The 56,699-nt window shown below is 65.7% G+C and carries 52 protein-coding genes and 1 pseudogene (1 of these 53 running past the window's edge); 34 read left to right on the top strand and 19 right to left on the bottom strand.

Annotated features, from left to right (window positions below; genetic code table 11):
• The 7 genes from THIMADRAFT_RS21430 to THIMADRAFT_RS21400 form a co-directional block, all read left to right on the top strand.
• Positions 1-457, top strand: partial view of an AAA family ATPase gene (locus THIMADRAFT_RS21430; protein ID WP_007195216.1) — the end only. The gene continues 647 nt to the left of window position 1, outside the view; the window shows 457 of its 1,104 coding nt (coding positions 648-1,104); the start codon falls outside the window, past its left edge; it ends in the stop codon at positions 455-457.
• A 12-nt stretch (positions 458-469) separates the two neighbouring features.
• Positions 470-1,471: a DUF58 domain-containing protein gene (locus THIMADRAFT_RS21425; protein ID WP_007195215.1), complete on the top strand. Its 1,002-nt coding sequence runs from the start codon at positions 470-472 to the stop codon at positions 1,469-1,471.
• Complete coding sequence (locus THIMADRAFT_RS21420) at positions 1,468-2,037, top strand: DUF4381 domain-containing protein (RefSeq protein WP_007195214.1); 570 nt, start codon at positions 1,468-1,470, stop codon at positions 2,035-2,037. The genes THIMADRAFT_RS21425 and THIMADRAFT_RS21420 overlap by 4 nt, the downstream gene beginning before the upstream one ends.
• A gap of 315 nt (positions 2,038-2,352) precedes the next feature.
• A complete protein-coding gene (locus THIMADRAFT_RS21415) occupies positions 2,353-3,369 on the top strand; it encodes a VWA domain-containing protein (RefSeq protein ID WP_007195213.1) in 1,017 nt (338 codons plus the stop codon).
• Positions 3,359-5,392 carry a VWA domain-containing protein gene (locus THIMADRAFT_RS21410; RefSeq protein WP_007195212.1) on the top strand — a complete coding sequence of 678 codons (2,034 nt, stop codon included), beginning with the start codon at positions 3,359-3,361 and terminating at the stop codon, positions 5,390-5,392. Before THIMADRAFT_RS21415 ends, THIMADRAFT_RS21410 begins: the two co-directional genes overlap by 11 nt.
• A 69-nt stretch (positions 5,393-5,461) precedes the next feature.
• Complete coding sequence (locus THIMADRAFT_RS21405; protein WP_158308406.1) at positions 5,462-7,402, top strand: BatD family protein; 1,941 nt, start codon at positions 5,462-5,464, stop codon at positions 7,400-7,402.
• Positions 7,403-7,602: 200 nt separating this feature from the next.
• On the top strand, positions 7,603-8,562 hold the full coding sequence (locus THIMADRAFT_RS21400; protein WP_007195210.1) for a DUF368 domain-containing protein: 960 nt from the start codon (positions 7,603-7,605) through the stop codon (positions 8,560-8,562).
• 169 nt (positions 8,563-8,731) lie between these two features.
• Here THIMADRAFT_RS21400 and THIMADRAFT_RS21395 read toward each other — a convergent pair whose 3' ends face one another.
• Entirely contained in the window at positions 8,732-9,652 is a 921-nt protein-coding gene (locus THIMADRAFT_RS21395; protein WP_007195209.1) for a LysR substrate-binding domain-containing protein, read from the bottom strand.
• A 248-nt stretch (positions 9,653-9,900) separates the two neighbouring features.
• On the opposite strand from THIMADRAFT_RS21395, the gene THIMADRAFT_RS21390 reads away from it, so the two are divergent.
• The 4 genes from THIMADRAFT_RS21390 (at position 9,901) to THIMADRAFT_RS21375 (ending at position 15,151) form a co-directional block, all read left to right on the top strand.
• Positions 9,901-10,395: a hypothetical protein gene (locus THIMADRAFT_RS21390; RefSeq protein ID WP_007195208.1), complete on the top strand. Its 495-nt coding sequence runs from the start codon at positions 9,901-9,903 to the stop codon at positions 10,393-10,395.
• Positions 10,396-10,478: 83 nt separating this feature from the next.
• A complete protein-coding gene (locus THIMADRAFT_RS21385; protein WP_233490323.1) occupies positions 10,479-10,922 on the top strand; it encodes a hypothetical protein in 444 nt (147 codons plus the stop codon).
• A 14-nt stretch (positions 10,923-10,936) separates the two neighbouring features.
• Entirely contained in the window at positions 10,937-11,752 is an 816-nt protein-coding gene (locus THIMADRAFT_RS21380) for a hypothetical protein (RefSeq protein ID WP_007195206.1), read from the top strand.
• Positions 11,753-12,181: 429 nt separating this feature from the next.
• Positions 12,182-15,151, top strand: a complete 2,970-nt coding sequence (locus tag THIMADRAFT_RS21375) for a peptidase associated/transthyretin-like domain-containing protein (RefSeq protein ID WP_007195205.1) — start codon at positions 12,182-12,184, stop codon at positions 15,149-15,151.
• A gap of 608 nt (positions 15,152-15,759) precedes the next feature.
• Here the strand turns inward: THIMADRAFT_RS21375 and yhbY are convergent.
• Positions 15,760-16,062 (bottom strand): ribosome assembly RNA-binding protein YhbY, encoded by a 303-nt coding sequence (gene yhbY / locus THIMADRAFT_RS21370; RefSeq protein WP_007195204.1) that lies wholly within the window; start codon positions 16,060-16,062, stop codon positions 15,760-15,762.
• A gap of 353 nt (positions 16,063-16,415) precedes the next feature.
• On the opposite strand from yhbY, the gene THIMADRAFT_RS21365 reads away from it, so the two are divergent.
• The 6 genes from THIMADRAFT_RS21365 (at position 16,416) to THIMADRAFT_RS21340 (ending at position 23,218) form a co-directional block, all read left to right on the top strand.
• Positions 16,416-16,658 carry a type II toxin-antitoxin system Phd/YefM family antitoxin gene (locus THIMADRAFT_RS21365; RefSeq protein WP_233490322.1) on the top strand — a complete coding sequence of 81 codons (243 nt, stop codon included), beginning with the start codon at positions 16,416-16,418 and terminating at the stop codon, positions 16,656-16,658.
• A gap of 280 nt (positions 16,659-16,938) precedes the next feature.
• Positions 16,939-18,288 carry a 3-phosphoshikimate 1-carboxyvinyltransferase gene (gene aroA, locus THIMADRAFT_RS21360; protein WP_007195202.1) on the top strand — a complete coding sequence of 450 codons (1,350 nt, stop codon included), beginning with the start codon at positions 16,939-16,941 and terminating at the stop codon, positions 18,286-18,288.
• Between the two features lie 201 nt (positions 18,289-18,489).
• Positions 18,490-19,167 carry a (d)CMP kinase gene (gene cmk, locus THIMADRAFT_RS21355; protein WP_040733488.1) on the top strand — a complete coding sequence of 226 codons (678 nt, stop codon included), beginning with the start codon at positions 18,490-18,492 and terminating at the stop codon, positions 19,165-19,167.
• A gap of 139 nt (positions 19,168-19,306) precedes the next feature.
• Positions 19,307-20,986 (top strand): 30S ribosomal protein S1, encoded by a 1,680-nt coding sequence (gene rpsA / locus THIMADRAFT_RS21350; protein ID WP_007195200.1) that lies wholly within the window; start codon positions 19,307-19,309, stop codon positions 20,984-20,986.
• A gap of 86 nt (positions 20,987-21,072) precedes the next feature.
• Entirely contained in the window at positions 21,073-21,414 is a 342-nt protein-coding gene (locus tag THIMADRAFT_RS21345) for an integration host factor subunit beta (RefSeq protein ID WP_007195199.1), read from the top strand.
• Positions 21,415-21,682: 268 nt separating this feature from the next.
• Entirely contained in the window at positions 21,683-23,218 is a 1,536-nt protein-coding gene (locus THIMADRAFT_RS21340) for an aminotransferase class V-fold PLP-dependent enzyme (protein WP_007195198.1), read from the top strand.
• Positions 23,219-23,420: 202 nt separating this feature from the next.
• Here the strand turns inward: THIMADRAFT_RS21340 and THIMADRAFT_RS25050 are convergent, their stop codons facing one another.
• The 6 genes from THIMADRAFT_RS25050 to putP all read right to left on the bottom strand — a co-directional run bounded on the left by THIMADRAFT_RS25050 (position 23,421) and on the right by putP (position 31,376).
• Complete coding sequence (locus tag THIMADRAFT_RS25050) at positions 23,421-26,180, bottom strand: response regulator (protein ID WP_007195197.1); 2,760 nt, start codon at positions 26,178-26,180, stop codon at positions 23,421-23,423.
• 138 nt (positions 26,181-26,318) lie between these two features.
• Complete coding sequence (locus THIMADRAFT_RS21330; protein WP_007195196.1) at positions 26,319-27,212, bottom strand: transporter substrate-binding domain-containing protein; 894 nt, start codon at positions 27,210-27,212, stop codon at positions 26,319-26,321.
• 65 nt (positions 27,213-27,277) lie between these two features.
• Positions 27,278-28,663 carry a phosphate regulon sensor histidine kinase PhoR gene (phoR, locus tag THIMADRAFT_RS21325; protein ID WP_007195195.1) on the bottom strand — a complete coding sequence of 462 codons (1,386 nt, stop codon included), beginning with the start codon at positions 28,661-28,663 and terminating at the stop codon, positions 27,278-27,280.
• A 71-nt stretch (positions 28,664-28,734) separates the two neighbouring features.
• Complete coding sequence (gene phoB, locus THIMADRAFT_RS21320) at positions 28,735-29,421, bottom strand: phosphate regulon transcriptional regulator PhoB (RefSeq protein ID WP_007195194.1); 687 nt, start codon at positions 29,419-29,421, stop codon at positions 28,735-28,737.
• Between the two features lie 252 nt (positions 29,422-29,673).
• On the bottom strand, positions 29,674-29,877 hold the full coding sequence (locus THIMADRAFT_RS21315) for a hypothetical protein (protein ID WP_007195193.1): 204 nt from the start codon (positions 29,875-29,877) through the stop codon (positions 29,674-29,676).
• The gene (gene putP / locus THIMADRAFT_RS21310; protein ID WP_007195192.1) at positions 29,874-31,376 is read right to left on the bottom strand and encodes a sodium/proline symporter PutP; all 1,503 of its coding nucleotides are present in this window, start codon (positions 31,374-31,376) and stop codon (positions 29,874-29,876) included. The genes THIMADRAFT_RS21315 and putP overlap by 4 nt, the downstream gene beginning before the upstream one ends.
• A 299-nt stretch (positions 31,377-31,675) precedes the next feature.
• On the opposite strand from putP, the gene THIMADRAFT_RS21305 reads away from it, so the two are divergent.
• Positions 31,676-32,242 carry an NUDIX hydrolase gene (locus THIMADRAFT_RS21305; RefSeq protein ID WP_007195191.1) on the top strand — a complete coding sequence of 189 codons (567 nt, stop codon included), beginning with the start codon at positions 31,676-31,678 and terminating at the stop codon, positions 32,240-32,242.
• Positions 32,243-32,444: 202 nt separating this feature from the next.
• Here THIMADRAFT_RS21305 and THIMADRAFT_RS21300 read toward each other — a convergent pair whose 3' ends face one another.
• The 4 genes from THIMADRAFT_RS21300 to THIMADRAFT_RS21285 form a co-directional block, all read right to left on the bottom strand.
• Positions 32,445-33,275: a metal ABC transporter permease gene (locus THIMADRAFT_RS21300; protein WP_007195190.1), complete on the bottom strand. Its 831-nt coding sequence runs from the start codon at positions 33,273-33,275 to the stop codon at positions 32,445-32,447.
• On the bottom strand, positions 33,272-33,871 hold the full coding sequence (locus tag THIMADRAFT_RS21295; protein WP_007195189.1) for an ATP-binding cassette domain-containing protein: 600 nt from the start codon (positions 33,869-33,871) through the stop codon (positions 33,272-33,274). Before THIMADRAFT_RS21295 ends, THIMADRAFT_RS21300 begins: the two co-directional genes overlap by 4 nt.
• Positions 33,868-34,773, bottom strand: a complete 906-nt coding sequence (locus THIMADRAFT_RS21290) for a metal ABC transporter substrate-binding protein (protein WP_007195188.1) — start codon at positions 34,771-34,773, stop codon at positions 33,868-33,870. Before THIMADRAFT_RS21290 ends, THIMADRAFT_RS21295 begins: the two co-directional genes overlap by 4 nt.
• A 353-nt stretch (positions 34,774-35,126) precedes the next feature.
• Positions 35,127-36,785 carry a TonB-dependent receptor gene (locus tag THIMADRAFT_RS21285; RefSeq protein WP_007195187.1) on the bottom strand — a complete coding sequence of 553 codons (1,659 nt, stop codon included), beginning with the start codon at positions 36,783-36,785 and terminating at the stop codon, positions 35,127-35,129.
• A gap of 470 nt (positions 36,786-37,255) precedes the next feature.
• On the opposite strand from THIMADRAFT_RS21285, the gene dksA reads away from it, so the two are divergent.
• On the top strand, positions 37,256-37,681 hold the full coding sequence (dksA, locus tag THIMADRAFT_RS21280; RefSeq protein WP_007195186.1) for an RNA polymerase-binding protein DksA: 426 nt from the start codon (positions 37,256-37,258) through the stop codon (positions 37,679-37,681).
• 55 nt (positions 37,682-37,736) lie between these two features.
• On the opposite strand, the gene THIMADRAFT_RS21275 is transcribed toward dksA, so the two are convergent.
• The 6 genes from THIMADRAFT_RS21275 to THIMADRAFT_RS21250 all read right to left on the bottom strand — a co-directional run bounded on the left by THIMADRAFT_RS21275 (position 37,737) and on the right by THIMADRAFT_RS21250 (position 42,061).
• On the bottom strand, positions 37,737-38,339 hold the full coding sequence (locus THIMADRAFT_RS21275; RefSeq protein WP_007195185.1) for a 2OG-Fe(II) oxygenase family protein: 603 nt from the start codon (positions 38,337-38,339) through the stop codon (positions 37,737-37,739).
• Between the two features lie 133 nt (positions 38,340-38,472).
• Complete coding sequence (locus THIMADRAFT_RS21270; protein WP_007195184.1) at positions 38,473-38,952, bottom strand: CreA family protein; 480 nt, start codon at positions 38,950-38,952, stop codon at positions 38,473-38,475.
• 16 nt (positions 38,953-38,968) lie between these two features.
• Positions 38,969-40,162 (bottom strand): protoporphyrinogen/coproporphyrinogen oxidase, encoded by a 1,194-nt coding sequence (locus tag THIMADRAFT_RS21265; protein ID WP_007195183.1) that lies wholly within the window; start codon positions 40,160-40,162, stop codon positions 38,969-38,971.
• 111 nt (positions 40,163-40,273) lie between these two features.
• The gene (locus THIMADRAFT_RS21260) at positions 40,274-40,894 is read right to left on the bottom strand and encodes a hypothetical protein (RefSeq protein WP_199484279.1); all 621 of its coding nucleotides are present in this window, start codon (positions 40,892-40,894) and stop codon (positions 40,274-40,276) included.
• Positions 40,895-40,966: 72 nt separating this feature from the next.
• On the bottom strand, positions 40,967-41,539 hold the full coding sequence (locus THIMADRAFT_RS21255; RefSeq protein ID WP_007195181.1) for a Tll0287-like domain-containing protein: 573 nt from the start codon (positions 41,537-41,539) through the stop codon (positions 40,967-40,969).
• A gap of 195 nt (positions 41,540-41,734) precedes the next feature.
• Positions 41,735-42,061, bottom strand: a complete 327-nt coding sequence (locus THIMADRAFT_RS21250) for a YebG family protein (protein WP_007195180.1) — start codon at positions 42,059-42,061, stop codon at positions 41,735-41,737.
• A 205-nt stretch (positions 42,062-42,266) separates the two neighbouring features.
• On the opposite strand from THIMADRAFT_RS21250, the gene THIMADRAFT_RS21245 reads away from it, so the two are divergent.
• The 15 genes from THIMADRAFT_RS21245 (at position 42,267) to THIMADRAFT_RS21175 (ending at position 55,946) form a co-directional block, all read left to right on the top strand.
• Complete coding sequence (locus tag THIMADRAFT_RS21245) at positions 42,267-42,560, top strand: helix-turn-helix domain-containing protein (RefSeq protein WP_007195179.1); 294 nt, start codon at positions 42,267-42,269, stop codon at positions 42,558-42,560.
• Complete coding sequence (hyfB, locus tag THIMADRAFT_RS21240) at positions 42,557-44,572, top strand: hydrogenase 4 subunit B (protein WP_007195178.1); 2,016 nt, start codon at positions 42,557-42,559, stop codon at positions 44,570-44,572. Before THIMADRAFT_RS21245 ends, hyfB begins: the two co-directional genes overlap by 4 nt.
• Before the next feature lie 120 nt (positions 44,573-44,692).
• The gene (locus tag THIMADRAFT_RS21235) at positions 44,693-45,658 is read left to right on the top strand and encodes a respiratory chain complex I subunit 1 family protein (protein WP_007195177.1); all 966 of its coding nucleotides are present in this window, start codon (positions 44,693-44,695) and stop codon (positions 45,656-45,658) included.
• Positions 45,655-46,353: a hypothetical protein gene (locus THIMADRAFT_RS21230; protein WP_007195176.1), complete on the top strand. Its 699-nt coding sequence runs from the start codon at positions 45,655-45,657 to the stop codon at positions 46,351-46,353. The genes THIMADRAFT_RS21235 and THIMADRAFT_RS21230 overlap by 4 nt, the downstream gene beginning before the upstream one ends.
• Positions 46,350-47,846, top strand: coding sequence for a hydrogenase 4 subunit F (locus THIMADRAFT_RS21225; protein ID WP_007195175.1), 1,497 nt, complete (start codon positions 46,350-46,352; stop codon positions 47,844-47,846). The genes THIMADRAFT_RS21230 and THIMADRAFT_RS21225 overlap by 4 nt, the downstream gene beginning before the upstream one ends.
• Positions 47,843-49,477 carry a hydrogenase large subunit gene (locus tag THIMADRAFT_RS21220; protein WP_007195174.1) on the top strand — a complete coding sequence of 545 codons (1,635 nt, stop codon included), beginning with the start codon at positions 47,843-47,845 and terminating at the stop codon, positions 49,475-49,477. The genes THIMADRAFT_RS21225 and THIMADRAFT_RS21220 overlap by 4 nt, the downstream gene beginning before the upstream one ends.
• Before the next feature lie 428 nt (positions 49,478-49,905).
• Positions 49,906-50,421 carry an NADH-quinone oxidoreductase subunit B family protein gene (locus THIMADRAFT_RS21215; RefSeq protein ID WP_007195172.1) on the top strand — a complete coding sequence of 172 codons (516 nt, stop codon included), beginning with the start codon at positions 49,906-49,908 and terminating at the stop codon, positions 50,419-50,421.
• A gap of 789 nt (positions 50,422-51,210) precedes the next feature.
• The gene (locus THIMADRAFT_RS21210; protein WP_007195171.1) at positions 51,211-51,690 is read left to right on the top strand and encodes a helix-turn-helix domain-containing protein; all 480 of its coding nucleotides are present in this window, start codon (positions 51,211-51,213) and stop codon (positions 51,688-51,690) included.
• Between the two features lie 158 nt (positions 51,691-51,848).
• Positions 51,849-52,598 (top strand): N-acetylneuraminate synthase family protein, encoded by a 750-nt coding sequence (locus THIMADRAFT_RS21205; RefSeq protein ID WP_007195170.1) that lies wholly within the window; start codon positions 51,849-51,851, stop codon positions 52,596-52,598.
• A gap of 46 nt (positions 52,599-52,644) precedes the next feature.
• Positions 52,645-53,061: a hypothetical protein gene (locus tag THIMADRAFT_RS21200; RefSeq protein ID WP_139052940.1), complete on the top strand. Its 417-nt coding sequence runs from the start codon at positions 52,645-52,647 to the stop codon at positions 53,059-53,061.
• A gap of 61 nt (positions 53,062-53,122) precedes the next feature.
• On the top strand, positions 53,123-53,356 hold the full coding sequence (locus tag THIMADRAFT_RS21195; protein WP_007195169.1) for a hypothetical protein: 234 nt from the start codon (positions 53,123-53,125) through the stop codon (positions 53,354-53,356).
• Entirely contained in the window at positions 53,353-53,637 is a 285-nt protein-coding gene (locus THIMADRAFT_RS21190; RefSeq protein WP_007195168.1) for a type II toxin-antitoxin system RelE/ParE family toxin, read from the top strand. The genes THIMADRAFT_RS21195 and THIMADRAFT_RS21190 overlap by 4 nt, the downstream gene beginning before the upstream one ends.
• Positions 53,638-53,744: 107 nt before the next feature.
• Positions 53,745-54,125 carry a hypothetical protein gene (locus THIMADRAFT_RS27555; protein ID WP_007195167.1) on the top strand — a complete coding sequence of 127 codons (381 nt, stop codon included), beginning with the start codon at positions 53,745-53,747 and terminating at the stop codon, positions 54,123-54,125.
• Positions 54,122-55,039, top strand: coding sequence for a DUF2887 domain-containing protein (locus tag THIMADRAFT_RS21180; protein WP_007195166.1), 918 nt, complete (start codon positions 54,122-54,124; stop codon positions 55,037-55,039). Before THIMADRAFT_RS27555 ends, THIMADRAFT_RS21180 begins: the two co-directional genes overlap by 4 nt.
• Positions 55,040-55,616: 577 nt before the next feature.
• Positions 55,617-55,946 carry a MarR family EPS-associated transcriptional regulator gene (locus THIMADRAFT_RS21175; RefSeq protein ID WP_007195165.1) on the top strand — a complete coding sequence of 110 codons (330 nt, stop codon included), beginning with the start codon at positions 55,617-55,619 and terminating at the stop codon, positions 55,944-55,946.
• Between the two features lie 497 nt (positions 55,947-56,443).
• On the opposite strand, the pseudogene THIMADRAFT_RS21170 reads toward THIMADRAFT_RS21175, so the two are convergent.
• Positions 56,444-56,699: pseudogene (locus THIMADRAFT_RS21170) on the bottom strand (IS4 family transposase); the annotation flags it as partial.

The following is a 56,699-nucleotide window of genomic DNA, read 5'->3' as shown; positions in this document are numbered from 1 at the left end:
CCGGGTCGACTACCCGGATATCGAGACCGAGCGAGCCATCCTGCGGCTCAATCGCGACGAGGCCCGACGGGATCGCGCGGCGACGCCCGGCGTTGTCCTGAGTCAGGCCAGCGTCTTTGCAGCCCGGCACGCGATTCTCGATCTCTATATGGCCCCCGAGGTCGAGGATTATCTGGTCCATCTGGTGATGGCGACCCGCCAGCCCGAGGCCTACTCGCCCGACTTGGCCGGCTGGCTGCGCTTCGGCGCGAGCCCGCGGGCGACCATCGCACTGGATCGCTGCTCGCGCGCGCTCGCCTGGTTGAACGGGCGCACCTTCGTCTCGCCCGAGGATGTCCAGTCGCTCGCCCCCGATGTGCTGCGTCATCGCGTGCTCCTGTCCTACGAGATGGAGGCGGAAGGCCGCCGGCCGGACGACTTCATCGAGGCACTGCTCGCGCGCGTCCCGGCGCCGTAGGTGGTGGTCGTCATGCGATCGAACCCCCCGACGGCGAAGGCCGCGAAGACACCGCATGCTCGAGCCGAGGGCGTCCTTCCCGAGCTGACCGAGCTGATCGCCCTGCGCGAGCAGGCGCGGCGTCTCGACCTCGCGCCGCGCGGCCGAGTCCTGGCGACGCGCACCGGCGGCCACGTCGCGCGCTTTCGCGGGCGCGGCATGGAGTTCGACGAATCGCGCGTCTATCAGCCCGGCGACGACCCGCGCAACATGGACTGGCGTGTCACCGCCCGGGCCGGTCGCCCGCACGTCAAACTCTTCCGAGAGGAGCGCGAGCGTCCGGTCTGGCTGCTGGTGGATCAGGGGCCTTCGATGCGCTTCGGCACCCGTATCGCCTTCAAATCCGTGGTGGCCGCGCAGGCGGCCGCGCTGCTCGGTTGGGCCGCAGTGGATCGCGGCGATCGGGTCGGCGGTCTGGTGTTCGACGAGACACGGCATCTGGAGCGCCGCCCGGCCTCGCGTGCCGCAGGACTCCTGCCGCTCCTCGACCGTCTGGCGAGTCCGGCGCCTGCGTTCCGCGCAGACGCCGAGTCCTCCGGCCCGGCCGGCGGCTACGCCTCGCTCGCGGACGCCGCCGGACACCTCGTCAGGCTGGTCCGCCCCGGCAGCTTGGTGGCCGTGATCAGTGATTTCGCCGACATCCTGCGCACGCAAACACGCTGGATGACCGAGCTCGCCGCCGCTTGCGAGGTCATCCTCTTGCCGGTCCACGACAGCATCGAGTCCCGGGCGCCGCCCTCCGGACGCTATCCGGTCACCGACGGGCGCCGGCGTGGTTTACTCGATCTGACCCGGTCCGGGAGTCGCGAGGCGTACGAAGACCTGTTTCGCAGCCGAATGGAGAGCCTCGAACGGCTGGCGCGGCGCAACCGCGCGCACCTGCTGCGTTTGAGCGCCGACGTTCCGGTTGGTCCCGCACTGGCGCTCGGTCTCGGCGGGCGAGGGCGCTTGCCGGCCGCGGGGGGCTTCGCGTGAACGGCGATCCTCTGGCGCAGCTGCGCGACTGGCATCTGCCGGATCCCATCCAATGGTGGCCGCCGGCGCCGGGTTGGTGGATCTCCGCCGCCGTACTCTTGGCGGTTCTTTTTTGGGTGGCCGGTGCGCGCTGGCGCCGCCATCGGCGTCGCGGTGCCGCCGCCCGCTCGGCCCTGCGCGAGCTTGCAGCGCTGCGGGCGGCCGTCCGGACCGACGGCGACACCCGCGCCTTCGTTGCCGCACTCTCGCGCCTGCTGCGACGATTCGCGCTCGCACGCTTCCCGCGCGAGAAGGTCGCAGGACTCACCGGGGATGCTTGGCTCGCCTTCCTGGACGCGACAGGCGGCGGGGACGGCTTTCGTCACGGGCCGGGGCGGGCACTTGCCGACCTGGTCTACGGCGCGAACCGCGCCGGCGATCCACCGCCGAATCCGGATGCCCTGGCCGAGCTGGCCGAAGCCTGGATCCGCGCCAACCGTCGCCACGCCCGCCCCGCGATTCGCATGGTTGGTGGAACGCTTGCCGACCGAGATCGCCTCGTCAACAACACCGGCGCAGGCCCGTAGGGTGGACGAGCGAGAGCGAAGTCCACCGAGTCCTGCGCCGACGCTGGTGGACTGCGCTGCGCTTGTCCACCCTACGGCGCTTGTCCACCCTACGGCGTTTGTCCACCCTACGGTGCTCGTCCACCCTACGGCTCCGATTTGCGACGTGGCCGGGATCCTGAACGAAGCCCGGCGCGATCACCCCCACCAAGCCGACCGACGGTCATGATCGAAGATGATTAAACCTTCTGAAACGCGCCGCCCCAAGGCCGAGATGTTGCCTCGACTTCAAGGACATGCGATGACCTTCCAAAGATCCGCCGAGCGCGTTTCAGCATGATCACGATGGCTTGGCCCTTGGTCCTGCTCGCCCTTCCCCTCCCGCTTCTGGCGACCTGGCTCCCGCGTGCACCCGACGAGCAGGGCGCGGCCTTGCGCTTTCATTTGGATCCGGACCTCGCGTCGCAGGTCGGGCAGGGCACCCGAGGGACCGGCTCGCTGAGCCCGCGCCTCATCCTCGCCTTGGTCGCCTGGGTCCTGCTGGTGCTCGCCGCGGCGCGTCCCGAATGGGTCGGGGAGCCCGTCAGGCTGCCGGTCTCGGGCCGCGACCTCATGATCGCGCTCGACATCTCGGGGAGCATGGAGGTGGCCGACTACGAGCTGAACAACCGCATGGTCTCGCGCATCGCACTCGTAAAGGCCGTCGCGGATCGTTTCATCGGGCGGCGCGAGCAGGATCGTCTCGGACTCATCCTCTTCGGCTCCAGGGCCTATCTGATGACGCCGCTCACCTTCGATCGCACCACGGTCGGGACCATGCTGAGCGAGGCGGTCGTCGGGCTGGCCGGTCGCGAGACCGCCGTCGGCGATGCCCTTGCACTGGCGGTCAAGCATCTGCGCGATCAGCCCGAGGACAATCGCGTCGTCATCCTCATGACCGACGGCGCCAACAACGCCGGACATATCGAGCCGCTCGCCGCCGCGGAGCTGGCGGTTCAGGCCGGCGTGCGCGTCTACACCATCGGGATCGGCGGCGGACACGGCGGCGGGATGGCGCAGTCGCGCTCGCCCTTCGGCGGCATTCCGGCGCGCGCGGGCAGCGATTTCGACCCGGAGACACTCCGGCGCATCGCCGAGATGACCGGCGGGCGTTTCTTCTCGGCCTATGCCCGCGAGCAGCTCGAAGAGATCTACGCCGAGCTCGACCGTCTCGAGCCGAGCGAGCGCGACGAGCGCTCGCTCACGCCGAGGCGTTCGCTCTACATGTGGCCGGCGGCCGGTGCATTGTTCCTGAGCTTCGGCTTGGCCGCCGCACCGCTTCTGTCCGGGGGGGCACGCCGTCGTGTGGCCTGAGTTGCAGCTTCTGCGTCCGATGTGGCTGCTGGCCCTGATCCCGGCACTGATCCTGCTCGTGCTGCTGTGGCGACGGCCTGCCGGGGCGCTGGTGTGGAGCCGTCTGGTCGATGCCCATCTGCTGCCGCATCTCCTGGTGGGTGCCGATCGCGCCCCGCGGCGTCTGCCGCTGTGGCTCTTGGGTCTCGGTTGGCTCCTGGCGACGCTGGCGCTGGCCGGACCGGCCTGGGAGCGTGTCGCGCAGCCCGTCTACGGGAGCAGTGCGGCGCGGGTCATCCTGCTCGACCTCTCCCCGAGCATGAATGCGGCCGACCTGCGCCCGTCGCGTCTGGCGCGTGCTCGGTTCGAGGTCATGGATCTGCTGACGGCATCGGAGGAAGGCCAAGTCGCCCTGCTCGCCTTCGGTCCGGAGCCCTTCGTGGTCTCGCCGCTGACGCGGGATGCCGCGACCATCTCGTCCCAGGTGCCGCAACTGACGACCGACCTCGTCCCGGTGCCCGGGGCGCGCGATACCGCACGGGCCTTGAGTGCGGCCGGCGAGATGCTCGGGCGTGCCTCCGCCGGTCGGGGCGACATCGTCCTCGTAACCGACGGGGTCGGCGACATGGCCGCGGCTCGGCTTGCCGTGCAGGCGTTGGTGGCCGGCGGACATCGGGTCTCGGTGCTCGCGGTCGGCACGCCGGACGGTGCCCCCGTGCCCCTGGCCTCGGACGCCGCGCGCGGTTTCGAGCCCGACCGCGACGGCGGTGTCCGCATCGCGCGTCTGCCCGAGTCCGAGCTGCGCGAGCTTGCCCGGCTCGGCAACGGCCGCTACGTGGAAACCCATGCCGGCGACACGGACACCCGCGCACTCATGGGGCTCGGGTCGATGGAGGCGGAGATGACGGAAGAGCCGTCGCTCCTGTCCGATCAATGGCGCGAGGAGGGTCCTTGGCTCCTGCTCGCACTCTTGCCGTTCGCCGCCTTGGCCTTCCGGCGCGGTTGGCTGCTGTCGATCCTCGCCTGTGTCATGATCCTGCCGCCGACCCCGGGTTGGGCCTTCGAGTGGTCCGACCTTTGGTGGACGGACGATCAACAGGCCGCCCGGCAATTCGACGCCGGCGCGAACGCCGAGGCGGCCGAGCGGTTTCGGGACCCGGCGTGGCGTGCCGCCGCCAGCTATCGGGCCGGCGATTACGAGCGCGCACTCGGGGCCTTGTCCGACGTGCCGGATCCCGATGCGGACTACAACCGCGGCAATGCGCTGGCACGTCTCGGACGGCTCGACGAGGCCATCGCCGCCTACGAGCGTGTGCTGGATCGCGACCCCGACCATGCCGATGCCCGTCACAATCTCGAGGTCGTCAAGGTGCTGCGGGACCGGCCGCCCGAGTCCTCCGAGAGCGGGGAATCGGGCGAGGGCGAGGGCGATGGCAATGAGGGTGACGCCGCAGGCGACTCGCAAGGCACCTCCGGAGAAGAGCCCTCCGGCGGCGGAGAGCCGTCCGACGCGCCGGGCAGCGGCGACGCGCAATCGGAGCCGGCCGAGAGTGCCGAGGACGCGGGCGAGCAGGCCGGAGAGGGCGAGGACGGTGCCGAGCCGGGGTCCGAATCCTCATCCGAGAGCGCATCCGATTCGGCCGAGCACGGCGGCACGCAGGCAGCAACCGAGCCAAGTGCCGACGCCTCGTCCGATCAGACATCGGCGACCCGATCCGAGGCCGGACCGCCGCCGAGCGGAAAATCCGGGCCGACCGGCGACCCCGGCGACATCGGTCCGGACGACATCGCCGAGACCGAGGACGTCGTGCTGCCGGAGGATGCGTCCGCCGGATCGGCAGAACACTCGGCCGGGGCATCGGATCCGAACACCAAAGAGCGCGCGCCCTCGGACAGCACCCTGTCGCAAGCGCCGAGCCCGGAGGCCCTGGAGCGCGAGCAGGCGATGGAGGCGCAGTTGCGCCGAGTCCCGGACGACCCGGGCGGCTTGCTGCGACAGCGGTTTCTGCTGCAGCATCTGCGTCGCGAAGGGCGTTTGCCCTGAGACGCGTCATGCGCGACAACGACACCTCGGCATGCACGCATGCTTCGACCTTGATCCCGGATGGATGACTTGAACCGACTCGACCCGACCTCTTCTCGACGCCCGGACCACAGGACGGGGAAGCGGCCTCGGCACCTGCCCTTTGCCGTTCTGCTCCCGATGCTGTGCGCCGTCGCGCTGTTGGCGGCCCTGACCGTCGTTACCCAGGCGCTGGCGCAGGGAACACCCTCCGACGGGGTTCGCGCCGAGATCGATCGCGACCGCATCGCCGCGAACGAGACCCTGATCCTGCAGCTGTTCGGCGACGGTCGGTTATCCGGAGAGCCCGCGCTCCAGGTGCTGGAGCCGGATTTCGACATCCTGAGCCGCAGCCAGAGCGAGCGCATGAGCGTCGTGAACGGGGCCGTGTCGCACACGCGTGAATGGCGCATCGAGCTTGCCCCCAAGCGAACGGGTCGGTTGGAGATCCCCGCGCTCGCGTGGGGCGATGCGCGCAGCGAGCCGCTCACGGTGGATGTCGTGGAGGATGCCGCGGCCGATGACCCCACCGCCGGCCCGAAGCCGATCTTCCTGCGGACCGAAACCGACGAGGCGACACCTTACGTGCAGCAGGCGTTTCACTATCGGGTTCAGGTGCTCTATCGCGAGCGCGAGGCGCCGCAACGTGCGGTCCTCTCCGATCCGCAGGTGGAGGGTGCGACGATCGAGCGCGACGGCGAGGATCGCGCCTCCGTCGAGGTCATCGACGGCCAACGTTATCAAGTCATCGAACGACGCTTCCTGGTGATCCCGCTGCAGAGCGGACCTCTCGTCATTCGCGGTCCGCGACTCGAGGCGGTCATGCCGGCCCCGCGGCCGGCCGGACGCAGTGCGGCCGACGAGTTCGATGCGCTGTTCGGCGCCGGACCCTTTTCCGGGCTGTCGCGGATGACGACCGGCGGACGACGGGTCGTGGAGCGCTCCTCCGATCTGGAGATCCAGGTCCGTGCGCAGCCGCCCGGCTCGAGCTCGCCCTGGTTGCCGGCCGAGTCGGTCGAGATCTCGGATGAGTGGATCCCATCGTCGCCGCGATTCCAGGTCGGCGAGCCGGTGACGCGTGTCCTAACCGTCACCGCGCGCGGAGCCACCGCGGCCCAGTTGCCGCCGCTCGTGCTCGATCCGCCGGACGGCGCGCAGATCTATCCCGGCCAGACGCGTGCGGAGGATCTGCCCGGCGTCGGTGCGCCGGTCGGAGTCAGGAGCCTCGAAGTGGCCTTCGTTCCCACCCGCGCCGGGCCGGTGACCCTTCCCGAGGTGCGTGTGCCCTGGTGGGATACCCGCGAGGATCGCGAGCGGGTGGCGATCGTGCCCGCGCGCACCCTGGAGGTGGCCGCCGCACCCGCCGGCGCCTCGGGCGGCGCGTCGAGCCGGACGTTTGAGACCACGGGCGAACCGGCGTCGGAGGACGCGGCCGCAGTACCGGATCGCAACGAGGAGGACACCGAGGCTCGGCCCGCCGGCGCATGGCCGACCCCGGCCGAGGACTGGCTCCGGCGGGCGATCGCCGGTCCGATCGGCCTCGGGGTTTCCGCTCTCGGCCTCGTGGGTCTCGGTTGGCTCGCGGCACTGGTCTGGCTCAAACGCGGATCGCGCCGTCGCGCGACCCCCGATCGGGTCGAGCCCCGTGCCTCGGTGCAGGCGCTGCGCGAGGCGCGCCGTCGCGTCGAGCAGGCCTGCCTGAACAACGACGCGCGCACCGCGCGCGCGGCCCTGCTTGCCTGGGGGCGGGTCCGCTGGGCAGGGGAGGCGCCGGCGGGGCTCGGCGGTTTGGCTCTGAAGCTGGAGGATGGGGCCGCCGCCGAAACACTGGCGCAACTCGACCGGGTCCTCTATGCAGGCGCGGGGGCGGGCGCAGCCTGGGACGGTGTCGACGCCTGGCAGGTCCTCGCGCCCTGTCTGTCCGGCGACGCGCACGAAGGCACGTCCGATCGCTCGACGGCCCTGCCGGAGTTGTATCCGGGCCGGATCTAAACCGCGTCCGGAGCGAGATGCTCGCTCTGCGTGAGCTCGAGGTTTGGTGCATCCGTGGCCCTTAGCGGGGACGCGGTTTAGACTTGTAAATTTCTCAATACCTTAAACCGCGCCGGCTTCGACAGTTGTCGGAGCTGGCGCGGCCAAGCCAATTCAACACACTACGCATACCGTGCTGGGCGCGGTTTAAGGATAAAACGATGTCGCGTTTGAGCTTGATCCTGAAGGGTGGTGCCATGGGTGTCGCGGAGGTGATCCCGGGGGTATCCGGCGGCACCATCGCCTTCATCAGCGGCATCTACGAGCGTCTGCTCAACGCCGTGAAGGCGTTCGGTCCGGGGCTGATCGGCGTGCATCGCCGTGAAGGCATCGCCGGCGTCTGGCGGGCGCTCGACGGGGGCTTCCTGACGCTCCTGCTCGCCGGTATGGCGACGGGCATCCTGGTCGGCGTCTTCGGCGTCTCCTGGATGCTCGAGCATTATCCGCCGCTGATCTGGGCCTTCTTCTTCGGGCTGATCCTCGCCTCGATCCTCTTCATGGTCCGGCGCATCCCGCAATGGCGCGCCGGCGAGGTGGGGCTCTTCGTCCTCGGTGCGATCCTGGCCTACGGGATCACCACCCTCACGCCCGCGAGCGGCAACGAGGCGCTCTGGTTCGTCTTTCTCTGCGGCGCCATCGCCATCTCGGCACTGATGCTGCCGGGCGTTTCCGGGAGCTTCATGCTCCTGGTGCTGGGGATGTATCAATTCATCATCCAAGACACCCTCAAGGGGTTGCTGGTCGACTTCTCCCTGGAGAAGCTCCTTGTCCTGAGTGTCTTTGCCCTGGGCTGTCTGGCCGGGATGATGACCATGTCGCGCCTGCTCTCCTGGACCTTCAAGCGCTACAGAAGCCTCACGCTCGCCATCCTGACCGGCTTTCTCGTCGGCTCGCTGAACAAGGTCTATCCCTGGCGCAATGCGGAGGACTGGCTGAGAGACGGCACGGGCCAGGTCGTGATGGCCGCCGACGGACTCACCCCCGAGAAGATCCTCTCCGAGGTCAACGTCCTGCCCTCCGGCTACGAGGGCGACCCCCTCGTCCTCGGCGCGATCTTGACCTGCGTGCTGGGCTTCCTCATCGTCTACGCGTTCGACCGTTTCGGACCGCGGACGGACTGAGACGGTCTCGGCGCGGCTCGGTGACGATTCCGAAACAAGGTGAACACCTTGAGAAACCGTAGGATGGGTAGAGCACAGCGAAACCCATCCTCCAAACCGCCGGGTTGCCGCGTTTCGGTCCGATGCGATTGGAACGAGCTGGATGGGTTTCGCCGACGCTCTACCCACCCTACGAGTCGATGGCCTCGCCGATGGTCGTCGGGGTGATTTGGGGTGCGAGGATGCTTAGGAAGTTGAAGACATCGCGCGGGGGCGAGGTCCGGCGCGGCAGCACCAGGTCGGTGGTCAGGGGCCGGAACAGGTGGGTCACGTCCAGCCCGAGGAGCTCGGGGTAGTCGTCGGCGGAAAAGGCGGATTCCGCCACGATGGCGATACCGATCTTGCTGTTCACGAACTGCAGGATCATGTGACTGCTGGCGAAGGAGATGTTGACGGGGGAGTGAAGTCCCGCGCCGGCAAACGCCTCGTCGATGACAAAGCGCGATTGCGCGGCGTTGTCGTAGGAGCCCACCGAATAGTGCGCGAGATCCTCCAGCCCGACCGTCGGCAACCCCGCCAGCGGATGCTCCCGCGGCACCACCAAGAGCAGCCGCCACTCCTCGATCGGAAAATAGAGCAGGTCCGGATCCTGATCCGGTGCCTCCGCCAGCAGTCCCAGATCGGCCTGGCCGATGCGCAGCATGGCTGTCGCCTGGAGCGTGTTTTCCTCCGAGACGTCCACCTCGATCCCGGGCATCATCTCGCGAAAGTCGACCATCGCATGATGCAGCAGGTTGTGCGCCGCGTGCCGATTGGCGACCACCTTCAGACAATCGTGCCGATCGGTCGCGAGCGACCGACCGATCTCGTGGATCCGACGCACGTCGATCAGCATGCGCGCGGCGATCTCGGCGATCTCCATCCCGGCACGGGTCAGGCCGACCAAGCGCTTTCCTTCGTGGAGGAAGAGCTCAACACCCAGCTCGTCGGCCAGCTCGATGAGCTGGCGGCTCACGCCGGGCTGGGAAGTGTAGAGCCTCTTGGCGGCGGCCGAGATGTTGAAATCCTGCTCGATGACCTCGTGAAAATACTCTAATTGCCTCAATTTCAATGCTTTACGCGCCTGTTGTGCAGGGCGTCCAGCCCAGTGCCTTACGCAATACCTTTCGGGTATATAAGCATAGTCTAAAGGTATTTCACCTGCGAACGGGCGCGCTCCATACTCCTGCCGTGGGAAGCGAGCAAGGGATCCACCGCCCAGCCGCCGCACCTAGGGCTTCGGCCCGAGCCGGCGCGATGCGGGCCAGGGTCACTCTCCCGGATGAGTAGCCATGAAGACGCACAACAAGGGTGAATAGTATGAACGCAAACAGAACGATGAAACTTTCTACGTTGGCGGCGGCAGTTGGGCTGGTTGTGAGCGGCGGCGTACTTGCCGCGGACTCGGCAGAACAAACCGTGACCTATCAGGTCACGGCCATCAACGAGATTTCCGTCACCGGCAACCCTGGTGCCCTCGTCATTGATAGCGCGACCGCCGGTAGCCAACCCGACGCCGAGACGGATGCAACCTCGAGCTACGCAATCACGACTAACGGCACCGGCAAAAAGATCACCGCCGCCCTCGATACGGCGATGCCCGCTGGGCTCACCCTTTCACTGACCGCAGCGTCAGCAAGTGGAACCACTGGCGGCAAGCTGACGTTGAGCGATTCTGCAGCCGACGTGGTTACCGGCCTCACTCAGGTTGCCGAGGCCGCGCAAAGCCTGACGTACGAGCTCGCCGCGACGGTGAGCGCCGGCGTCGTCGCGTCCGCCACCAAGACGGTCACGCTGACCATCGTCGACGGTTGATAGCCGACGCCCTTAGGACCGGGGCCGGGCCAAATGCCCGGCCGGTCGACACCCGCAACTCATGATCCCCGATGCTCTTTCGCATGATAGCACTCGCCGCTTTGGCCCTCAGCGCCCAGGCGGCCGACATCAGCCTGACCGGCGGCGACTGGTCGGAGACCATTGACGCCGGTGACCTGATCGCCGGCGCCGGCAGCGACATCCGCTCGCCGATCGAGAGCGGGTCCTACCAGGCGACTTTGGACATCAGCAACACTGGCGGTGCGCTCTGGACTGTGGGAGTGCAGCGCTCCGGCTCAAGCCTGCCGTCCGGCGTGACGCTCGCCGTGCGCCGCACGAGCGACGGCAGTGGCGGGGGCAGCATCACTGGCGGTCAAAGTTATCTGACCGTCGGAAGCCTGGAGCAGGCCATTTTCTACGGCAGCGGCGACCGTAGCGGAATCCGGCTGCAATTGCGGCTCGACGGCGTGTCGGTCGGGAACGGCCCAGGCGCATACGACACCACTCTGATCTACCGAATTTACTGAGCAGGTATCGGACGATGTTCATCGGGAAGAAACAGCTCTCCTTCGCGGGCGCACTGATGGCGCTTCTCTTCACCTCTGCCATCCATGCCGGGGTCAAGTTGGAGAGCGAACTGACCCAGGAGAAGCTGGCCCAGCCCGGCGAGCACTATCGCGGCACCCTGGTGCTGCGCAACACGGGAGCGACGATGGCGGAGGCCAAGGTCTATCAGACCGACTACAGCTTCGCCTCGGATGGCAGCAATGCGTACGGTGCGCCGGGCCGCCTGCCGCGCTCCAACGCTAAATGGATCAGCCTGAGCCGCGAGCTTGTGCAGATCCCGCCGAGCGGGACTGAGCGGCTGGACTTCGAGGTCAAGGTGCCGGCAGACAAAGGGCTCTCGGGGACCTATTGGAGCATGGTCATGATCGAGCCGATCACCGAGGCGTCGGCCGAGGCCGCGGAACCCCTGCCGGAGCGGACGACACGCCTGACACAGGTCGTACGCTACGGCGTCCAGATCGTCACGCATCTCGGTAAGACCGGCGAGGCCGGATTGGTCTTCACGAATCCGCAGATCGTCAAGGAGAACGGCCAACGCTTGTTCACCATCGATGTCGAGAACACCGGGCAGCGCTGGTTGAGCCCCGGCCTGTCGCTGGAGCTCTACAACCAATCGGGGGCCCCCGTCGGGAAGTTCGAGGGCCCGGCCAAGCGCTTGTACCCGGCGACGTCCGCCCGTTTCCAGATGGATCTCGGCGAGGTCCCCGACGGCAAGTACCTCGGCCTCGTCGTCGCCGACGGCACGGGCGACAACCTCTTCGGCGCCAACGTCGAATTGGAGATCGAATAGCCCCCTCGACCCGGCCCAAGGGCATGAGTCACCCATTCCCGGCGGTCGGGGTTGAGAAGAGGCAGGCCAAGGACGCCACGGAGCGGCGCGGCCTGACCCCTTCCCGGCTCCGCTCCGATGGGGGGAAGGGACGGACAGGGCGGGCGTCGGTGTCGATGGCGGAGCCATGCGGCACCGCCGACTCGCGAACGAACAACAGAAGAATAACCCGCGGCCGATTGACCCAACGCGACGGTCGCACAGCTCGGTCAAGGGTGACGCACGCCACTGGGTCCTTTCGCCACCGATCCGGCCAATGCCTGGACCGCAGCGCCGCTCGCCATCATGGCGGATTCGGTGCCCCGGTTCGCACAAGGTCGACATTGCCGGTGAGCGCCTGAACAGGCAGCGGCCGGAACGACCGTCACCCGCGACCCGGAGGTTTTCCGGATGTCCCGGCCCGACGGCCGCAATCGCTCAGAGACCGTATCCCGACGCGCCACGCTGCGCGACGGGCGCGGTGTCCGGCGGTGGCGTCGGCTGCACCCGGGACCTGGGCCGCTCTCCTGGATCCTGCTCGGCCTGCTTCTGATCGGTTCGCCGCTTCTCGCCCAGGCGCGCGGTGTGGATGTGCGGCCGATGGATTCGCGGGTGTTCACGGTCGACCCGCGCGAGGTCGTCACGGCCGTCTTTCAGATCGTCAACCAGACCGGTCAGCCCAACGACTTCGAAGGCCGGCTGCTGATGCCCGAGGGTTGGCGCGCCATCACGCCTGAATTCCCCTTCAGCCTTCCTGCTGGCGGCTCGGCCATGCGGTTGGTCAGCTTCTTCGTGCCCGAGCGGGTCGCGGCGGGCGAGTATCGTGTGAGCTATCAGGTCGGTCTCCGCGGCCGACCCGGCGCACTCGGCGGCTCGACCCTGGCGGTGCGGGTGCGACCCGTGTTCAAACTCCAGGTCGACATCCTGGACATGCCGGCCATCGCGATCGCGAACGAGCCCTACGAGGCGACCTTCCAGATCGGCAACTACAGCAATACCGAGCTGACCGTCGGCTTCGGCGCCCAAAGCAGCCGTGAATCCAAGGTGGAGCCCGCGGCCGGCAGCATGACCCTGGCGGCCGGCGAGGTGCGCCCGGTGGAGCTGACCATCAAGCCGCCGGCCATCACGGAGCCGACCCGCGACGAGATCAGCCTGACCGCGACCGCATCCACGCCCGGGCTGGAGACGCCCCTCAGCGACACCGCCAAGAAGAGCGTCGAGACCCTGCCGCGCATGACCGGCAAGGAGATGCCCTATCACAGCATGAAGACCTACTTCACCCGGCGGGTCGGCGGCAGTTGGAGCGGCAAGAACGACGGCGACGACGGCGCGGGCGTGCAGCTCGAATGGTCCGGCAGCGGGGCGCTGGACAACACGGACGAGCGTTTCCTGAGCTTCCTGCTGCGCTGGCCCGGCCTGAACGACGAGACCGTCTTCGGTCAGGACACTTGGTTCTATCTGGATTACCGCGGGCGCGACTTCGACGTGACCCTCGGCGATGCGAGCTACAGCCTCTCGCCGCTGACCGAGATGGGGGTGAGCGGGCGCGGGGCGCGCTTTGCCTGGCGCGGCGAACGCTGGGAGGTCTCCGCCTATCACGTCGGCTCCTTCGATTTCGGAGACGACGAGGAGGATTTCGACGGCCATCAAACCGGCTTGGGTGCGACCTTTGCGCTGACACCGACCTGGTTGGTCGCCCTCAATTACCTGGACCAAACCGACAACCTGAACGGCCACAACCGGATCCTCGGGCTGCGACAGAAGGCGGTGTTGGGTCCCGAACTCGCCTTGGACGTGGAGGTCGCCGGCAGCACCGGGGATGCCGGGAGCGGCGCCGCCTTCTGGGGGGATCTGGTCAAGTTGGGTGCGCCTTGGCGCTATCGACTGACCCTGCTCTATGCCTCGCCGGACTATGCCGGTTACTACCAGAACCAGGACCGCGCCTATCTGGACGTGAACTATGCGCCGGAGGACCGGCCCTGGAGTCTGCGCGCCTTCTATCACTACAACCGGTACCACGACGACGAGCCGCCAGACGACGAGGACAATGACGACTTCGTGGTCGATCTGGATGCGGACGATTGGGGTTGGTACAGCCCCGACAGCGAGGAGCACGAGGCCGGCATCGGCGTGAATTGGCGCACACCGAGCGACAGCCGCTATCTGGCCGAGCTGCGTTATCGCCAACGCAACGATCTAAATCCGGCACCGACCTTCGACGAGACCGAGAACATCCTGCGCCTGGGTTACGCCAAGAGCTTCAAAGAGCTGAATCTGAGCCTCAACACGAGCGTAGACGTGGGACAGAAGCTCGATCGCGTGACCGGCGAGCGCTCCATGACCGACGCCTATCGCGGCAGCCTCTTCTGGCGTCCGACCAAGCGCTTGAACCTGGGCGCCTATCTCTTCCTGGAGAATCAGGCCGCCGCGAGCTTCGACGAAGAGCCGAGCATGACCGCCGGGGTCAGCGCCAACCTCATCCTCAACGAGCGTTCCAACCTCAGCCTGGATGTGCAGGGGCAGAACTACAACGGCCAGAACAGCGTCATCGCCAACGCCCAGTACAGCTATCTGCGCGAGAACGGCGACATGATCCGGGTGCAGGCGCGCCACGGCTCACGCTATGCGGAGACCTACGACAACGGCATGGATATGGACAACAGTCTGATGATCTCCTACACGGTGCCGATCGAGGTCCCGACCCTGCGGCGCAAGGACGTCGCCACGCTGCGGGGCCGTGCGTTCGATCAGGAGACCGGCAAGGGTCTGGCGAACGTCGTGCTCAAGATGGACCGGCTGGTCGCCATCACTGACGCAAACGGCTATTTCATGTTCCCCTCGGTCAAGCTCGGGGTCTACCAGCTCACCCTGGCCGGTGGGCGCCTGCCGGTGGGCATGATCCCGCTGGTCGAGATGCCGCAGGAGGTCAACCTCTTCTTTGATGCCGGCGTGCCGGTAAACCTCCCCTTCATCCGGGGTGCGACCATCGACGGCAAGGTCCAGCTCTACGAGCCGGACCCCAGCCTGCTGCCCTCGCAGACCTTCGTGCAGGTCGGGCGCGGCGTCAAGGCCCCGCCCCCGCCGACGTCGGAAGAGCTTAAACCGAGCCGCGGCCTCGGCGGCATCCTGGTCGAGGTGCGCAGCGGCGATCAGGTCTACCGGCGCCTCACCAACGGCAACGGCGAGTTCCGCTTCGCTGGGCTGCAACCCGGCACCTGGACCGTCACCATCGATCCCGAGAAGCTGCCCGAGAATGCGACGATCGAGGAGACCGGCTATACCCTCGAGGTCGAGCCGAGCGCCGATCAGGAGGTCGAGTTCAGAGTCGAGCTGAAGATCCGGACCATGCGGATGCTCGGGACGTTGAAGGTGAAGGGATAGGGCGACTTCCGGGAATCAGTAACGTGTCGGAAATAAGGTGATTTCCGCAAATCAGTCTCCCGACTGCGCATGCTTGCACAACCTGAAGGAGCCTGAGGTGCGTCTGAATGCGCATCGACATGTCGATCGTTCCTTGCACATCCGATCGGCCGGAAGCAACGTCGCGAAGCGACGTGCCCCCGGGATAGACGACTTGCAGTCGTCCTCTTCCACGGGCCTCGCTTGCACGACCGTTGCGTCGGGCACCGCCTGAAAGGAGAGGACGATCGCGAACGGATCAGCACAGCGGAAACCGGTGCCGAAGCGCGTTCAACGCGGTTTTCGAGTGGGTCGCCTTGACCGCAACCTCGCGGGCCGTCGGGCCGGCTGAAGAGGACGACTGCAAGTCGTCTATCCCGGTGGGTGTCGCCGCTTCGCGACGACCGTCGGCGTCACTGCCGGCCGATCGTCTGCGCAGTTCGGATGTTGATTCCCGGAAATCGCCTCAGCCACGTAGCGGACCGAGATTCGGTAGTCATCGCGTTGCTCATGGCCGAATTGCATCGGCTTTCCGGTTGCGATTTCGACAACGACAACGGCAACGACAACGATCCAGCCCGGCGAGGGTCTCAGAGGTTCGGAAGCAGGATCGGATCGCGCTTTTCGGGATTGGCGCGATAGAAGGACGCCACATGGCCGATCCGTCCGACCAGGACGGCGTCGGTGCGCTCGGCGATCAGCGCGATCGCGGCGTCGCGCTCCTCGCGATCGCCGGCATTGACCTTGACCTTCAGCAGCTCGTGGTGGCTCAACGCCAGCTCGATCTCGGCGAGCACGGCCTCCGTGAGCCCGTGCTGCCCGAGCGTGACGACGGGTTTGAGGTGGTGTGATTGCTTCTTCAGCCAGCGTTTTTGTTTTTCGGTAATCGACATGATGGTCCTGATAACGGAATGAATGCCCTAAACCGCGCCCAGCGCGGTATGCGTCGTTTGTCGGCTTGGCTTGGCCGCGCCGACTCCGATCATGGTCGGAGTCGCGCGGTTTAAAGTATTAAAAAATATATCATTCTAAACCGCGTCTCACCGGGATCGAGGACATCTCTGAAGCCAGACGCAAAATGCAAACGACGCATGTCGCTACGGAGGCGGTTTAGGTTCAACAGCCGCGGCGAGCCTCCCGGCTCGTCGGCGGAATCCTACACCGTGCGCATGGCTTAGGCGATTTCACGTCTGAAGCGGATTGCTGCGACCCGACTGCCGGCATAAGCTGGCCACATGGTTTTGTCTTGGAGTTGGTCATGCGTCGCGTACAAGTGGTTGAAGCCAAGTCCAAATTTTTAGAATTATTAGCCGCCGTCGAAGCCGGCGAGACGATCGCGATCATGCGCCGCGGCCGAGTTGTCGCGCGCTTGGTGCCCGATGTCCCTCGCTCGGCCGCCGATGTCTTCAGGCCCCTCTGGCTGCAGGGAGACGACATCGACCTGGCCCCGCCGGCGGACTCGCCGCCGGATTCGGTCGTGACTTCGTAGGATGCGTTAGCCGTAGGGCAAAGCGCAGCGTGCCCAACAGCTCCCTGCGATGCCGGCGCGGGTTGGGCACGCTGCGCTTTGCCCCTGCCTGTTCATGTTGAATCGCCGCCGCGAAGGGCAATCAAGACGAATTCAACCGGGTATCGGGCCTGGTCGTCGACAATTGGCTGCGGCCCGGCGGGGGCAACGGGAGACCCTGATTCCGCAGTTTACCGACTCCGCCCGCAGGACTAACATAGTCGGCTTTTCAGCGTCCGGGCGCAGTCGCGCGGGAGAGCACTTGGCACATCCTTCGGATACCCGCTACCTGGTCGCGCCGGGCGGCACCTTGCGCGGGCGCCTGCGCGTTCCCGGCGACAAGTCGATCTCGCATCGCTCGATCATGCTGGCCGCAATCGCGGAGGGTGAAACCCGTATCAGCGGGTTCCTCGAGGGCGCGGATGCCTTGGCGACCCTGAATGCCTTCCGGCGCATGGGCGTGCGGATCGAAGGGCCCGACGGCGGCGAGGTGCGGGTGCAGGGTGTGGGGATGCGTGGTCTTCAGTCCCCCGACGGCCCGCTCGACATGGGCAATTCCGGGACCTCGATGCGGTTGCTCTCCGGTCTCCTGGCCGGTCAGGCGTTTCCGGTGACCCTGGTCGGCGACGGCTCGCTGTCGAAGCGTCCGATGCGGCGCGTCACCGAGCCTTTGGCGCAGATGGGTGCGCGGATCGGCACGACCGAGGGCGGAACGGCGCCGCTGGATCTCGCGCCGGTCGCGCGTCTGACTGGCCTGGACTACACCATGCCGGTGGCCAGTGCGCAGGTGAAGTCGAGCCTCTTGCTGGCGGGCCTCTATGCCGAGGGCGAGACCTGCGTGACCGAGCCCGCGCCGACACGCGATCATACCGAGCGCATGCTCACGGCCTTCGGCTATTCGGTTCGGCGTCATGCGGCCAAGGTCTGTCTGACCGGCGGCGGACGTCTGACGGGCTGTCGGTTGACGATCCCTGCCGATATCTCGTCGGCGGCGTTTTTCCTCGTCGGCGCAAGCATCGCGCCCGGCTCCGATCTGATCCTGGAAGGGGTCGGGATCAATCCGACGCGGGTCGGCGTCATCAATATTCTGCGTGCCATGGGCGGAGACATCGAGCTGATGGATCGGCGCACGGCCGGCGGAGAGCCGGTGGCGGACATTCGGGTGCGTCATGCACCTCTGCGCGGGATCCGCATCCCGGTCGATCAGGTGCCGCTGGCCATCGACGAGCTGCCGGTCCTCTTCATCGCGGCGGCCTGCGCCGAGGGGGAGACGGTTCTGACCGGCGCCGAGGAGCTGCGGGTGAAGGAGAGCGACCGTATCCAGGTGATGGCCGATGGTTTGGCCAAGCTCGGGGTGTGCGCCGAGCCGCTGCCCGACGGGATGCGCATCTTCGGCGGGGCGCTGGGCTCGACGGGCGATGCGGACACGATCGATGCTCCCTCGATCGATGCACACGGCGACCATCGGATCGCCATGTCCTTCGCCATCGCGGCCTTGCGCGCGAGCGGCCCGGTCGCGATCCGGGACTGCGCCAACGTCGAGACCTCCTTTCCCGGATTCGTCGAGCTGGCTGGATCCGCCGGCTTGAGCATCCAAGCGACGCGGGGCTGACGGGATGCCGGCCACGATGGCGTTGTTCCTCATCCCGGCCGTAGGGTGGACGAGCGAGAGCGAAGTCCACCCAACTCGGAGGCGGCGCTGGTGGACTGCGCTTCGCTTGTCCACCCTACGGCGCTTGTCCACCCTACGGCGCTTGTCCACCCTACGGCGCTTGTCCACCCTACGGCTGCGATCAGCGAAGTGGTCGGGTTTATGAGTGAGGCCGCTCCGGTCATTACCATCGACGGTCCGTCCGGGACGGGCAAGGGCACCATCGCCGAGCTGCTCTCGGCGCGACTGGGTTGGCACTGTCTGGACAGCGGTGCGCTCTATCGCGTGCTGGGTCTGGCCGCGGAGCGCCGCGGGGTGTCGCTCGACGATGCCGAGGCGCTCGCCGAGGTCGCGGCCGACCTGCCGGTCGCCTTCGTCGCGGGCCGCGTGCTGCTCGACGGCGAGGACGTCGGCAATGCGATCCGCACCGAGCAAGCGGGGACGGCGGCCTCGCGTGTCGCCGTGCATCCGCCGGTACGCGATGCCTTGTTGCAGCGCCAGCGCGCGATGGCCGGCCCGCAGGGCCTGGTGGCGGACGGGCGCGACATGGGCACGGTCGTGTTTCCGCTGGCCCCGTTGAAGGTCTTTCTCGACGCCAGCGCCGAGGTGCGCGCGGACCGCCGGTATAAACAGTTGAAAGGAAAGGGGTTGGATGCTAACCTCCCCGACCTTGTAGATGACATCCGGGCGCGCGATGCGCGTGATCGCAACCGCAGCGTCGCACCCTTGCGTGCGGCCGAGGATGCGGTGATCGTGGATTCCACCGCGATGTCCATCGAAGAAGTGCTCGATCGGGTCCTGAAAGAGGTGAGGCGCGTCTTTCCGGAGCTGGTCCCCTAAGAAATCGACAGTCCGTCCAGCGGGAGCTCTGTCGATCCGGTCCGGGTCGGTGCCGAATGCGCCGGTCTTTTCATTTCATTCATACCCCTCGTTCCGGATGGGACGGGTCAGCGCGCCGTTCTCAGGATAATTTCAGCTTATGACCGAAAGCTTTGCCGAACTATTTGAACAGAGTCTGAGTACCACCCAACTTCAGCCGGGCACCATCGTCATCGGAACCGTGATCGAGATCACCTCCGACAACGTTGTGATCAATGCCGGGCTCAAGTCCGAGGGCGTGATCCCCAGAAGTCAATTCATCGGCCCGGACGGCCAGCTCGAGGTCGCGGTCGGCGACGATGTCGAAGTCGCCCTGGACGCGGTCGAGGACGGCTTCGGCGTCACCCGTCTGTCGCGCGAGAAGGCAAAGCGGTTCGCCGCATGGGATCATCTGGAGAAGGCGTTCGAGGCGGCCGACACCGTCAAGGGCATGATCAACGGCAAGGTCAAGGGCGGTTTCACCGTCGACCTGGGCACCGTTCGCGCATTCCTGCCGGGTTCTCTCGTGGATGTCCGCCCCGTGCGCGACACCACCTACCTCGAAGGCAAGGAGCAGGAATTCAAGGTCATCAAGCTCGACCGCAAGCGCAACAATGTCGTCGTCTCCCGCCGCGCCGTGGTGGAAGAGGAATACAGCGCCGAGCGTGATCAGCTGCTGAAGAACCTGGAAGAGGGCATGGAGGTCAAGGGTATCGTCAAGAACCTGACCGACTACGGTGCCTTTCTGGACCTGGGCGGCATCGACGGCCTGCTGCACATCACGGATATGGCCTGGCGTCGCGTCAAGCATCCCTCCGAGGTGGTCGAGATCGGCGACGAGGTCACCGTGAAGGTGCTCAAGTTCGATCGCGAGCGTCAGCGCGTCTCGCTCGGTCTCAAGCAGATGGGCGAGGACCCGTGGGTCAACATCTCGCGCCGTTACCCGGAAAGCACCCGTGTCTTCGGCAAGGTCACCAACATCGCCGACTACGGCTGCTTCGTCGAGATCGAAGAGGGTGTCGAGGGTCTGGTCCACGTCTCCGAGATGGATTGGACCAACAAGAACATCCACCCGAGCAAGGTCGTGGCCCTCGGCGACGAGGTCGAGGTCATGGTGCTGGATATCGACGAGGAGCGTCGCCGCATCTCGCTCGGCATCAAGCAGTGCGCGATGAATCCTTGGGACGAGTTCGCCGTCACCCACAAGAAGGGCGATCACGTCTCCGGCAAGATCAAGTCCATCACGGACTTCGGCATCTTCATCGGTCTGGACGGCGGCATCGACGGTCTGGTGCATCTGTCCGACATCTCCTGGGACGAGGCCGGCGAGCAGGCCCTGCGCCGCTACAAGAAGGGCGACGAGCTTGAAACCGTCGTGCTGTCGGTCGATCCGGAGCGCGAGCGCATCTCGCTGGGTGTGAAGCAGTTGGACAAGGATCCCTTCTCCAGCTTCGTCGCCCTGCACGAGAAGGGCAGCGTCGTCACCGGTACCATCCTCGATGTCGACCCCAAGGGGGCGACCATCGCCCTGGCGGACGGTGTCGAGGGTTATCTGCGTGCCTCCGAGATCTCGCGCGATCGCATCGAGGATGCGCGTGCCGTCCTGAAGGCAGGCGAGGAGATCGAGGCCAAGTTCCTGGGCGTCGATCGCAAGAACCGCACCCTTTCGCTGTCGATGAAGGCGAAGGATGTCGAGGAAGAGCAGGCGGCCATCAAGGGCTACTCGCGCGATTCGTCCACCGCGACCACCCTTGGCGACCTCCTCAAAGAGCAGATGGAAGAGGCCCAGCGCGGGGGCTGATAGCCCTTCGCGATGCCTCTTGCACGATGTCTCTTTAGGCGGGGCCCGTATTGCGGGCCCCTTCTCCTTTTCCAGGAGTCGACACCATGACCAAATCAGAGCTGATCGACGTACTGGCGGCGGCGCAGGACCACCTTCCCTACAAAGACGTGGAGGAGGCGGTACGAAAGACCCTCGATCGCATGAGCACTGCACTCGCCTCGGGCGAGCGGATCGAGATCCGAGGTTTCGGAAGCTTTTCGTTGCACTACCGACCGCCCCGGATCGGGCGTAACCCGAAGACCGGCGACTCGGTCGCCTTGGCCGGGAAGCATGTCCCCCATTTCAAGCCCGGCAAGGAGCTCCGGGACCGCGTCAACCAAGCGTTTCAAGACGAGCAGGGCAGGCAGGACGAAGAGTCCATCCCGCTCGTTGCCGCCTCTCGCTGACACTGTCGTATCGGGCACCGCGTTCGGCGGTGCCCCTCTCGGTCTCTGCCCCTCCCGTCCTGTGATTGCCTTCACAGGTCTGTCGATCGATCCTGATTAAGCTCCCGTTACCCGTGTCGTTCGGTCCCCCGGCGATGGATGGGGTGCGTGTGATTTCACCTCTTTCTTCCGTCGTCGTTGGAACCGTGCGTTCGGTGTGCCACGGTATGAGCAGCTCACCAGAGAGTGGATTGCTCCGGATCGATTTTAAGCGCAAGGGGTGTGTGGAATGGCAGCGAACAAACAGGGCTCCGGTCTTGATCGGCGTGATTTTCTAAAGGGTTTTGCTTCCGCGGGAATCGCGGCGGGGTTCGTCGGGCCGGGTGAGGTTCTTGCCAAGGCCCAGTCGGGGCCGCTCGGGGTTCCGCCGGGTCAGTTCGGCCGGGAGCTGTTGCCTCCGCCGAGCATCTCCGGACAGCCGACGGGCGAGGCGTACTGGGGGCGGGTCCGCCAAGCCTTCTCGTTGGCGGGCGACTATATCCATATGAATACCGGAACCACCGGCTCGCCGCCCGAGTTCGTGCTCAACAATCTCGCCGTCTACAACCGTTACAAGGCCGCGGATCCGCTGAGCTGGTCGGCCAACCTGGCGGCCGAGGCACCGGCGCTGTTTCCGACCTCGCCCTCCGCGACCGGCGCGCGTCAGGCGATGGTCGCCGCGGTCTACGGTGCGAACGCCGACGAGATCGTCTTAAGCTACAACACCACCGACGCCTGCAATCTGATCTTTGCCGGGACACCCTGGAAGTCGGGCGATCGGATCGTCACGACGAGCTTCGAGCATCCCGCCTTGGCCGGCCCGATCGCCTGGGCACGGGACTACCACGGGGTCGAGGTCGTCGTCGTCGATATCCCTTCGAGCTTTACCGATGCCGTGAGTGTCTCGGACGTCCTGGATTGGTTCGAGCCCGCACTTGCCGCGCCCTTGGGGGCCTACAACAAACAGTATCTCGCCATCTCCGAGATCTTCTACAAGAACGGTCTGCGGATGCCGATTCCAGAGTTGTGCGCACTGGCACGCGACTACGGCGCTTACTCGATCATCGACACGGCCCACGGTTGGGGGATGCTGCCCATCAATTGCCATGACTACGGTGCGGATTTTATCGCAGGTGCGGGTCACAAATGGCTTTGCGGAGGTCCGGGTACCGGGATCCTCTATGTCCGCAACTCGGGAGCAGGGCCGTTGCCGCCGTTCGCGATGGGCAATTTCTTTTTGTACGGGAATCCTTTCGTCGATCCGAGCCCCTGGTACGAGAGCCGCGCCTGGAACCCGAGCGTCTATATGCAGTTTCGGGGCGAGAGCAACACCCCTGCGGTCTATGCCATGACCGACGCCTTGAGCTTCTTCGATCAGATCGGCGTGTACTCGATCTACGAACGCGGCGTCGCGCTCGGCAATCATCTCAAGGGTTTGATCGCGGGCCAGTGGGGTCGTGATGCGCTCTGGGTGCAGGAGAATCCAGACACGCGGTTTGCCACCGCGCTGACCTGCTTCAATCCGTTCGCAGCCAGAGACAACGCGGCTAGCTTCGCGGCGATGAGGGACGCGATCAACGCGATCGTGAGCGGCCTCGCCGCGGAGACGCCCAAGATCTACATTCGCTCCGTGACCTGGCGCAGCAGCCAGCGCGCACCCGCCGACGACCGGATCGGATTCCGGATCTCGACCCACGGCGTCTACAACAGCTACGAGGAGGTCGAGTACGTCTTCGGCCGACTCATCGATCAGGTCGCTCGAAGCGGATTGACGCAGAGCACCTAAACCGCGCCCCGAGTGAAATGCGACATTTTCATGTTGTGTCGGGCTCCAGGATTGTTCTGAACTTTTTGGAGGCGCGGTTCAGGATTTCACCTTTTTAAGTATGGATACTTGCAAGGACTTTGGGGCGACTTGAATCGTCCCTAAAGTTTGGTCGATCCCGTCCCGGAAATCGCCTCGGGTCGTGAATTCGATCGTTGCGGGTCTACGCAGGCGCGTCTACCCGCTCGCTAGGGGCCATCGAGAGACGCTCGAGCAGGGCGAGCAATTCGCGCCGTTCGAGCGGCTTGGTGAGATAACCGTCCACACCGCAAGCCAATGCAGCCGCGCGCTCCTCCGGGAGCGCGGCGGCCGTGAGGGCATGAATCGGGATGCGCACCGCCGTCGGGTCGGCGCGCTCGCGCTCGCGGATCAGCTGGGTCGCCTCCAACCCGCCCATCACCGGCATCTGCATGTCCATCAGAACGAGATCGAAGGTGTTCCGTTCGACCTGATCCAATGCCTCTCGGCCGTTGTTGGCCAGGGTCACCTCATGGCCCCACTTCCCGAGGAGTCGGATCATGAGTTTCTGATTGACCGGGTTGTCCTCGGCCAGCAGGATCTTGAGCGGCGTCGTGTCTTGCCGCGGTGACTGCGGGGCTGGCGGGACTGGCGGGACTGGCGGGGACGCGTGCGCGGTGTCCCGCGCGCGTTCTCCCAAGGCGTTTTGAACGGCCTTCAGCAGCTCGTCGGAGGCGACGGGTTTGGCGAGCAGGGCACGTATGCCCAGGTCTCGGCAGCGCTCGGAATGGCCGGGAATGACCCCGGAGGAGAGCATGATCATCTCGAGGTGTTGCGTGCGCTGGATCCGGGTGAGCGCGGAGACCACTGCGAAACCGTCGAGATCCGGCATCTCGTAGTCGAGCAGGAGCAGATCGAACGCTCGGATGTCCGGATCGGCGACGACGGCTAGGCATTCACGGCCGTTGCGTGCCTCGGTCACCTGCATGCCCCACTGAACAAGCATGCGACAGAGAATCCGGCGATTCACCGCATTGTCGTCGACCAGCAAGACGCGCTTCTCCCTCAGCTCGGGCGGTTGCTGTGCAGCGATGTTGCTGTCGCCGACGCCGAGCGGAAGGGTCACATGAAAGGTGCTGCCCTCGCCAAGGGTGCTCTCGACCCAGATACGCCCGCCCATCAAGGCGGCCAATCGATTGGAGATCGTCAGACCCAGACCCGTACCGCCGAACCGACGCGTGATCGAGCCGTCCTCCTGGGAGAACGCATCGAAGATGCGCTTCTGGTTTTCCGCCGAGATGCCGATCCCGGTGTCGCGCACGGCGAAATGAACCTCCACCCGATCCTCTGCGATCGGCCGTGCATCCACGCACAGGGCGACCTCGCCCTGCTCGGTAAACTTGATCGCGTTGTTCAGAAGATTGACGAGGATCTGGCGCAGACGACCCGGGTCGCCGATCAAGCGGCGCGGTACGCCCGGCGCAAGCTCGCTGAGGAGCTCCAGCGGTTTCTCCCGGGCCTTCAAACGCAAGGAGCGCATGATCTCGGTGACGAGGGCATGCAGGTCGAGATCGATCGACTCGACCGCGAGCTTGCCGGCCTCGATCTTGGAGAAATCGAGGATATCGTTGATGATGATCAGCAGGCCGTCGGCCGATGACTTCACGACGACGAGATAGTCGCGTTGCTCCTCGGTCAGCGGTGTCTCGAGCGCCAATTCGGTCATCCCGATGATGCCGTTCATCGGTGTTCGGATCTCGTGGCTCATGGCCGCCAGAAACTCGGATTTCGCACGGCTGGCATCCTCGGCCCGCGCGACGCTGGTCTTCAGGGATTCCGCCATCTCTTCGAGCCGACGGGTGTTGTCGAGCAGATCCCGCTCTAAGGCCTCGCGGCGCGCGATCTCCTCGGAGAGCCGTTGGTTCTGGTGCTCGAGACGGTCGCGCAGACGATCCGATCGGGCATATTTCTCCTCGAACAGAATGGCCCGCAACCGCATGCGATCGAAGCCGACGGCCGCGAACAGCAGGACGAAGGGAAAAGCACCCAAGGTGTAGAGAAAGAGCCTCGAGCTGAGATGTCCGTAGACCGAGGCCTCCGTCATCAAGGTGAGCAGCGATAAGGGCGTACCGGCAACAGCGCTGCGCACCGCGAGCATCCCGTCGAGATCCGCCGGAGCGTCCGCCCGACGCGCCCCCCGCCGGTCCGTTCGGCGATCCGGGTCCGCGCCGATCGGCAGGAGGGTATCCTCGGGCAGCCGCGCAAGCGCTTGCGCCAGCTCGGAATCGACCGCGATCTCGGAACCGGGCGGTGCGATCACCAGGCCGTTCGGTCCGACGAGAAGCTCCTGATAGCGTGCGGAGGATGTCTCCTCGTCCCCGCTCGAGATCAGCAGCCAGGCGAGTTGATCGAGAGTGCCGACCGTGATGACGACGCCTTTGTAGACCCCTTTGTGGATCACCGGGGCGCTCGCGATCAAGCGGTGTGAATCGGTTTGAATCGAGACCGTGGATTCATGCTCGAATCCTGCCGGGAGATCCACCGATGGTGCGTCGGGCTGCAGGTCGACGAGTGTCTCGCCCTTCTCGTCGCGGTAGAGGATCCGCTCGTAGAGCGGCGATCCGCGCAGGGTCTTCTGCTCGCAATGTCGGCGGAAACGCTGCTCGATGGCATCGAGATTGGTGTTCAATCCGTACTGCAAGGACATGCCTAAAGCGAGATTGATCAGGTAGGCCTCGATCTCGTGGCTCTCGGCGAGGTCGACGGCACTGTTGCGGCGCTCGGCGGTGAAGTCGGTGACGGCGATCGCACGGCGTTGGCTGTCCGCAACCAACCGGGTGTCCGCGGCTGATCTAAGTAGATCTTGTGCCGCGAAGATATTCCAAAGGAGAATAAGCGTATAGACGCAGAAGATGGCCGCTAAAAGGAGCGGCCAGCGCGGGGCGAGTCGACCTAGCAGGGCCATTTCGGTGCGGATGGCTCGATGCCCGAGCGACTGCCCGAGGAGGTCTGTCGAGCGCCGAAGAAGGCGCGGTCACCCCGATCGGAGGGGTCTTGCGGTTCTCGACGCGATCGGGGCTCCTGCGCGCCGAGGACGCCGGATTCAGGAGTCGCGCTCGAAGAACCCGGGAAAGTAGCGACGGATCCCCGGGTAGTATTTGTCGACCAAGCGATCGTAGGTGCCATCGGCCTTGATTCTCGCGAGGTAGTCGTCGAAGGCGTCACGCAGGGCAGGCGAGCTCTTCGGAAAAGCGGCGGCAAGATCCTGATGTTCCGAGATAGGGCCGACGATCTTGATGTTACCGGCCCATTTCTTCAGATCGAGAATGGCATCCGGGACGTCCAGCAGGGTCAGCTCCGCCTCCTCGTTGAGCAGCGCCGGGACCATTTCGTTGAGGTTCGAGCTCTTGGTATAGGACTTCAGATCGACCCCGGCACCGGTCAAGCCGTAGTTGGCCGGGTCGAGACAGGTCCGCTCCATCACCAAGAGGCTTTTGGATCCGATCAGCGCCTTGGTTTGAAGAATATCACGGGAGAGGTCGTCGCTACCCGCGATCGGGGAAAGCTCGGATTCCGAGCGGGCGACCAGGAGCACCTGAGACGGAAACGTGGGTTGCGAATACAGCAGCACCTGCTCGCGCCAAGGGAGCACGGTAAACCCGGCCGCGATCATGTCCCCGCGGATCGGGTAGTCGCCTTCGAGTGTGACCTCCGAACCATTGCGCACCACGTCCTTGCCCAACAGATCGCGCATGACGTTGTAGAAATTCGTGTCGACGAGGACGTAGTCGACACCGAGTTCCTGCGCGAATCCTTTCACCAATTCAACGTCGAAACCGTCGCCGGAACCGGTGACGAAGTTGGCGTATTTGATGCCGAGATGGCGCAATTCGCCGCGCTCCCGGATCTCGTCGAGATCGGCGCACCACGTCGCCGAGGACAGTCCGGCCAGCACCAGAGTACAGCCTAGGGCGAGACCTTTGCTTAAGGCGATCATCAGCGAATCCTCCGCGACCTGTTGCGACCGGGAACGGCTTCGAATCCTACGCCCGCGCGCGAACATCAACAAGCGGCGGAACGTCCAGCTCGGTTCCGATGCAAACAGGCCCCATCGGGCCCGACGGCCGATCGGTTTTCGGTTGTCGGTTCAGGCGCCGCGCAAGGTGCGGTCGTGTGTTCGGCCTCGTCGCGGGGGATCGCTCGGGCGTGCGGGAAGACGCACGAAAAGGTCGATCCCCGATCGATCTCGCTTGCGATCAGCAGGCGCGCATCATGTCGGTTCATGATGTGCTTGGCGATGGCGAGACCGAGTCCGGTGCCCCCGGATTCGCGCGAGCGCGCCTTGTCGATCCGGTAGAAGCGTTCGGTCAGTCTCGGCAGATGCTCGGGCTCGATGCCGGGCCCGTTGTCCTCCACGCGCAGCTCCGGGCCGTCGCTCCACGTCGACCACCGAATACGGATCTCGGTACCGTCGGGTGTGTGCTTGACCGCGTTGAAGATGAGATTGGAGAAGGCGCTGCGCAGCTCGGGCTGGCTGCCGAGCAGGAGGAGATCCTCGTCGATGTCGATCGAGAAGGCGTGGCGGCCCTTGCTCAATGCGTGCGCCTCTTGAAGGATCAGATGCAGCTCGTCCGGGACATCGACGCTCTCCTGCACCTCCGGGTGCTCGTACATCTCCAGGCGCGAGAGCGTCAGCAGATCTTCGATGATCAGGCGCATGCGCTCGGCCTGATTGTGCATCAGGGTCAAAGGCCGACGATGGTTCGGGGGTGTCGCCGAGGCATCGATCAGGCTCTCGAGAAACCCTGCGATGACCGTCAAGGGCGTGCGCAGCTCATGCGAGGCGTTGGCGACGAAATCCCGCCGGATCATGTTCAGATGGTAGATCTTGGTGATGTCGCGTGCGACCACGAGCCGCTGACGCTTGCGCTCGCCGAAGGGCGTGATGCGCAGCGACAGCATCAGGGCGCGATTGTGCTCCGGGGCGAAATCCATCGGCCGCAAGGATTCGCCGGTCTCGACAAAGCCCTTGAGATCCGGATGGGTCAGGATCTCGAACAGCGGCCGACCGTCGTCTTCCGGCCAGTGCACGTTCATCAAGGTCGCCGCGGCCGGATTCGCCCAGTCGACCCGGTGCTGTTTGTCGAGAATGACCAGGCCGTCGGGTACCGCGTTGGCCGCTTCGCGAAAGCGACGTGTGAAGCGGATCTGGCGCTTGCGGCCCTTGCGACCGCGTTGCTGATACTGGGCGATGCTGCGATAGATCTCGCCCCAGAGCCCGCGCGGAAAGGGCGGGATGAGCCGATGGTGGCGCCGGATCAGCAGTGCCAGACGCGTCAGCAAGTAAAGATGACGCAGCAGATAGGCGACGAGGAACGCCGTTCCGACCCAAGCCCATTCGGGCGCGATCAGCCAAGGCCCGATGCACGAGACGATCGTGGCCGTCAACAGCCACACCTCGAACGACAGGGCCCGACGCCCGGACTCTCCCCTTGGGTTTGGCTTCGCGGCCAATCGTGTCAGGTCTTGTCCGAGAACCGATAGCCCACACCGCGCACGGTCTGGAGCAGTCGGTCGTGGCCGGACGCCTCGAGCGCCTTGCGCAGTCGGCGGACATGCACGTCGACCGTGCGCTCTTCAACATAGACCTGATCGCCCCAGACCTGATCGAGCAGCTGCGAGCGGCTGAAGGCGCGGTCTGCGTGGGTCATGAAGAAATGCAGGAGCCGATACTCGGTCGGGGCGATGTCGACGGGGCGACCCTCGGCAGTGACGCGATGGCTGATGTTGTCGATGCGCAGACCCCCGACGTCGATCTCGTCCGCCGGCTCGTCGGTCTTCGCCCGCCGCAGGACCGCCTTCACGCGAGCGACCATCTCGCGCGGCGAGAAGGGCTTGGCGATGTAGTCGTCTGCCCCGGTGTCGAGACCCTTGATCCGGTCCTCTTCCTCGCCGCGGGCGCTGACCATAATGATGGGTACGGTGCGGCTCTTGGGATTCTGCTTGAGCTGTTGGGCCAGCTCGAGACCGGAGCGTCCGGGCAGCATCCAGTCGAGCAGGATGAGGTCCGGGCTCTCGTTGGTCAGGAGCTTGCGCGCTTCGTCCGCATGTGCGGCTTCGATCACGCGGAATTCGGCGTTTTCGAGCGCAAAACGCATGACTTCGCGAATATCCGGTTCATCGTCGACGACAAGAATGGTGGTCATGGTGTTCTGAACCGCGTCCGGAGTGATCTGGGATGTTTCAAATGAGCCGCGGCCCTGCAGCGGCTTTCCGCCGTCGCCGTCGACGCGGTTCAGGTGAAAACCTCGAATTCGCAGCGTGGTTCGCCGAGGTCGACGTGGCCTTGCCGGGTTGGGGCAAGTCGACTGAGGCGCATTCTATTGACGATTGATGACGACACGATGACGGCGTCGCCCGTTGTCGGCTGCTTTTTCAACCCTCTTTTCTCGCGGATATCAGTCCTCGTGCTGATAGCGGATACGCCGACCTAAAAGCCACTGCTCGAGACGCTCGACTTTGGTGCGAAGATCGCAAGTCGGGGGCAGCTGCTCCAGATGATAGCCATACTCGATCAAGAGTGCGGTCTGCTCCTCCTCGCCGAGATCATCCCATTGACGCAACGGCGGGTCGGCATTCGGTGTCGCAGGCCGCTCGCTCATGCCGGCGGTGCCTTCAGCTCGGCCTCGACCTTGGTAAAACGCGCGGCGAGCCCCTCGTGGTTTCGCTTGTCCGCGCGACTGACCAAAACGATTGCAAGCGTTGCGAAGAGGATGCCGGGTACGATCTCGTAGAGCTCGAACAGGCCGCCCTCGAGCTGCCGCCATCCCAAGACCGTCAGGCCGCCCACCAGGATCCCGGCGAGCGCGCCGAGCCCGGTCATGCGCGGCCAATACAGCGAGAGGACCAGTGCCGGGCCGAAGGCGGCACCGAAGCCGGCCCAGGCGTAGGCGACCAGATCAAGCACCATGGCATCCGGATCGAGCGCCAGCCAAAAGGCGGCGACGGCGATCACGACGACCGTGATCCGCCCGACCGCGACCAGCTCGCGCGCCCCGGCCTTGCGGCGCAGCAGGGTGCGATAGAGATCCTCCGTGAAGGTCGACGAGGACACCAGCAGCTGCGAGTCGGCCGTGCTCATGATCGCGGCCAGGATGGCGGCGAGGAGCAGACCCGCGATCAACGGATGAAACAGCAGATCCACGAGCAGGATGAAGACCGTCTCGCGCGCCTCGGGCGCGAGCGGCTGCTCGATGATCAGGATGCCTGCAAGACCGGTCAAGGTGGCGCCCGCAAGCGTGATCGCGACCCAGGTGACCGCAATCCAGCGGGCCAGCGGGACCTTTCGGGGCGACGCGATGGCCTGGAAGCGTGCGAGGATGTGCGGCTGACCGAAATAACCCAGGCCCCAGGCGGCCAGCGAGAGGATGCCGATCAGGCCCAGCGCACTGCCGTCGGCGCGGGTGAAGGGATCCAGGAGGTTCGGGTTTGCGGCCTCGATCACCTCGAGCGCCAGGGTTGTATCGCCGATCTGCGACACGGCCACCCAAGGCACGGCGACCAGGGCCACCGCCATCAGCATCCCCTGCAAGACATCGGTCCAGGAGACGGCCAGGAACCCGCCGACCGCGGTGTAGATCATGATGGACAGGACGCCGATCGCCACCGCCCAGAGGTAAGGCAGCCCGAAGACCGATTGGAAGAGCTTGCCCCCGGCCACCAAGCCGGCGCTGGTGTAGAGCAGGAAAAACAGCAGGATGAACAAGGCGGCGATGCCGCGCAGCCATCCGGCCCGGTCTTCGAATCGGTTGGCGAAATACTCGGGCAGGGTCAGTGCATTGCCGTAGGACATGCTGAAGACACGCAGGCGTGCCGCGACCAGCCGCCAATTCGCCCAGGTGCCGAGCAAGAGTCCGCCGGCGAGCCAGACCGACTCCAAGCCGGCCGCGTAGGCGAATCCGGGTAGACCGAGCAGAAGCCAGCCGCTCATATCCGAGGCGCTGGCGCTCAATGCGGCCACACCGCTGCCGAGTCGCCGCCCGCCGAGGATGAAGTCCGACAGATCACGGGTGCGCCGATAGGCGTACCAACCGATCATCCAGACCACCGCGAAGTAGACGGCGAAGGTCAATGCGAGAAGGAAAGGATTTTGGGTCGACATGCGGGGTCCTTGCGATTGGCCGATTCGCCTTGTCGGATCGGTCTCGGATCGTTAGTTTAGGGTTTGCGGGCTGTCGTTTCCAAAACGACTCAACCGCGCCTAGCGCCTTATGCGATGTTTTTGGATGGAATCGGCCCCCGCAGACTTGACGTGCGTTGGAGTCGGCGCGGTTTAACATATGAAAAAATCTATTATTTCAAACCGCGTCCCCTTCATAGGGTCATGGATGCACCAAACGTCGAGCGCGCTCGAACATGAGCATCTCGCACTGGACGCGGTTTAGATCTGAGGAATCTCCCATGACAGAAGCACGGATCCTGAAACGCGAGCCTGTCTTTGAAGGCCGGGTGATCGACGTCGCCCTCGAGAGCGTCGCCATGCCCTCCGGGCAAGAGGTGCAGCTCGAGATCATCCGTCACCCCGGCGGGGCTGCAACGGTTGCCCTGGACGAGCAGGATCGCGTCTGTCTGCTGCGCCAGTTCCGACACGCCGCGGATGGTTGGCTCTGGGAGCTCCCGGCGGGAAAGATCGACCCGGGCGAGACCCCGCGCGACACGGCGACCCGCGAGCTCGCCGAAGAAGCCGGCCTGAGCGCGGAGGATTGGATCGATCTCGGGCGCATGCACAGCTCGCCGGGCGTCTTCACCGAGGTGATCCACCTCTGGATGGCCCGCGGGTTGACCCGCCAGCCGCACGCCCATGAGCAGGACGAGCTGATCGAGATCCACTGGCTGCCCTTGGCGCAGGCACTCGACTGGTGCAACGACGGCGAGATCACCGACGCCAAGACCCTCATCGGTCTTTATCGTGCGCACGGCATGATCAAGAGCGCACTCGAGATGCTCTCCGAGGACGCGGGCTGCTAAACCGCGTCCAGAGCGACATACGCCATGTTCATGTTGTATTCGGCCTTTTGGATTTCACCACCCTTGGTGGAGACGCGGTTTAAAATTTTATCCTTTTAGAACTTTAAACCGCGCCGACTCCAACGCTCCTCACGTCTGCCGGGGCCGGTCCCATCCAAAAACATCGCATACCGCGCTGGGCGCGGTTTAACGGAGACGCGGTTCAACGCACCTGCGGCGGGCGTTTGAGACGCGTTCGGCCGATCAGACCTCGCCCCGTCTCGACCGCCGCAGCCAGCGCAATCAGCACCGCCACCAGCACCGGACCGAAGGGCTGGTCCAGCGCCAGTGCCGCGAGGTAGGCCAGAAGAAAGCCGCCGACCCCGGTCAGGGCGCAGATCACCAGCGTCCAAGTCCAGCCCGGGGCAATGCGAAAGGCGATCCAAGCCGGCACCAAGACGAGCGCGAAGGCACCCATCAGACCGACGGTCGCGGTCCCGATCGCCATCGCCAGCGCGGTCAAGAGGTCGAAGCTCAGGTGCCAGCGGTGTGCCGGCAGGCGGTTCGCACGTTCGTCGTGCGGAAAGAAACGTGCGCGCAGCAAGCGGGGCATGAGGCGGGGCAGGGCGGCCCCGGCAAGACCCGCGAGCGCGAGTGCGGCAATCAATTCCAGTGCCCCCGCGAAATAGAGCTGACCATCGACGAGCGCATGTCCGAGTGTCGCGCCGAGACTGGTGTTGGCCGCGATCAAAAAGAGCGCCGACCACCCGAACAGGATCATGAACCCGTAGGCGAGATTGCCGCGTGCGCCCGCGACCGATTTGAACGCACCGCCGGCCAGCGCGCCGAGCGGTGCACCGAGCACCGCGGGCAGCCCGAACGCGAGTCCGAGCAGTGCGCTCGCCGTGGCCAGGTGCGCCAGTCCGAGCGCGGCCAGCCATTCGTCGCGCAGCAGGAGCAAGGCCCCGATCAGCGGCAAGACCAGCGCGATGGCCAACCCCGTGATCAACGGCAGCCGAAACAAGGGATCCAGAACGAGATCGATCGCGCTCATGCGATCGCGACGACCCGCGAGCAGGCATCCTCGAGGAATCGACGCTCGTGGCTGACGAGCAGAACGCCCCGGTCCGAAACGGTCTGTGCACTGCTCGCGTCTCGGCGGGTCAGCCGGCTCGGGTCGAGCATCTCGAGCAGCAGGGCCTCCCGCTCGGGGTCGAGATTGTTGGTGGGCTCGTCGAGCAGGATCAGATCCGCCCGCCCGGCGATGGCGGCCCAGACGCACAGGAGCTGATATTGACCGCCGCTCAGACGGTCGATGCGCCGTCCCGAGACGGCGTGGATGGCGGCTGGCATGTCCTGCATGGATGCCCCGGCAAAACGCAGCAGCTCGCGTCCGGTCACCGGCATGCTCGGCAGACGGACCGGTGTCTGCTCCTGATAGGCGATGACCAAGCCGGGTCTCCGCAGGATGCGCCCGGCCAGCAGGTCGGCGCGCTCGGCAATGGCGTTGAGCAGCGTCGACTTGCCGCACCCGTTCGCACCCCAAAGACCCACGACCTCGCCCGGCGCGATGTCGAGCGAGACAGGCCCGACCACGGGTCTGCCGTAGCCGGCGACGACATCCTCCACACGCAGCAGCGCTGCGCTCAACGCGGCGGCGCCAAGGTCTGCACCCAGAGGTCGATGTGGTCGAGATAACCGTTCCCGTCGGCGTCCATCGGCGGGTCGAGCGCGAGACGGCGGGCGTTCCAGCCCAGGCCCTTGGCCAAGCGTTCCGGTGCCTGTGCCGAGGCGTAAGGGGCATAGACGACGACACCGGATCGACCCTGAAGGCGCTCGGACAGGCCCTTGATCTGCTGCGCCGTCGGCGGTACGCCCGGGATCTCCTCGATGGTGCCCAGCATCGGAACCCCGAAGCGATCGAGCAGATAGAGCGCATCCCGATGATAGAGGACCACACCCGGTGCATCCGCCAGCCGGGCTTGCCAATCATCCATGCGCTGCTCCGTCGCGGCGGCAAAGGCACGCGCATTGGCCCGATAGGTCTCGGCACCCGCGGGATCGAGCAGTGCCATGCGCTCGCCCAATGCGGAGGCAACGCTCGCCATCCGAACCGGATCCATGTTGACGTGCGGGTTGCCGACCGGATGGACATCGCCGAGCGCACGGTCCGCCGGCGATCCGGCCTCCAGCAGATCGACCTGGGCCGCGGCCTCGAAATAGCCCGGCTGTCCGGGCAGGATCCGCGGATTGGCGGCGCTGGCGATCGCCACCGGCAGCCAACCGACCTCGAGCTCTGCCCCCACCGCGACGACCAGATCCGCATCGCGCAACGCGCGAATCATCATCGGCTTGGCCTGGAGCCTATGCAGATCGCGATCCGGCGAGGCCAGTACCGTCACCTGCGCGCGCCCGGCACCGACCGTGCGCGCCAAGGCGCCCATACCCGAGCTGGTCGCCACGACATCCAGCGCGGCGGCCTGCACTGACCCGAAGGTCAGCAGACCGCCGAGCAGCGCCCCGATCACCGAAACAAGAACACTCTGAAACATAACGACTCCCCCGTATCAAACGCGTGCCTCGCACGGTTCGGCATAGTCTCTAGGCGCTGCGGGGCGATTTAATCCGCCCCTGCATGCCGGAAAACGCCTCTGGAACGATTCAAAAACAACCGAAACAAGTAGGATGGGTAGAGCGAAGCGAAACCCATCCTCCAAACCGCCGCGTTGTCGGGTTTCGGTCCGAAGCGCGTGCTGCGGGCTGGATGGGTTTCGCTGACGCTCTACCCATCCCACGGTTACCCGATACATCCTGAAATCGCGTCGGCTCCGAGATCACGGACACATGAGTCCAGCGATCCCGAGTGAACCCGCTGCATGTACCGGGGGGCGCGATTTCAGCGATTTCAGAAGGCGTGCGCCCCGTGCGAACCCATGCTGACCAGGAACTGAAGATAAAAGGCGTCGAACCGCTCGCGCTCCCCGGGAGCCACCAGGATGTCGTTGTGCGCATACTGGGCGCGCAGGCGCGAGAATTCCGAGAGGTTCCAGGTCACATCGAAGGTCCACCGATCCGACGAGCCGAAGCTCGCGTTCTCGCCGCCGCTGACCTCGTTGGTCATCCCGAGCACGTCGTAGCGCAGACCGGCCGTCCATTTCGGGGCGAATCCATAGATCGCCTGCGCATAGAGGCCGTCCGTGGTGAAGGTGCGACGCGTGCCGAGAACCTCCGGATGGGCGCTCGAGGTGGTCTTCATATCCTTGATCGAACGCAGATACTCGCTCTGTAGTTTGAAGCTCTTGTGCCCGTAGGCACCGCCGCCGTCGTATTTATAGACCAGGTCGACACCCCACAGCTGCGCGTCGCCGGCGAGACCGTCGCGGTGGATCTCGGTCGCGTGATCCTCGTCATGCGTATCCTCGTGATCGCCGTCCTGTTCGAGGCTGTGCTCCCGAGCCTCTTGATGCTGGTTGTTGTTCGCGTAGGAGAGTCCGAGCTGAAGCGCATGATTGACCCCGATCTCGGGTGAGACCTTGGCGAAGGCAGTCCAGAGTCGCGGCCCGTCGTCGGTGTCGCCGAGCTCGAGCGCCGCCTGGTCGTCGTCGCCCAAGGTCGCGCCGAAGATCTCCTGGTTGCCCTGCAGGCCTTCGACGCCGAGCAGGGTATAGAAGGGCAGCTTCGGGAGCCAGGTGAGCTGAAGTCCGGTGTCCTGAAGCCCATGCGGGCCGAGCAGATTGAGGTAGGCCAGGTTCTGATCGACGAAGTCCCATTGATGGGGATGCTGCCGATTGATGTAGCCGAAGTCGCTGAGGAACTTGCCGCCCTTCACGCGCAGGCCGGCCGGGAGGCTGCGCGTCTGAAAGTAGCCCTCTTCCAGCTCCACGGTGCCGTCCCCGTCGATCGCGAGGAACAGGGAGGCATCGAAATAGGGGTCGACGGTTGCCGAGAAGGCGATCTCGGCCTCGCGGAAATTAAACCCGTTCTCGGTGAGACCGTGCATGTGGCCTGCATGCCCCTCGTCGCCATCGTCCTCTTCGTGGCTGTGCGACTCTCCGCCCGACGGTTGATAGGCGAGCCCGACGAGCGTCGCACCCTCGCCGTCGATCCCGTCGTGGTAATAGTTGCCGTCCAGGAAGACCGAGATCTGCGGGTTGAACGCGTTGCCCGAGCCCAGCGCGCCGAGAACCGTCTTGCCGGACTCCGGGCTCGCGGTCGGCGTGACCACAGGCGCGGTCATGGGTCGGGACTCGGTCGCCGCGACCTCGGCGGCCTTCTCCGCGCGGTCCGCGGCCTCCTCCGAACGCGTCGCGGCCTTGGCCGCATCGCGTTCTGCCTTGGCGAGGCGGGATTCGAGATCCTGAATCCGGCGCTCGTACTGGGACTTCATCTGATCGATCATCGTCCGCAGCTCGGCGAGCTCGGTCTCCGTTGCGGGGAACGCGGTCATCGGTGTCAGCAAGGCGACCGCGCACGCGATCCGTGCGGGAAGCCTCGCCTCGAGCGGGCGCCGGACCCGCGTATCGGCCTCCGGCGGGTTCCGTAAAATGCCGTTATAACGTTTCATAAATGTCGGGCGCTCATTGGGTTGGAAGTGACGACATGACCCGGCCCGACCACAGGATGCGGATCCTGTCGCGGCGTCGGGTGCCGGCGATTGGACGTGCCATCCCTGCGCAACCGCATGTGTTCTCGGCCGTCGCACCCTCGACCCGGACCGGTTCGGCTCGGATAGACTTGCCGAAGGCCACCCGAATACGCGATGCTCCGCTGATGCCGCCTGGATTGCCGGCGGAGGGCTTGCTCATCAACACGGCCACGTCGCCGGTCGTCGCCGTAGGGTGGACAAGCGCAGCGCAATCCACAAGTGGCCGGCGCGATCCGCGGCGATTCGGCCGCGGCGCAAGGGTGAATCCGGACCGATGCGTCGCTTGCTCCGGGTCACGACAGGGCGTTCGGGTCAGCCTACTCAAGAAGGTACTGAAGTCGTGTTATGTTATTACATATTCGATCTGCGTCAAGGTGAGGGGGTGTCCGATGGCTGAGGATCCAGGATCCGACTATTCTCCCGGTCCCGATGAGGAGTACATGAGCGAGCGTCAGCTCGCCTATTTTCGCGCCAAGCTGCTTACTTGGCGGGTAGAGCTTCTGGAAGAGGCCCAAGGAACGCTCGACGGCCTGCGCGACAGTGCCCATCACGAGGTCGGCGACGACGTGGATCGTGCCACCCGCGAGGCGGATCAGGCGTTGGAGCTGAGGACTCGCGACCGTTGCCGCAAGCTGGTCCACAAGATCGACGAGGCGTTGGCGCGCATCGAGGACGGAAGCTACGGCTACTGCGAGGAGACCGGCGAGCCGATCGGTCTGGCGCGCCTGGAGGCGCGTCCGGTCGCGACCCTCTCCGTCGAGGCGCAGGAGCGGCGCGAGATCAAGGAGCGTCAGCGCTTGAGCGGCGCGATGTGAGTCGAGTCCCGCCCCGCCCAAGGCTCGGGCGGGTGCGATGCGGACCCTTCGGTCTTCAGCGCGGGCCGATATTGATACCGATCGACAGGCGCGGCAGCGCGCTGCGATTGATCTCCACGGCATGCGGAAGGTGTGGCGGGAAAAAGATGAAGCTCCCGGGCTGCGGCTCGATGCGAATCGTCGACGGCCCGTCGTAGAGGATCAAGTCGCCGGAGTCCGGCGGGATGTCGACGTAATAGACGCCCGAGAGCAGCTCGTCGTGCTCGTCGTGGGTGTGCTTCGAGGTCCCTTGACCTGGTCCCGTGAGATTCAGCCAAAACCCGCAGCGCAGTCTCCCGGGTAAGCGTCCGAGGATGAAGGCTGCGCAGGCAATGGCTTGATCGAGCACGGGCGCAAGGGCCGGGATGCGCGTTCGTTCGAGGTATAGATTCTCGAATCGACCGCCTACAAAATGGGTGCGACGCTCGAAATCATCCTCTTGCATCCCGCTCACGGCGGTCGCGATGGCCGTATTGATCCGCTCCGCGTCTTCAAGGCCGCATCGATGGATGTCGGCGCTGGACCAGCCGACTCGGCTCGGCACCCCGGCAGCGGATTCGCTGCCGCCGAGTGCGATCCTTCTCATGGCCTCTTGCGCATCTGCGATGGGCTGTTTCATCGAGCGGTCTTCCCCCTTCGTTCCTTCGAGATCGGGTCTAACGGGCCGTGCGCTCGGTATCAACCGAACCCCTGGTACCGCGTTCCACCTTATTTTGCGTGCTCAGCAAAATAATGTGGAACGCGGTACTCGCCTATGGGGCGTGCCCGCTCCAAGGCAGAATCGGTACGGCGGTGATACTGTTCTTCGGCGAGCCTTCGATGACCCTGTCGCTATAGCTCAAGTAGACCAGTGTGTGACGGGGCGCGTCGTAGAAGCGCACGACCTGGAGGCTCTTGAACAGCAACGACGTGCGCTTCTTGAAGACCTCGTCGCCGTCTCGCTTGCCGTCGCGAATATCTTCGGGCAGCGTGATGGGACCGACTTGGACGCAATGGATCGCCGCATCGGAGGTGTCCTCCGCGACGCCGACCGCGCCCGACACACCGCCTGTCTTGGCGCGACTCAAGTAACAGGCCACGCCCGGGATCTCCTCGTCGTCGAAGACCTCGACGAGGATCTTGTCGTTCGGACCCATCCACTTGAACTTGGTGGCAACGCTGCCGATGATCTCGGCGGTGGCCGTGCCGATCGGCAGGAGCAGGGCGAGGCCGAGCGCGATCCGTCTTCTCATGAGGTGACCTCGAGCGTCAAACCGCAAAGAGTCGATCGGACTCGCTGCGGCTGCGGGTGAGTGCATCCTCGATGGAGACGCCGAGGAACCAGTTTCCGGTGACGGCGAGCCGCGTTCCCGCGAGCGTCTCGTCGAGCCGCCTGACCCGTGCGGTGTGGCCCGTGCGCAGCGCCGGCAAGCGATTGCGCACCCGCGCCTGTGCCGCGATATGGCGCGGCGTGGTGCCCAAGGCGAGACAGGCCCGCTCGATCTGGGCTTGCTCGCCCAGCGCGCCCGGTCTGAAGTGGAAGGCGAATCCGCGGTAGCTCGGGTCGGCGAGAAAGTCACGCGAGACGGCCGAGTAGAAGGCCTCGTCGACGGCGATCAGGCCCGCGATGGGTTTGAGTCCGAGGTCGGAGGTGCGGAACGCCAGGACCAGGGTCTCGATCTCCGCCACGCCGATATCGGTGATCGCGGCCCGCGCGGCATCGAACCCAGCCGGCATCAGCGCGGTGGCGACATCCGGCGGAACGGCGAGGGTAAGCGAGCCGCAGCTCAAGGTCTCACCGCCGGTGGTGACGCGAAAGCCGTCGCCGTCGCGCTCGATCACCGAGATCTGCTGTCCGGTGCGGACCTCGAGCCCCTGCTGCGCGGCGATCGTCGCCGGGATCGCGGAGAGCCCGGTCGAGAAGGTAAACGCCTTGATGACGTCCTTGCGGCGCGGTTTGCGCCGAAACAGTGCCTCGGCGGGGTAGTCGTCCGCCGGCTGGCAGATCACGGCTTGAAAGGCATGACGCAGCAGGTCGCGATAGTTGCGGCGCCCGAGCACATCCCCGTAATAAGCGGAGACGCTGCGCCCTTCCTTGGGGGCGGAGAAGATCTTCGGGATCGAGCGCATCGCCTCCCAGAGGTGCAGCGCGGAGAGGATCGAGGCCCGCTGCCCGCCTTTCCAAAGCAGATAGCCGACCTTTCCCTTGGGCTGAACGTGTCGGGTCAATCCCAGATCGTCCAGGATCGACAGCAGGTTGCCGTAGCTGTTGAAACAGGTGTGACCGCCGGCCTCGGTCCAGAAGCCGCCGAGCTCCGGGAAGGTCTGACTGTTGATGCAACCCCCGACGCGATCCGAGGACTCGAGCACGAGGGTTCGCCGACCGCGGCGGGCCGCGAAATGGGCGGAGCCCAAGCCGCTGATGCCGGCGCCGATGACGATATGGTCAAAATCCGTGCTCATAGAGTGCTCTTGGACCGCGCCCGGTGCGGTATGCGTCGTTTGTGGGATTGGATTCTCAGTGCCGGCTCCGACAACCGTCGGCGCCGCCGCGGTTTTGAAGGAATTGATGCTTCAGTCCGGCGGCTCTCGGCCTTTCTCGCTCCGATCGGCCTCGGTCCGCGAGCCCTCGGCCGGCGGCTCCATCTCGGCAAGCGAGAGATAGTCGATGTCGGGAATCGGGATCGGCGTCGGCAGCGGCTCGCAGTCCGCGAGGCTCCAGTCTTGCCCCGAAACGAGGCTCAGCTCGCCCGTGTCGAAGGCCGCTATGTTAACCGTGCGCGCGGGTTCGAGAAAGCCGTCTTGGGTGGTCGCCAGCGCGAGGGGCCGTGTGTCGGTGCTGCGTCGGTCGGTCGATTCCGGCGGCGAGGGCGGGTCGCGTTGCGGCGGCGATGGGGTATCGGTCGCGTTCTCGGGGCTCCGATCGGAGTCCCGCGACTGCACCTGCGTGTCCAAGGGTGTCACGGTCAGGACCGCGCCGGCTTGCTCGAAGATCTCGGTGAAGCGTGCCGTGGCCACGGCATCGGCGTTGCGCTTCACGATCACCGGTCGACCGGTGAACAGGCGCTCGGAACCCGCCTCGCTGAGCTTGAATAGCGCCGTCAGGCGCTCGCGCACGCGTGCAGGATCGGCTCCTGGAGCCAGATCGCCCCGGTAACTGAGATCGAACCGTTCCTCTTCCATGGCTGATGTCACGTTGTTGGCTCGGGGCGGAGCCCGCACCGAACCTGAAGCGATCGCCCGGGCTCTCGCCCGGGCGGACTGGGGTCAAAGCGGCTTGGACAGGGTGAACGCGCCTCGGACATCGCCGAGGCTGTAGCCGCGTGCCGTATCCTCAGGATAGCGCTCATCGATCGCCGCTGCGACCTCCGGCGTGATGTCGCTGCCGTGGCAGGCGAGGCAGACCTCGCCCGTCGGGATCGCCTTCATGAAGCGAAAGGTCTTCCCGTCGGCGGTCTCGACGACCGCGGCATAGGCCATGGGCTGCACGTCTTCTCCGGCGGCGCGGCGGGCGTCGAAGTCGACGAGGACCTCTTGTTCCCAGGCATCCGGCGTATTGTCGGCGGTGTTGCGGGTCTTCAGGCTGGTTCGGCCCACCTGCCAGCCGGAGCGCTCGGAGAGGTCCGTGGCGATGGCCGGTGCACGGTCTTGGCAGACCGCGATGGCATTGGTCGGGCCGCCTTCCTTGATGGCCGCCTGCAGCTCGCCCTGCAGGGTCGTGGCGAACTCCTTGATGATCCCTTTGGCCTCTTCGACATTGGGGTTCGGTGCCGTCTCCGCGCTGAGTGTCGTCGTGGCGAGGATGGCGGTTGCAGCGGTCAGGCGTGCGATCAGCTTCATGCGCAAGGTCTCCGAGTCGGTGGAATGGTGAAAAGGTGTCGAATCGAAATGGACGAATGGGTTTCGAGCGGATCGGGCCGGTCGCCGATCCGCGATCCCGGAGCGAGGCTCGCTGTCTTTGACGGATCGGCCGTCGAGAGTTCCATGCGACGACGCTTGTTCACCGCACAGTCCCGCTCATACCGCCGGGCCCGATCAGCCGGCGGCCCGCAGGCTCGCGACCTTGGACGTCGTATCGGGTTCTTCCGCGGCCGTCGTGCTGTCGCTCTTCTCGGTGTCGATCTCGGCCGACTTGCCCTTGAGAATGCGTTCGACGGTCTTGGCATTGCGTGCCAGATAGATGGTCAGCTCCTCGAGATCGGCCTCGGGAAGGTCCGGCAGGATCTTGTCGTGGCGCAGGAGCTCGGCGAGACGCTCCGCGCTCTCGAGTGCCTTGTCGTAGGCGTCGGCGGCCTTTTTGTCGGTCGTACGCAAGCGTTCGGCTCCCTTTTGGTCTCTGACGACGTATTCGATCTCGATCACGGTTCTGGGCTCCGGGTCGGCGGTGGTGGTGCCCCGGGCGAGGGCTCCGGCGCATCAGTATACGGTTGAAGAAGCCCGGCATGCATGCGAGAGCGTCTGCGTGATGCCGGGCGCCGAAAGGCTCGATGCATCGCAGAGGCTCTTGCCAAATGATTTCTCCGCGACATAAACTCATCACTAAAACATGACTAGTGATGTCTGAAACATGATCGTTGCCGCCCAGATCCGCGCCGCTCGTGCACTGTTGGGACTCGACCAAAGGCGTTTGGCCGAGGCTGCGGGGCTGTCTCTGCCGACCATTCAACGGATGGAGGCCAGCGACGGTCAAGTCCGCGGCACCCTGGATTCGGTCATGAAGCTGATCGAGGCCCTCGACCGGGCCGGGATCGAGCTGATCGGCGACGGACAGGTCAGCTCGGACGGCGGGCGCGGGGTTCGGCTCAAGCGGTGCGACTCAGGCTCGGACGCGAAGACGAGCGACACCGACGCCACGCGATGAGGATCGAGACCGCCCTGTCCATGGCCGGGCTCGCGGTGGCGCTCGCCCTCGGGTCGGCCGTCGTCTCGCTGCTTGCGGCGCGTGTCCCCAAGGTCGTGCGCTTCGCGGCCATGCCCCTGCTCGGTCTCTGCGGCGTGGCGGCGATCGTGGCGGGATTGGGCGCCTTGCTGTCGGGCGGGGCGGCGACGGCGACCTTGCCGCTGGGGCTGCCTTGGCTGCCCTGGCATGTGCGCATCGATGCACTCGCCGGGTTCTTCCTGCTCCTCATCGGTCTGGTGACCGGCACGATCGGGCTCTACGGGCCGGCCTACGTGCGCGGGCTCGAGCAGGGCCGGGATTCGCTGGTCGCGCTTGGCGGCTTCACCGGGCTCTTCCTGGCCGGCATGCTCCTGGTCGTCCTCGCCGACGATGCCTTCCTCTTCATGATCGCCTGGGAGGTCATGTCGCTGGCGTCCTACTTCCTGGTCGGCTTTCAGCATGAGCAGGCGGCCAACCGACGCGCGGCCTTTCTCTATCTGCTGATGGCGCATGTCGGGGGGCTGAGCATCCTGCTGGGTTTCGGTGTGCTGGCCTCCTTCGGCGACGGCTTCGCCTTCGCGTCCATGCGGGCCGCCGAGCTCTCTCCCCTCTGGGCGAGCCTGGCCTTCGGCCTGGTCTTCCTCGGATTCGGCATGAAGGCCGGTCTGGTGCCGCTGCATGCCTGGCTGCCCGAGGCCCATCCGGCCGCGCCGTCGTACATCTCGGCCCTGATGTCCGGCGTCATGCTCAAGGTGGCCGTCTACGGCTTCATCCGTCTGGTCTTCGATCTGATCGGCGATGTGCAATGGCCCTGGGGGATGGCGGTGCTGGCGATCGGCAGCCTCTCGGCGCTCACCGGCGCACTCTTTGCGCTGATGCAGACCGATCTGAAACGCCTGCTCGCCTATTCATCCGTCGAGAATCTGGGCATCGTCTTCATCGCCCTGGGGTTGGCGCTGATCTTCATCGATAACGGTCACCCGTTGCCGGGCGCGCTCGCCTTCGTCGCGGCGCTCTACCACGCGCTCAATCATGCACTCTTCAAAGGGCTGCTCTTTCTGGGCGCCGGTTCCATCCTGCACAGCACCCACGAGCGGGATCTGGAGCAGATGGGCGGTCTGCTGCGGCGCATGCCCTGGACCGGGCTGTTCTTTCTGATCGGTTGTCTGTCGATCGCGGCACTGCCGCCCTTCAACGGCTTCGTCTCCGAATGGCTGACCTTTCAGGCCGCCCTCCAGGCCTGGCAGCTCGAGAGCGGCGTCATGCGCAGCCTCGTCCCGATCGCGACCGCGGTGCTGGCGCTCACCGGCGCGCTGGTGGCGGCGACCTTCGTGAAGGTCTACGGCATCGCCTTCCTCGGTCAGGCGCGCAGCCGGCACGTGCGCCGCGCCCGGCCCGGTCCTTGGGGGATCCGCGCCGCGCAGGGTCTGCTCGCCGCACTCTGTGTTCTGCTGGGTCTCTTTCCGACCCTGGTGATCGGGCTGATCGACGCCGTCCCGCGCCAGATCCTCGGCGGCGGGTTGCCCGACGCGGGCAGCCGAGGCTGGCTCTGGCTGGTGCCCGATGCGTTCGAAACCGCGAGCTACAGCGCGCCTCTGGTCGCCTTGCTGCTCGTCGCGATCGCCGCTCTCGTGGTCCCGGGGATGCGTCGTGTCGGCGCGCGCCGGGTGCGCCGCTGCGATGCCTGGGACTGCGGTTTCGCACCCTCGACGGCGCGGATGCAATACAGCGCGACCGCCTTCGCCCAACCGGTCCGGCGGGTCTTCGCGCTGCTGTTTCGGGTGGAGGAGACGCAGGTTCCGCGCGAAGACGGCGGGATGCGCCATCAGATCAAGATCGGCGACCGCAGCTGGGACGCGCTCTATCTGCCCCTGGCGCGCTTGGTCGAGGCCGCGGCGCGACGCGTGGTCCGTCTGCAGTCGGGCAACGTCCGCGTCTATCTCGGTTGGACCCTGGTGACCTTACTGGTCCTGTTGTGGATCGTCTCGGCGTGAGCGGCCCGGCCTTGATCCTTGGCCCCGCGCCGGCGTTGGTGGACTGCGCTGCGCTTGTCCACCCTACGGCGCCACTCACTGCTCACGACTCTGAAGATTCGCGATGAAGCGCTGAACCCGATGGCCGACATCCTCTCCCCATCCGCATGGCTGCTCGCCCTCGTGCAGGCGCTCCTGTTTCCGGCGCTTGCGCCGCTGCTGGCGGGCTGGGTCCGCAAGGTCAGGGCGCGTCTGCAGAACCGGCGCGGGGCCTCGGTCTTTCAGCCCTATCGCGAGCTGCGCAAGCTGCTCCTCAAGGAGGCGCGGGTCGCCCATACCGCCTCGCCGCTGTTTCGCGCCGCGCCCTACGTGGTCTTTGTCGCCACCTGGCTGGCGGCGGCAACGGTGCCGCTCCTGACCATCGATCTACCGACCGCGGTGGTCGCCGACATCATCGTCTTGGCCGGGCTGCTGGCCCTCGCACGCGTCTTTCTGGCCCTCGCCGGCATGGATGTGGGCACGGCCTTCGGCGGCATGGGGGCCTCGCGCGAGATGATGATCTCCGCCCTGGCCGAGCCGGCGATGCTGATGGCGGTCTTCACCCTGGCGATGACCGCGCACAGCACCAACCTGGGCAGCGTCATCGCGCATCATCTCGGCGATGCCTTCGTCCTGCGGCCCTCCTATCTCTTCGCCTTTGCCGGCTTGACGCTGGTGGCGCTCGCCGAGACCGGCCGCATCCCGGTCGACAATCCGACGACCCATCTAGAGCTGACAATGGTCCACGAGGCCATGGTGCTCGAATACTCGGGTCGGCACCTGGCCCTGATGGAGTGGGCCGCGCAGATCAAGCTCCTGCTCTACGGCGTGCTGGTCGCCAACATCTTCTTTCCCTGGGGGGTCGCGTCGGACCCTGCACCGGCGTCGCTGGCGATGGGTCTGGCTGCCGTCGTGCTGAAGCTGGCGGTGCTCGGGGGCGCCTTGGCGGCGGCCGAGACGGTCTTGGCGAAGATGCGTCTGTTCCGTGTCCCGGCCTTTCTGAATCTCGCCCTGCTGCTGGCCCTGCTCGGGCTCTTGAGCCATGTGATCCTGGAGGTCGGGGCATGAGTCTCCCGGCGTTGCCGCTGCTCCAACAGTTGGTGGTCCTGCTGGCCGCCCTGGTGCTTTTTCTCTCGTTCGTCCTGCTGGCGCAGAGCCGGCTGGTCTCGGCGATCCATGCGTTCGCCTGGCAGGGCGCCCTGGTCGCCGCGGTCACCGCGGTCGTCGCCGTGAGCGGGGATGTCCATCATCTGTATTTCTCGGCCGGGTTGACGCTGCTCCTCAAGGCGCTGGTGATCCCGGCGATGCTCCATCGGCAGGTCCGCGGGCTGGCGCTGGAGCGTCACACCGAGCCCCTGCAGCGTCCGAGCCTGGCCATCATGGCGGCGGTCGGGCTGGTGATCTTCAGCTCTTGGCTGGTCCTGCCGATGGTCGCCGAAGAGCTGGCCTTCACCCGCAACATCCTCGCCATCAGTCTCGCGGTGGTCCTGATCGGCTTCCTCATGATGGTGGTGCGCCAGCAGGCGGTCGCGCAGGTGCTGGGTTTCATGTCGATCGAGAACGGACTCTTTCTCGCCGCCGTCTCGGCGACCGGCGGCATGCCCTTGATCGTCGAGCTGGGCGTCGCCTTCGACGTCCTGGTCGCCATGGTCCTGTTCGGGGTCTTCTTCTTTCAGATCCGCGAGAGCATCGATTCGCTCGACGTGGACCGGCTCAATCGCCTGAGCGAGACGGCGGAGATCGCGGGGGAGGACCGGCCATGACCGCACTCCTGCTCACCGTGCTGGCGCCCTTGCTGGGTGCGCTCGCGCTGGCGCTGGTTCGCACGCCCGCCGCGGGCGGCTGGCTCAACCTGGCGATCTCGGCGCTGACGCTGGTGGCGGCCGGTTGGTTGGCCTGGTCCGTGGCGCTCGAGGGGGATGTAGTCGGCCGACTGATCGGCATCGGTTTTCGGGTCGATGCCTTCAACGTCTATCTGGTCGTCTTGACCGCCTTCGTCGGTCTGACCACGTCCATCTTCTCGCGGCCCTACATGCGTCACGTGCGTGCCGAGGGCCGGGTCTACCTCGGCGGCATGCGCGTCTATCACAGCATGTATCAGACCTTCATGCTGACCATGCTGGTCGCGCTCACCACCGACAATCTGGGTGTCCTCTGGGTCGCCGTCGAGGGCGCGACGCTGGCCACCGTTCTGCTCGTCTCGCTCTACCGCACGCCCGAGGCGATCGAGGCGGCCTGGAAATATTTCATCCTCTGCGGGGTCGGCATCGCGCTGGCCCTGTTCGGCACCGTCCTGACCTACTTCGCCGCGCAGCACGTCGACTTCGGCGCGCTCGCCGAGCCCGGCGCCGGTCTGATCTGGAGCAGCCTCCATGCCCATGCCGCCGCGCTCGACCCCACCGTCATGCGCATCGCCTTCGTCTTCCTGCTGGTCGGCTACGGCACCAAGGTCGGTCTGGTCCCCATGCACCAGTGGTTGCCCGACGCCCACTCCGAGGGGCCGACACCCATGTCCGCCGTGCTCTCCGGGTTGCTGCTGAACGTCGCCCTCTATGCCCTGGTGCGCTTCAAGATGCTGGTCGACGGCTCGCTGGCGGCGACCGCCTCGCCGCACCTGGCGGGTGCCTTGTTGATGGGCTTCGGGCTGGTCTCCTTCACGGTCGCCGGGCTCTTCCTGCACCGCCAGCGCGACATCAAGCGTCTGTTCAGCTACTCCTCCATCGAGCACATGGGGCTCATGACCTTCGCCTTCGGGCTCGGCGGCCCGCTCGCCACCTTCGGTGCACTGCTGCACATGCTGGTGCATTCGCTCACCAAGTCGGCCATCTTCGTCACCGTCGGTCATGCCGCGCACATCGCCGGGAGTCAGGGCATCGAGAAGATCCGCGGGCTCATCCGCACCCAACCGGCGGTCGGCTGGTCGCTGCTGATCGGCGTGGCGGCCATTGCGGGCTTTCCGCCGTTCGGGGTCTTCACCAGCGAGTTCCTGCTGCTCACCGCCACCATGCAGGCGCAGCCCTGGCTGACGCTCCCGCTGGTGACCGGTCTGGCCATCGCCTTCGCCGGGCTCTTCCGGCATCTGCACCCGATGGTCTACGGCACCCCGCCCGAGGGCCAACAGCCTGTTCAGGCCAACATGATCCCGGTCGTCGTCCATCTGGGTCTGGTGCTTTGGCTGGGGCTCGCGATCCCCGGCTTCCTTGCGCAATGGCTGAACCGGGCGACGCAACTCATCACCGGGAGCAGTCTGCTGTGAGCCGCTTTGACTGGTTGTCCGAGTTTCTGGCCCGGCTCGACCACGATCGGCCGATCCCCCGACAGGCTGATGCCGATGTCCTGGCCCCGGCCCGTCGTCTGGATCTCGCTGCCGAGGATTGGGGTGCGGCCGGGAGGATCGCCGCGGCGATGGGTCTGAGGCACGCGGGCGTCTGGGCCGATCCGCTCGGGGATCGTCCGTCGGAGAGCCCGCAGGAGAGCGGGAGCGAGATCGAAGGTTCGGCCATCCGCGTTCAAGCCTGCCTCGAACGGGACGGCGACTACCTGATCCTGCAAACCCTGGTTTTGCAGACACGCCCGGTTCTGGACTCGCACACCCCGCTGTTCCCCGGCGTCGATCGCCTGGAGCGCCATGCTCGAGACCTGACCGGCGTGCGCTTTCACGGGCATCCGGACGAGCGGCGTTGGACCCGCCATCAGGCTTGGTCGACCGATGACTTTCCGCTGCGCACGGATTTCCCGATCGAAGGGCGCAGCACGCGGCGCACCCCGGCCGATGTCGACTACCCTTTCGCCCGCATCCAGGGCAGCGGCGTCTACGAGATCCCGGTCGGCCCCGTCCACGCCGGCATCATCGAGCCCGGACACTTCCGCTTTCAGGCTGCCGGCGAGGACGTCCTGAGCCTGGAAGAGCGCCTCGGCTATGTCCATCGCGGGATCGAGAAGCTCGCCGTCGGGCGCGATCCACAGGGTCTGATGCGACTTGCCGCCCGCGTCTCCGGCGACTCCACCGTCGCCTATGCCTGGGCCGCCGCTCAGGCGATGGAGCGCGCCGCCGGCTGCGCGCCGCCGCCACGCGCGATGAGCCTGCGCGCCCTGCTGGCCGAGCGCGAGCGCATCGCCAACCATCTCGGCGACATCGGCGCCATCTGCAACGACGTCGGCTTCGCCTTCGCCCACGTCCAATGCGCCCGGTTGCGCGAGCAGTGGCAGCGCCGCAGCGCGGCACTCTTCGGTCATCGCCTCATGATGGACACGCTGCTCCCCGGCGGCGTCGCCCACGACCTCTCGGAGACCGACTTCCGCGAGCTGCGTCTCGACCACGCGGCCCTCCAAAAGGCCATCGCGCCCCTGTTCGATATCATCGACGACCACCCGTCGCTCGACGACCGCCTGATCGGAACCGGCATCCTCGCGCAGGCCGACGCCCGCGCGCTCGGCTGCACCGGCTATGTCGGCAAGGCCAGCGGGCTCGCGTTCGATGTCCGTCGCGACAGTCCCTATGCGCCTTACGACCAGGTGCGCGTCGAGGTCCCCGAAGAGACGGCGGGCGACGTCGCCGCCCGCGTTCGGGTTCGCATGAAGGAGGTCCGCGCGAGCCTCTGGATGCTCGACCGTCTGCTCGATGCCCTGCCGGAGGGCGAGATCGCCGCGCCTTTCCCGTCTCCGCAGCAGGGCGCCATGGGCCTGGGTCTGATCGAAGGCTGGCGCGGGGAGATCCTCTGCGTCGTGCGCTTCGCCGCGGAGGGCCGGATCGCCCGCTACTTCCCGCGCGACCCGAGCTGGTTCACCTGGCCGGCCCTGGAGCGCCTGATCCACGGCAACATCGTCCCGGATTTTCCGGTGTGCAATAAGTCGGTCAACGGGTCGTATGCGGGGGTGGATCTCTGAACCGCGCCACCATGCGACATGCGCGCTTGGCTGCTGATTCGGGCCTCGAATGTATCAACAGGCGCCGCAGCGGGCGCGGCTCAGGATACTGAGTTTTTTCGACCTCGCTCGTAAGAATGGCCACCCAAAAGAACACTCTGCTCATGACAAAAAATCACTGCGCTCGTGACACCCGCTCTGCGGTGTCACGCATACCCCTGGCGCTCTGCGCCACGTGCCAGGATGGAACATCACGGCGCTCGTGACACCCGCTCTGCGGTGTCACGCATGCCCCTGGCGCTCTGCGCCACATGCCGGGATGGACGGAGTGACGAACTCCAGGATATTGACTTCTTTTTTCCGAATCGCGTCAGGCAGAGGGTTCATGGGCATCCTCGCCATCGCGGTTGGCGATGACCGTTCCCCATCACTCAGAGACGCGGTTCAGCATGTTCCGAATCCTTAAGCAATCCTTCCGCACAGGCGTCGTGACCGAAGCCGTACCTGCCCACGACGATGCCGAGCTGGAGCGGCTCGGCATCGAGGTGCGCCGACACATCGATGCGCGCTTCGGCGGAAGTCTCGCCATCCGGCAGGTCGACGCGGGCTCCTGCAACGGCTGCGAGCTGGAGATCCATGCGCTCAACAATCCCTTCTACGATGTCGAGCGCTTCGGCATCCACTTCGTCGCCTCGCCCCGTCATGCCGACCTCCTGCTCGTGACCGGACCCGTATCCCGCCACATGGAGACCGCACTGCGCCGCACCTGGCGCGCCACCCCGTCACCCAAATTCGTCATCGCCGCCGGCACCTGCGCGTGCGACGGCGGCGAGATCGGGGTCTCCTACGCCTCCTGCGGTGCCCTCGAGAACGTGATCCCGGTCGACGTGAAGATCCCCGGCTGTCCACCCGCACCGATCGACCTCCTGAAGGGATTGCTCGGGGCATTCCAGATCGACCCGTGAGACTTCACTCGAGCTGACGCGCCAAGAGGCGTACCCCGCCGCGAGACGCCCGGCGATCACGGAGCCGTTTTGCACCGATCTGCCCTTCCCCGAAACGCGCGCCAAAGATCCACACATCAAAGCGTTGGGCCGCCCCTTCAGGGCCTAGGATGGGGATCGTGCTCCCGAGGCGATGCCCCGGGCTCGCGTGATAAGCCCCGTTGGGCCAGTCCCGTAGGGTGCGGTGAGCGCAGCGAACCGAACCGAACGCCCGAGGCGATGCCCCGGGCTCGCATGGTAAGCCCCGCTGGGCCAGCCCCGTAGGGTGCGGTGAGCGCAGCGAACCGCACCGACCCCACAGACACCGCCGCACCACGCAAAACCGCACCCTCCGGTGCGGTTCCTCCGTCACCACACCCTACGATGCCGCCAGCCAGCCCCGTAGGGTGCGGTGAGCGCAGCGAACCGCACCGAACCCCCCAAAGGCGGGACGGGTATTCTGCCGCCAGCTCGCGCTCGAGCTGCTGTTTGGTTTTGATGCTGCCCGCACTGGCATTGCCGTCGGCCGGATCGTAATCGGGTTGTCCTCTGCGATGTCATCCTCCGCGCTCGGCGGCAGCAACATCGGCTGGCTCGGCTCAAAGCCGCCCTTGTAACGCCGCCCGCGCAGGACATCGGCCACCGCGCCGGATCGGCGGTTTTCCAAACGCCCATCACCTGAAGCCTCCTGACGACGGCGGTTGCGGTTATTGCACTTGTTGCATTTGCATCGATCATGGATGGACGCAAAACAAAGCAGGAAGCTCCGTCATGACCACCAGTGACGATGCCCGCGAGCTTGAGTCATCCCTGTTGAGTCCCGCCGAGAAGGATCTGGCGCGCGCCGCTCAACGCTGCATTATGGCCGCGCTGGATCACTCGCGCGCCGCCTCGATCCTGCTGACAACAGACACCGGCGAACAGCCGCGCGTAGAGGTGCCGCCCGCAGCCCTGAAAGTGATCGGCCAGTTGCTCGGCGCCATGAGTCAGGGCCAGTCCATCGTGCTGATGCCCATGGAACGCGAGCTCACGACGGTCGAGGCCGCACACTTCCTCAATGTCTCGCGTCCTTTCGTCATCAAAGAGATGGAAGCGGGTCATCTGCCTTACCGAAAAGTCGGCACGCATCGGCGCGTGACCCTGAAGCACCTGCTGGACTATGAGCAACAGATGCGCGAGCAACAGCAACAGGCGCTCGATCGTCTTGCGGATAACGCACGCGAGCTGGGTCTGGGCATCCGGTCGCCGTGATCTCGGCGTTCAAGCGGATGCGGACACGGCGAAAAAAGCCCGAATCGACCCCGGATGAGTTTGCAACGGCGCTGGAACGGGCGGGCTTGCCGGCAACGGCCAACCGGCTCCGAGAAGCCGGGCCGGGCTGATTTGATGGTTCCGTGTCAAGGGATACCATGGACAGCCCGCGTTTAACCAAGACGGGACATCCCCCGCGGGGCATCGAGGCCAAGGCCCGCATCACCGCCCGCGTCCTGCAGCGCAAACGCGCCGAATACGAAGCCCTCAAGGCCGAAATCGCCCGGCTCGACGCCGAGGTCCGCTTCGGCAAACCCCTGATCCTCTCGACCGGCATGGCCACCCTCGGCGAGATCGAGGCCGCGATCGATGTCTTGGAGACCGCCGGCACCCCACGCGAGCGCATCACCGTCCTGCCCTGCAACACCGAATACCCGACCCCGATGCAGGACGTGAATCTGCGCGCCATGCTGGCCATCCGCGATGCCTTCGGCGTGGCCGTCGGCTACTCCGATCACACCGCCGGCATCGAGGTCCCGATCGCCGCCGTCGCACTCGGCGCGACGGTGATCGAAAAACACCTCACCCTGGACCGCAACCTCCCCGGCCCGGACCACAAGGCCAGTCCGGAGCCGGGCGAATTCGCCGCCATGGTGCGCGCCATCCGCAACATCGAGCTGGCCCTGGGCGACGGCATCAAACGCCCCAGCCCGAGCGAGGCCAAGAATGAACCGATCGCCCGCAAGTCCATCGTCGCCGCCGTCCCGATCCGCTCCGGCGATGCCTTCACGGCCGACAACCTCGCCGTCAAACGCCCCGGCACCGGGCTCTCGCCGATGCGGTGGGATGAGGTGGTCGGGCACGGCGCAAGACGAGACTTCGACAACGATGAACTGATTGAGGTATAGGCTTACCAAAGAGAGTATCAAATCGCACCAGCAGGTAAGATACGAGATGAGTACAGCGAAGACGGTTGCCAAAGACGATCGCGATATCCCCGAAGATGCACGTCGACCAGCGGCGGGTGTCACGGGTAGCCCCGTTGGGCGGCGGGATTTCAAAGCTGCCGTCATCCTCGGGGACGATACCGCGACACGCATCCGCGTCGTTCTTTTTGGCCGCGAGGCGACCGACGGCGACCCGGTTACGTGGGTTCGTCGTGGGTTGCCGGTCACCGGTGTCGCTCGGCTGCAGAAGAAGTTGAGGGTCCGAGAATCAGACCTGCTGTCCTTTACATGGACGATGACGGCGTCCCACATTGCCGCGCCGTGTATGGAGACCACGCCGGATCATTCAGTCTCGATGATGGTGAACGGCTCGCAGGACAGAGGTTTCCGGCGCAGGCGGAAAAGATCGAAGCCTTCATTCTAGAACAAGAGATGCGACAAGGCATCGAACGAGCTCCTTTAACACTGTCGGGAGGAATTCAAGGATGTTGAACAGCGTCACCTTGGATGAAGTCATCAACACCGCACTGCAGTTGCCGCCCGACCAGCGAGAGATGCTGATCGGAATCCTGCGTCACCGTCAAAACGAGGCACGACGTGACGAGATGGCTGCGGACGCGCGACGCTCAATCGCACTATTTCATGAGGGAAAGTTGAAGGCACAGTCTGCCGAGGACGCCATCAATGATCTCCACGGGACCCTCGCGGATGTCGAATGAGACCACTCGTTGTCACGCCCAAGTTTCGTCGCGCGTACCGCAAGCTGATCAAGCGAGATAGAACGCTGCAAGGCGATATCGATGGCGTGCTCCGGAATCTGCAGGCGGACGTTTTCTCAGCCGCACTCGGAACGCACAAGTTGAGTGGCAGCCTTTTGGGGCTGTGGGCGTGCTCCTGCGGTTACGATTGTCGAGTGGTTTTTGCACTACAGGCCGACGCGGAAAGCGGGGAGGAAGTGATCCTGTTGCTCGATATCGGAACTCACGACGAAGTGTATTGACGGCAATGCGAAGGGCTAAGCGTGAATTCAATGCTTCATCCGAAACAACCGTTTCGTTTCGACAGTCGCCTCAATCCCGCCGGCCATCCGGATGCCGATCCGACCTCATGACCAAACGCATCTGCATCGTCACCGGCACCCGCGCCGAATACGGCCTGCTGCGCTGGGTGATGGAGGGCATCCGTCAATCCCCCGCACTGGAGCTGCAACTCATCCGCCGCGTCCGCCATGATCGCCCGTATCCCGATCGCCCATCTGCACGGCGGCGAGACGACCGAAGGCGCCTTCGACGAAGCCATCCCCGACATGCCAAGACGTTTACATCACTCGGCCAGCTGCGCGATCTCTCGACCGTCGCCCAAGTCGACGCGGTGGTCGGAAACTCATCCAGCGGACTGGTCCACACCCTGTACTCCTCCCTCGCAAGCCCCTCCAAGATACTGCACGAGATGTTGCACGTCCTCCCGCCCAGCCGCGAGCGCGTATGAAAACGGACAACCCCATCTACCTCTTCCTCTCCGCCGGCGCCGAAGCCTTCCGCGTGCTCACCGGAGGTCATGAATTGGTCGGTCCTTACCGGTTCTGTTCCCTGACCATCAAAGGGCTGGAGCGCCGTTTGGATGGAATTTTCGAGCCCGACGGGCACGACGGGCCGGTCTACGTGGTCGAATTCCAAGGTCAGCACTCGGACAAGGCTTGGTACAATCTGCTGACCAAGATCGGTCTGTATGGCGAGGAGCATCCGCATCGGGACGTGATCGGCGTGGGGATCTTTCTGCGGGAGCAGGATCGGCCGCGTTTTCCACGGTGGGCGAACCAGGCCCAAGCGCCGCTGCTGCAAGTCGCGCTGCGGCGCGTCTTGCCGGATTGGCTGGCGCGGGAGCCCGACAACCCCTATGTTGCGGTCTTCGCGCCGCTGCTGATCGACGACGATGAGGACCTGCGAGCCCGTGCGCAGGACTTGTGGCGCACCGTGCAGGACGTCTCGCTTGCTCCGGAGGTGCGCGAGATCTTGGGACAGGTCTTGGAGTTTTGGTTTTTCGAGCGATTTCGCGGACTGACCGCGAAGGAGATCTGGGCGATGCTGAACTTAGTGACCCCGATTCAGGAGACGAAGGCGTATCAATCGATCTTTGCCGAGGGCGAGGCAAAGGGCGAAGAAAAGGGCGAAGCAAAGGGCGAAGCAAAGGGTAAGGCCATGGGTCAGGCCATGGGCAAGGCCATGGGCAAAGCCGAAAGTCTCAAGCGTCTGCTCACGCGTCGCTTCGGCCCATTGCCCACAGAGGCGGAGCAGCGCATCGATACGGCGCCGGTTGCGCAACTGGACGCCTGGCTCGACGGCATCTTCGATGCCCCCAGTCTGGAAGATCTGATCGGAGGCCACGCGGGGCCAGCCCCGTAGGGTGCGGTGAGCGCAGCGAACCGCACCGAACTCCCGAGGCGTTACCCCGGCTCGCAGGGTAAGCCCCGCTGGGCCAGCCCCGTAGGGTGCGGTGAGCGCAGCGAACCGCACCGAACTCCCGAGGCGTTGCCCCAGGCTCGCATGGTAAGCCCCGTTGGGCCAGCCCCGTAGGGTGCGGTGAGCGCAGCGCACCGCACCGACACCGCCGCACCGCGCAAAACCGCACCCTCCGGTGCGGTTCCTCCGTCACCACACCCTACGATGCCGCCAATCCGGAGGATCTGCCCGCAGGTCACGGGGGCTGAGTGTCCCCAAGGCGGGACGGGGTATTCACCCCGTCCCGCACGTTTATCCGCCGCCCTTGCCCCGCCGCCCCCGACCCGCTACTCTACCGACGTCGTACAACGCCTGAACAAACCGCCGCGCGCCTATACCTCGAAAACGACAGGGTAGGGCGGTAGCGTGTCCAAACAACCAAGACGCCCCCCGGTCGATTCAAGCATATCGGTGCCCCTGCACCCGGCGCGCCCGATCGCGTCACCCAGCCTTATCCCTGCGACGCCCGCGAGCGAGCCCCGTGACCGACGACCTCCACTACCGCGTCCTCAAGCACCTCGAGACGCACCCCGACGGCACCCAACGCGATCTTGCGAAGGCGCTCGGCATCAGCCTGGGCAGCACCAACTTCTGCGTGCGAGCCCTCATCGACCACGGTTGGGTGAAGGTCCAGAACTTCCGCAGAAGCGACAACAAGCTCGCCTACGCCTACCTGCTCACCCCGCAGGGCATCGAGGCCAAGGCCCGCATCACCGCGCGCTTCCTGCAGCGCAAACGCGCCGAATACGAAGCCCTCAAGGCCGAAATCGCCCAGCTCGACGCCGAGGTCCGATCGCAATCCAAACCGTAGCGACCTATGCACCCCGCTTCAACCCGACATCCGGCACCAACTCCCAAGCGGAGCCCCGGTACACGCTCCCAAGCGTCACCCCGGCACTCGCTCCCACGCTCCGCGTGGGAGTGTAGCCCCGACGCTCCGCGTCACGAGCCCGAAAGCCCAGCGGCCCGACAGTCGGTCTCTCAACCCGCCCCCGCCAAGGACGCCGAGCTCAAGCCCCGGGCGCACCTGCCGCGCCCGACCACCGAGATATCCCCGGCGCAGCACATCGCTCCGGCGGCAGGGACGCAGAGCGTCCCGACGACACTCCCACGCAGAGCGTGTAACCGAGTAATGCCAAGATCAGCCTCGGAGCAAGAACAACCGCAGCCCCCTTAGGTCGGGCTCCAGCCCGACAAACCCCGAGCCGGCAGCAGGGCCGCGTCGAACTGAGGTGATCGCCGGAAAACAACCCACCAACCTGTCGGGCGACGGAACCCGCCCCACCCCCAATGCCATTAAGTTAAGCCCTAGCGGCAGCGCTTGTAGTTGGGATGGAAGCGTTTTGGCGTCGTGGACTTGATGTGACGCGGGAACGACCGATCGGGCCGGATCGCCTCCACCTCCAGGGCCATGGCGCAGAGGAGCCGTTCAAGGAGGTCGGGCGGTGGCTCCGTAGAGAGCAGGCGCACGACGTTGTCCTTCATTTTCGACAGTGCGTTGGCGAAGTTGACCTGATAGCCGCGTCGGCGCTCCTGATACAGGCGCGTGGTCATCCATTGCGCC

It is taken from the genome of Thiocapsa marina 5811 (assembly GCF_000223985.1).
GTDB classification, from domain to species: Bacteria; Pseudomonadota; Gammaproteobacteria; order Chromatiales; family Chromatiaceae; genus Thiocapsa; species Thiocapsa marina.
The sequence above is the reverse complement of the archived record's forward strand: the minus strand, read 5'-3'. Positions and strand labels throughout refer to the sequence as shown.

Excerpts from the sequence above, each read along its gene's own strand:
- THIMADRAFT_RS21375 (WP_007195205.1), top strand. The coding sequence starts at position 12,182 with ATGTCCCGGCCCGACGGCCGCAATCGCTCAGAGACCGTATCCCGACGC.
- THIMADRAFT_RS21290 (WP_007195188.1), bottom strand. The coding sequence starts at position 34,773 with ATGTTTCAGAGTGTTCTTGTTTCGGTGATCGGGGCGCTGCTCGGCGGT.
- THIMADRAFT_RS21345 (WP_007195199.1), top strand. The coding sequence starts at position 21,073 with ATGACCAAATCAGAGCTGATCGACGTACTGGCGGCGGCGCAGGACCAC.
- THIMADRAFT_RS21210 (WP_007195171.1), top strand. The coding sequence starts at position 51,211 with ATGACCACCAGTGACGATGCCCGCGAGCTTGAGTCATCCCTGTTGAGT.
- THIMADRAFT_RS21385 (WP_233490323.1), top strand. The coding sequence starts at position 10,479 with ATGATAGCACTCGCCGCTTTGGCCCTCAGCGCCCAGGCGGCCGACATC.
- THIMADRAFT_RS21415 (WP_007195213.1), top strand. The coding sequence starts at position 2,353 with ATGATCACGATGGCTTGGCCCTTGGTCCTGCTCGCCCTTCCCCTCCCG.
- THIMADRAFT_RS27555 (WP_007195167.1), top strand. The coding sequence starts at position 53,745 with ATGACCAAACGCATCTGCATCGTCACCGGCACCCGCGCCGAATACGGC.
- THIMADRAFT_RS25050 (WP_007195197.1), bottom strand. The coding sequence starts at position 26,180 with ATGGCCCTGCTAGGTCGACTCGCCCCGCGCTGGCCGCTCCTTTTAGCG.
- THIMADRAFT_RS21300 (WP_007195190.1), bottom strand. The coding sequence starts at position 33,275 with ATGAGCGCGATCGATCTCGTTCTGGATCCCTTGTTTCGGCTGCCGTTG.
- THIMADRAFT_RS21195 (WP_007195169.1), top strand. The coding sequence starts at position 53,123 with ATGTTGAACAGCGTCACCTTGGATGAAGTCATCAACACCGCACTGCAG.
- THIMADRAFT_RS21400 (WP_007195210.1), top strand. The coding sequence starts at position 7,603 with ATGTCGCGTTTGAGCTTGATCCTGAAGGGTGGTGCCATGGGTGTCGCG.
- hyfB (WP_007195178.1), top strand. The coding sequence starts at position 42,557 with ATGAGGATCGAGACCGCCCTGTCCATGGCCGGGCTCGCGGTGGCGCTC.
- putP (WP_007195192.1), bottom strand. The coding sequence starts at position 31,376 with ATGTCGACCCAAAATCCTTTCCTTCTCGCATTGACCTTCGCCGTCTAC.
- THIMADRAFT_RS21380 (WP_007195206.1), top strand. The coding sequence starts at position 10,937 with ATGTTCATCGGGAAGAAACAGCTCTCCTTCGCGGGCGCACTGATGGCG.
- THIMADRAFT_RS21285 (WP_007195187.1), bottom strand. The coding sequence starts at position 36,785 with ATGAAACGTTATAACGGCATTTTACGGAACCCGCCGGAGGCCGATACG.
- rpsA (WP_007195200.1), top strand. The coding sequence starts at position 19,307 with ATGACCGAAAGCTTTGCCGAACTATTTGAACAGAGTCTGAGTACCACC.
- cmk (WP_040733488.1), top strand. The coding sequence starts at position 18,490 with ATGAGTGAGGCCGCTCCGGTCATTACCATCGACGGTCCGTCCGGGACG.
- THIMADRAFT_RS21205 (WP_007195170.1), top strand. The coding sequence starts at position 51,849 with ATGGACAGCCCGCGTTTAACCAAGACGGGACATCCCCCGCGGGGCATC.
- THIMADRAFT_RS21265 (WP_007195183.1), bottom strand. The coding sequence starts at position 40,162 with ATGAGCACGGATTTTGACCATATCGTCATCGGCGCCGGCATCAGCGGC.
- THIMADRAFT_RS21215 (WP_007195172.1), top strand. The coding sequence starts at position 49,906 with ATGTTCCGAATCCTTAAGCAATCCTTCCGCACAGGCGTCGTGACCGAA.
- THIMADRAFT_RS21425 (WP_007195215.1), top strand. The coding sequence starts at position 470 with ATGCGATCGAACCCCCCGACGGCGAAGGCCGCGAAGACACCGCATGCT.
- THIMADRAFT_RS21235 (WP_007195177.1), top strand. The coding sequence starts at position 44,693 with ATGGCCGACATCCTCTCCCCATCCGCATGGCTGCTCGCCCTCGTGCAG.
- THIMADRAFT_RS21180 (WP_007195166.1), top strand. The coding sequence starts at position 54,122 with ATGAAAACGGACAACCCCATCTACCTCTTCCTCTCCGCCGGCGCCGAA.
- yhbY (WP_007195204.1), bottom strand. The coding sequence starts at position 16,062 with ATGTCGATTACCGAAAAACAAAAACGCTGGCTGAAGAAGCAATCACAC.
- THIMADRAFT_RS21330 (WP_007195196.1), bottom strand. The coding sequence starts at position 27,212 with ATGATCGCCTTAAGCAAAGGTCTCGCCCTAGGCTGTACTCTGGTGCTG.
- THIMADRAFT_RS21390 (WP_007195208.1), top strand. The coding sequence starts at position 9,901 with ATGAACGCAAACAGAACGATGAAACTTTCTACGTTGGCGGCGGCAGTT.
- dksA (WP_007195186.1), top strand. The coding sequence starts at position 37,256 with ATGGCTGAGGATCCAGGATCCGACTATTCTCCCGGTCCCGATGAGGAG.
- THIMADRAFT_RS21200 (WP_139052940.1), top strand. The coding sequence starts at position 52,645 with ATGAGTACAGCGAAGACGGTTGCCAAAGACGATCGCGATATCCCCGAA.
- THIMADRAFT_RS21245 (WP_007195179.1), top strand. The coding sequence starts at position 42,267 with ATGATCGTTGCCGCCCAGATCCGCGCCGCTCGTGCACTGTTGGGACTC.
- THIMADRAFT_RS21230 (WP_007195176.1), top strand. The coding sequence starts at position 45,655 with ATGAGTCTCCCGGCGTTGCCGCTGCTCCAACAGTTGGTGGTCCTGCTG.
- THIMADRAFT_RS21270 (WP_007195184.1), bottom strand. The coding sequence starts at position 38,952 with ATGAGAAGACGGATCGCGCTCGGCCTCGCCCTGCTCCTGCCGATCGGC.
- THIMADRAFT_RS21225 (WP_007195175.1), top strand. The coding sequence starts at position 46,350 with ATGACCGCACTCCTGCTCACCGTGCTGGCGCCCTTGCTGGGTGCGCTC.
- THIMADRAFT_RS21315 (WP_007195193.1), bottom strand. The coding sequence starts at position 29,877 with ATGAGCGAGCGGCCTGCGACACCGAATGCCGACCCGCCGTTGCGTCAA.
- THIMADRAFT_RS21190 (WP_007195168.1), top strand. The coding sequence starts at position 53,353 with ATGAGACCACTCGTTGTCACGCCCAAGTTTCGTCGCGCGTACCGCAAG.
- phoB (WP_007195194.1), bottom strand. The coding sequence starts at position 29,421 with ATGACCACCATTCTTGTCGTCGACGATGAACCGGATATTCGCGAAGTC.
- THIMADRAFT_RS21255 (WP_007195181.1), bottom strand. The coding sequence starts at position 41,539 with ATGAAGCTGATCGCACGCCTGACCGCTGCAACCGCCATCCTCGCCACG.
- THIMADRAFT_RS21305 (WP_007195191.1), top strand. The coding sequence starts at position 31,676 with ATGACAGAAGCACGGATCCTGAAACGCGAGCCTGTCTTTGAAGGCCGG.
- THIMADRAFT_RS21275 (WP_007195185.1), bottom strand. The coding sequence starts at position 38,339 with ATGAAACAGCCCATCGCAGATGCGCAAGAGGCCATGAGAAGGATCGCA.
- THIMADRAFT_RS21340 (WP_007195198.1), top strand. The coding sequence starts at position 21,683 with ATGGCAGCGAACAAACAGGGCTCCGGTCTTGATCGGCGTGATTTTCTA.